The organism is Amycolatopsis sp. NPDC051071, from assembly GCF_040682875.1.
GTDB lineage: Bacteria > Actinomycetota > Actinomycetes > Mycobacteriales > Pseudonocardiaceae > Amycolatopsis.
In genome coordinates this window covers 1-57,108 of sequence record NZ_JBFBBY010000026.1, presented here as the reverse complement: position 1 = coordinate 57,108, position 57,108 = coordinate 1, and the positions used below count along the sequence as shown (strand labels likewise).

Annotated in this window: 54 protein-coding genes and 1 riboswitch (1 of these 55 only partly in view); of the genes, 36 read left to right on the top strand and 18 right to left on the bottom strand. The window is 68.6% G+C overall.

From position 1 onward, the window contains the following. Window positions 1-689, bottom strand: the 5' portion of a protein-coding gene (locus tag AB0M65_RS11975) for a DUF1295 domain-containing protein (protein WP_364025419.1). Its footprint begins 97 nt before the window's first position; only the first 689 of its 786 coding nucleotides appear in the window; it begins with the start codon at window positions 687-689; the stop codon falls past the left edge of the window. Beyond that, on the bottom strand, window positions 689-1,960 hold the full coding sequence (locus AB0M65_RS11970) for a cyclopropane-fatty-acyl-phospholipid synthase family protein (protein WP_364025445.1): 1,272 nt from the start codon (window positions 1,958-1,960) through the stop codon (window positions 689-691). Before AB0M65_RS11970 ends, AB0M65_RS11975 begins: the two co-directional genes overlap by 1 nt. Before the next feature lie 82 nt (window positions 1,961-2,042). Between AB0M65_RS11970 and AB0M65_RS11965 the strand changes: the two genes are divergently transcribed. The 12 genes from AB0M65_RS11965 (at window position 2,043) to AB0M65_RS11910 (ending at window position 13,292) form a co-directional block, all read left to right on the top strand. Then, complete coding sequence (locus tag AB0M65_RS11965; RefSeq protein WP_364025416.1) at window positions 2,043-3,311, top strand: FAD-dependent oxidoreductase; 1,269 nt, start codon at window positions 2,043-2,045, stop codon at window positions 3,309-3,311. Beyond that, window positions 3,305-4,054: a DUF1365 domain-containing protein gene (locus tag AB0M65_RS11960; protein ID WP_364025413.1), complete on the top strand. Its 750-nt coding sequence runs from the start codon at window positions 3,305-3,307 to the stop codon at window positions 4,052-4,054. Before AB0M65_RS11965 ends, AB0M65_RS11960 begins: the two co-directional genes overlap by 7 nt. Next, on the top strand, window positions 4,047-4,655 hold the full coding sequence (gene sigK, locus AB0M65_RS11955; protein WP_364025410.1) for an ECF RNA polymerase sigma factor SigK: 609 nt from the start codon (window positions 4,047-4,049) through the stop codon (window positions 4,653-4,655). The genes AB0M65_RS11960 and sigK overlap by 8 nt, the downstream gene beginning before the upstream one ends. Next, window positions 4,652-5,422, top strand: a complete 771-nt coding sequence (locus AB0M65_RS11950; RefSeq protein WP_364025407.1) for an anti-sigma factor — start codon at window positions 4,652-4,654, stop codon at window positions 5,420-5,422. Before sigK ends, AB0M65_RS11950 begins: the two co-directional genes overlap by 4 nt. Window positions 5,423-5,673: 251 nt before the next feature. Beyond that, window positions 5,674-6,993 (top strand): cell division protein FtsZ, encoded by a 1,320-nt coding sequence (gene ftsZ, locus AB0M65_RS11945; protein WP_364025404.1) that lies wholly within the window; start codon window positions 5,674-5,676, stop codon window positions 6,991-6,993. Between the two features lie 86 nt (window positions 6,994-7,079). Continuing rightward, entirely contained in the window at window positions 7,080-7,787 is a 708-nt protein-coding gene (gene pgeF / locus AB0M65_RS11940) for a peptidoglycan editing factor PgeF (RefSeq protein ID WP_364025401.1), read from the top strand. Next, window positions 7,784-8,515, top strand: coding sequence for a YggS family pyridoxal phosphate-dependent enzyme (locus tag AB0M65_RS11935; RefSeq protein ID WP_364025398.1), 732 nt, complete (start codon window positions 7,784-7,786; stop codon window positions 8,513-8,515). Before pgeF ends, AB0M65_RS11935 begins: the two co-directional genes overlap by 4 nt. A gap of 80 nt (window positions 8,516-8,595) precedes the next feature. Then, complete coding sequence (gene sepF, locus AB0M65_RS11930; protein WP_364025395.1) at window positions 8,596-9,219, top strand: cell division protein SepF; 624 nt, start codon at window positions 8,596-8,598, stop codon at window positions 9,217-9,219. Between the two features lie 114 nt (window positions 9,220-9,333). Continuing rightward, window positions 9,334-9,609 carry a YggT family protein gene (locus AB0M65_RS11925; protein WP_005155180.1) on the top strand — a complete coding sequence of 92 codons (276 nt, stop codon included), beginning with the start codon at window positions 9,334-9,336 and terminating at the stop codon, window positions 9,607-9,609. A gap of 54 nt (window positions 9,610-9,663) precedes the next feature. Then, on the top strand, window positions 9,664-10,530 hold the full coding sequence (locus tag AB0M65_RS11920; RefSeq protein ID WP_364025392.1) for a DivIVA domain-containing protein: 867 nt from the start codon (window positions 9,664-9,666) through the stop codon (window positions 10,528-10,530). A gap of 123 nt (window positions 10,531-10,653) precedes the next feature. Next, entirely contained in the window at window positions 10,654-11,298 is a 645-nt protein-coding gene (locus AB0M65_RS11915) for a hypothetical protein (RefSeq protein ID WP_364025390.1), read from the top strand. Window positions 11,299-12,035: 737 nt separating this feature from the next. Then, window positions 12,036-13,292, top strand: a complete 1,257-nt coding sequence (locus AB0M65_RS11910; protein WP_364025387.1) for a DUF222 domain-containing protein — start codon at window positions 12,036-12,038, stop codon at window positions 13,290-13,292. Window positions 13,293-13,831: 539 nt separating this feature from the next. On the opposite strand, the gene AB0M65_RS11905 is transcribed toward AB0M65_RS11910, so the two are convergent. Beyond that, window positions 13,832-15,475 carry a hypothetical protein gene (locus AB0M65_RS11905; RefSeq protein WP_364025385.1) on the bottom strand — a complete coding sequence of 548 codons (1,644 nt, stop codon included), beginning with the start codon at window positions 15,473-15,475 and terminating at the stop codon, window positions 13,832-13,834. Between the two features lie 320 nt (window positions 15,476-15,795). Here AB0M65_RS11905 and ileS point away from each other — a divergent pair, with 320 nt between their 5' ends. From ileS to AB0M65_RS11860, 9 genes are all read left to right on the top strand, one after another. Then, window positions 15,796-18,957 carry an isoleucine--tRNA ligase gene (gene ileS, locus AB0M65_RS11900; protein ID WP_364025383.1) on the top strand — a complete coding sequence of 1,054 codons (3,162 nt, stop codon included), beginning with the start codon at window positions 15,796-15,798 and terminating at the stop codon, window positions 18,955-18,957. A 205-nt stretch (window positions 18,958-19,162) separates the two neighbouring features. Further along, the gene (locus AB0M65_RS11895) at window positions 19,163-20,764 is read left to right on the top strand and encodes a penicillin-binding transpeptidase domain-containing protein (protein ID WP_364025380.1); all 1,602 of its coding nucleotides are present in this window, start codon (window positions 19,163-19,165) and stop codon (window positions 20,762-20,764) included. A 43-nt stretch (window positions 20,765-20,807) separates the two neighbouring features. Next, window positions 20,808-21,491 carry a helix-turn-helix domain-containing protein gene (locus AB0M65_RS11890; protein WP_364025377.1) on the top strand — a complete coding sequence of 228 codons (684 nt, stop codon included), beginning with the start codon at window positions 20,808-20,810 and terminating at the stop codon, window positions 21,489-21,491. 111 nt (window positions 21,492-21,602) lie between these two features. After that, window positions 21,603-23,081: a potassium/proton antiporter gene (locus tag AB0M65_RS11885; protein ID WP_364025374.1), complete on the top strand. Its 1,479-nt coding sequence runs from the start codon at window positions 21,603-21,605 to the stop codon at window positions 23,079-23,081. Between the two features lie 145 nt (window positions 23,082-23,226). Further along, window positions 23,227-23,412: a hypothetical protein gene (locus AB0M65_RS11880; RefSeq protein WP_364025371.1), complete on the top strand. Its 186-nt coding sequence runs from the start codon at window positions 23,227-23,229 to the stop codon at window positions 23,410-23,412. A 161-nt stretch (window positions 23,413-23,573) separates the two neighbouring features. Then, window positions 23,574-23,688: riboswitch (SAM riboswitch) on the top strand. A 33-nt stretch (window positions 23,689-23,721) separates the two neighbouring features. Continuing rightward, window positions 23,722-25,098 (top strand): aminotransferase class V-fold PLP-dependent enzyme, encoded by a 1,377-nt coding sequence (locus AB0M65_RS11875; RefSeq protein WP_364025369.1) that lies wholly within the window; start codon window positions 23,722-23,724, stop codon window positions 25,096-25,098. Window positions 25,099-25,117: 19 nt separating this feature from the next. After that, complete coding sequence (locus AB0M65_RS11870) at window positions 25,118-25,771, top strand: hypothetical protein (protein ID WP_364025366.1); 654 nt, start codon at window positions 25,118-25,120, stop codon at window positions 25,769-25,771. Window positions 25,772-25,795: 24 nt separating this feature from the next. Next, window positions 25,796-26,359, top strand: coding sequence for a signal peptidase II (gene lspA / locus AB0M65_RS11865; protein ID WP_364025363.1), 564 nt, complete (start codon window positions 25,796-25,798; stop codon window positions 26,357-26,359). After that, window positions 26,356-27,282 carry an RluA family pseudouridine synthase gene (locus tag AB0M65_RS11860; RefSeq protein ID WP_364025360.1) on the top strand — a complete coding sequence of 309 codons (927 nt, stop codon included), beginning with the start codon at window positions 26,356-26,358 and terminating at the stop codon, window positions 27,280-27,282. The genes lspA and AB0M65_RS11860 overlap by 4 nt, the downstream gene beginning before the upstream one ends. 24 nt (window positions 27,283-27,306) lie before the next feature. Here the strand turns inward: AB0M65_RS11860 and AB0M65_RS11855 are convergent, their stop codons facing one another. Continuing rightward, window positions 27,307-28,290 (bottom strand): AsnC family protein, encoded by a 984-nt coding sequence (locus tag AB0M65_RS11855; RefSeq protein ID WP_364025358.1) that lies wholly within the window; start codon window positions 28,288-28,290, stop codon window positions 27,307-27,309. A 134-nt stretch (window positions 28,291-28,424) separates the two neighbouring features. Between AB0M65_RS11855 and AB0M65_RS11850 the strand changes: the two genes are divergently transcribed. From AB0M65_RS11850 to AB0M65_RS11830, 5 genes are all read left to right on the top strand, one after another. Then, entirely contained in the window at window positions 28,425-31,739 is a 3,315-nt protein-coding gene (locus AB0M65_RS11850; RefSeq protein WP_364025355.1) for a DUF885 domain-containing protein, read from the top strand. Window positions 31,740-31,778: 39 nt separating this feature from the next. Beyond that, window positions 31,779-32,567 (top strand): methyltransferase domain-containing protein, encoded by a 789-nt coding sequence (locus AB0M65_RS11845; RefSeq protein ID WP_364025352.1) that lies wholly within the window; start codon window positions 31,779-31,781, stop codon window positions 32,565-32,567. Between the two features lie 32 nt (window positions 32,568-32,599). Continuing rightward, entirely contained in the window at window positions 32,600-33,640 is a 1,041-nt protein-coding gene (locus AB0M65_RS11840) for an LLM class F420-dependent oxidoreductase (RefSeq protein ID WP_364025349.1), read from the top strand. Window positions 33,641-33,849: 209 nt separating this feature from the next. Next, entirely contained in the window at window positions 33,850-34,806 is a 957-nt protein-coding gene (locus AB0M65_RS11835; protein WP_364025346.1) for an exopolyphosphatase, read from the top strand. 40 nt (window positions 34,807-34,846) lie between these two features. After that, entirely contained in the window at window positions 34,847-35,026 is a 180-nt protein-coding gene (locus AB0M65_RS11830; RefSeq protein WP_364025343.1) for a hypothetical protein, read from the top strand. 154 nt (window positions 35,027-35,180) lie between these two features. Here the strand turns inward: AB0M65_RS11830 and AB0M65_RS11825 are convergent, their stop codons facing one another. The 5 genes from AB0M65_RS11825 to AB0M65_RS11805 form a co-directional block, all read right to left on the bottom strand. Further along, window positions 35,181-37,541, bottom strand: coding sequence for a glycosyl hydrolase family 65 protein (locus AB0M65_RS11825; RefSeq protein WP_364025340.1), 2,361 nt, complete (start codon window positions 37,539-37,541; stop codon window positions 35,181-35,183). Further along, entirely contained in the window at window positions 37,538-38,272 is a 735-nt protein-coding gene (locus AB0M65_RS11820) for a beta-phosphoglucomutase family hydrolase (protein ID WP_364025338.1), read from the bottom strand. The genes AB0M65_RS11825 and AB0M65_RS11820 overlap by 4 nt, the downstream gene beginning before the upstream one ends. 35 nt (window positions 38,273-38,307) lie before the next feature. Next, the gene (locus AB0M65_RS11815; protein ID WP_364025442.1) at window positions 38,308-38,652 is read right to left on the bottom strand and encodes a metalloregulator ArsR/SmtB family transcription factor; all 345 of its coding nucleotides are present in this window, start codon (window positions 38,650-38,652) and stop codon (window positions 38,308-38,310) included. 86 nt (window positions 38,653-38,738) lie between these two features. Beyond that, entirely contained in the window at window positions 38,739-39,941 is a 1,203-nt protein-coding gene (locus AB0M65_RS11810; protein ID WP_364025335.1) for an ROK family protein, read from the bottom strand. A gap of 220 nt (window positions 39,942-40,161) precedes the next feature. Beyond that, on the bottom strand, window positions 40,162-40,890 hold the full coding sequence (locus AB0M65_RS11805) for a zf-HC2 domain-containing protein (RefSeq protein WP_364025332.1): 729 nt from the start codon (window positions 40,888-40,890) through the stop codon (window positions 40,162-40,164). Window positions 40,891-40,948: 58 nt separating this feature from the next. On the opposite strand from AB0M65_RS11805, the gene sigC reads away from it, so the two are divergent. Both sigC and AB0M65_RS11795 read left to right on the top strand, forming a co-directional pair. Then, a complete protein-coding gene (gene sigC, locus AB0M65_RS11800) occupies window positions 40,949-41,518 on the top strand; it encodes an RNA polymerase sigma factor SigC (protein ID WP_364025329.1) in 570 nt (189 codons plus the stop codon). Continuing rightward, entirely contained in the window at window positions 41,519-42,349 is an 831-nt protein-coding gene (locus AB0M65_RS11795) for an aldo/keto reductase (RefSeq protein WP_364025326.1), read from the top strand. An 81-nt stretch (window positions 42,350-42,430) separates the two neighbouring features. On the opposite strand, the gene AB0M65_RS11790 is transcribed toward AB0M65_RS11795, so the two are convergent. Next, on the bottom strand, window positions 42,431-43,324 hold the full coding sequence (locus tag AB0M65_RS11790; RefSeq protein WP_364025323.1) for a TIGR03564 family F420-dependent LLM class oxidoreductase: 894 nt from the start codon (window positions 43,322-43,324) through the stop codon (window positions 42,431-42,433). Between the two features lie 12 nt (window positions 43,325-43,336). Further along, window positions 43,337-44,011, bottom strand: coding sequence for a helix-turn-helix domain-containing protein (locus AB0M65_RS11785; RefSeq protein ID WP_364025321.1), 675 nt, complete (start codon window positions 44,009-44,011; stop codon window positions 43,337-43,339). Between the two features lie 39 nt (window positions 44,012-44,050). Between AB0M65_RS11785 and AB0M65_RS11780 the strand changes: the two genes are divergently transcribed. Then, a complete protein-coding gene (locus tag AB0M65_RS11780; protein ID WP_364025318.1) occupies window positions 44,051-44,191 on the top strand; it encodes a hypothetical protein in 141 nt (46 codons plus the stop codon). Here the strand turns inward: AB0M65_RS11780 and AB0M65_RS11775 are convergent, their stop codons facing one another. The 3 genes from AB0M65_RS11775 to AB0M65_RS11765 are packed head-to-tail and all read right to left on the bottom strand — an operon-like array spanning window position 44,192 to window position 46,974. Further along, a complete protein-coding gene (locus AB0M65_RS11775) occupies window positions 44,192-44,950 on the bottom strand; it encodes a class I SAM-dependent methyltransferase (RefSeq protein ID WP_364025315.1) in 759 nt (252 codons plus the stop codon). It abuts the gene before it with no gap. Window positions 44,951-44,969: 19 nt separating this feature from the next. Further along, window positions 44,970-46,007, bottom strand: coding sequence for an L-glyceraldehyde 3-phosphate reductase (gene mgrA / locus AB0M65_RS11770; protein ID WP_364025313.1), 1,038 nt, complete (start codon window positions 46,005-46,007; stop codon window positions 44,970-44,972). Between the two features lie 10 nt (window positions 46,008-46,017). Continuing rightward, a complete protein-coding gene (locus AB0M65_RS11765; RefSeq protein WP_364025311.1) occupies window positions 46,018-46,974 on the bottom strand; it encodes a YafY family protein in 957 nt (318 codons plus the stop codon). A gap of 62 nt (window positions 46,975-47,036) precedes the next feature. On the opposite strand from AB0M65_RS11765, the gene AB0M65_RS11760 reads away from it, so the two are divergent. Genes AB0M65_RS11760 through AB0M65_RS11750 form a run of 3 tightly spaced genes read left to right on the top strand, consistent with a single transcriptional unit; the run spans window position 47,037 to window position 50,731 of the window. Further along, window positions 47,037-48,482, top strand: coding sequence for an MFS transporter (locus AB0M65_RS11760; protein WP_364025309.1), 1,446 nt, complete (start codon window positions 47,037-47,039; stop codon window positions 48,480-48,482). A 21-nt stretch (window positions 48,483-48,503) separates the two neighbouring features. After that, window positions 48,504-49,385: a MoxR family ATPase gene (locus AB0M65_RS11755; protein WP_364025306.1), complete on the top strand. Its 882-nt coding sequence runs from the start codon at window positions 48,504-48,506 to the stop codon at window positions 49,383-49,385. Continuing rightward, window positions 49,382-50,731 carry a VWA domain-containing protein gene (locus AB0M65_RS11750; RefSeq protein WP_364025303.1) on the top strand — a complete coding sequence of 450 codons (1,350 nt, stop codon included), beginning with the start codon at window positions 49,382-49,384 and terminating at the stop codon, window positions 50,729-50,731. Before AB0M65_RS11755 ends, AB0M65_RS11750 begins: the two co-directional genes overlap by 4 nt. Before the next feature lie 51 nt (window positions 50,732-50,782). Here AB0M65_RS11750 and AB0M65_RS11745 read toward each other — a convergent pair whose 3' ends face one another. Together AB0M65_RS11745 and add are read right to left on the bottom strand one after the other, a co-directional pair. Then, window positions 50,783-51,595 carry a lytic murein transglycosylase gene (locus AB0M65_RS11745; protein ID WP_364025301.1) on the bottom strand — a complete coding sequence of 271 codons (813 nt, stop codon included), beginning with the start codon at window positions 51,593-51,595 and terminating at the stop codon, window positions 50,783-50,785. A 92-nt stretch (window positions 51,596-51,687) separates the two neighbouring features. Continuing rightward, entirely contained in the window at window positions 51,688-52,662 is a 975-nt protein-coding gene (gene add / locus AB0M65_RS11740) for an adenosine deaminase (RefSeq protein WP_364025298.1), read from the bottom strand. Between the two features lie 162 nt (window positions 52,663-52,824). Here add and AB0M65_RS11735 point away from each other — a divergent pair, with 162 nt between their 5' ends. Continuing rightward, entirely contained in the window at window positions 52,825-53,043 is a 219-nt protein-coding gene (locus AB0M65_RS11735) for an antitoxin (RefSeq protein WP_364025295.1), read from the top strand. 130 nt (window positions 53,044-53,173) lie between these two features. On the opposite strand, the gene recQ is transcribed toward AB0M65_RS11735, so the two are convergent. Further along, the gene (gene recQ, locus AB0M65_RS11730; protein ID WP_364025292.1) at window positions 53,174-55,009 is read right to left on the bottom strand and encodes a DNA helicase RecQ; all 1,836 of its coding nucleotides are present in this window, start codon (window positions 55,007-55,009) and stop codon (window positions 53,174-53,176) included. A 290-nt stretch (window positions 55,010-55,299) separates the two neighbouring features. Beyond that, complete coding sequence (locus AB0M65_RS11725) at window positions 55,300-55,647, bottom strand: metalloregulator ArsR/SmtB family transcription factor (protein WP_364025289.1); 348 nt, start codon at window positions 55,645-55,647, stop codon at window positions 55,300-55,302. Window positions 55,648-55,774: 127 nt separating this feature from the next. Between AB0M65_RS11725 and AB0M65_RS11720 the strand changes: the two genes are divergently transcribed. The 3 genes from AB0M65_RS11720 to AB0M65_RS11710 form a co-directional block, all read left to right on the top strand. Further along, a complete protein-coding gene (locus tag AB0M65_RS11720) occupies window positions 55,775-56,287 on the top strand; it encodes a DUF664 domain-containing protein (protein ID WP_364025286.1) in 513 nt (170 codons plus the stop codon). A gap of 57 nt (window positions 56,288-56,344) precedes the next feature. Next, entirely contained in the window at window positions 56,345-56,908 is a 564-nt protein-coding gene (locus AB0M65_RS11715; RefSeq protein WP_364025283.1) for a hypothetical protein, read from the top strand. Between the two features lie 15 nt (window positions 56,909-56,923). Then, the coding region (locus AB0M65_RS11710) for a hypothetical protein (protein WP_364025280.1) at window positions 56,924-57,108 on the top strand (185 nt) is incomplete at its 3' end.

Here is a 57,108-nt window from a genome sequence, read left to right as displayed (position 1 = left end):
TCCAGCATGGGTTTTCCGGTGCCCTTGGCCAGCGTGTACGTCATCGCGACCGGCGACAGCACGGTCGCCGCCCCCGCCCAGCTCGAACACGCCAGCAGGAACAGGCCCCACCACACGCACGCGTCGCCGAAATAGTTCGGATGCCGCGTGTAGCGCCACAGCCCGCTGTCGAGCACCTTGCCCTTGTTGTCCGGATCGGCCTTGAACCGGCGCAGCTGCTCGTCGCCGACGGTCTCGAACCCGAAGCCCGCCAGCCACACCGCGACGCCGATCCAAGCCGTCACACCGAAGGAGTCGCCGTACATCGCGAACTGGACCGGCAGCGAGACGAACCAGAGCACCCCCGCCTGCAGCAGGTACACCCGGACGAACAGCTTCAGCGCCGGGTTCTTCCCGGCGCGCTCCGCCATCCGCACGTAGCGCGGGTCTTCGGGCAGCTTGTGGTTACGCAGGTGGAGGTGCACGCCGAGGCGGACACCCCAGACCACCGTCAGCAGCGTGGTGACCACGCGCAGCGCCACCGACCCGTCCCCGAGCGGGGCGGCGACCAGCGCGACGAGCGCGAAGCCCGGCCCCCAGAGGGTGTCGACGGTGTCGTAGCGCTTGCGCCACCGCGCGATACCGAAAGTGACGACGAAGGCCAGCAGGGTCGCCCCGGCGGTGACGAGCAGGGTCCCCCCGAGCGACATCAGGACCACTCCCGGGTGGCGGGCAGCCCGCTCAGGCCTTGGTCATCGGTCCGCACCGCGAGGATCTGGTCCACGCCCATCCGGTTCTCCTCGAACGCCAGCGCGCCGCCGACCAGGTAGAGCCGCCACACCCGGGCGCCCGGCTCACCGATCAGCGCCACGACGTCCGCCCAGTTGGCCTCGAGTGTCTTCTCCCATGCCCGGACCGTACGCACGTAATGCTCGCGAAGCGCGTGGACGTCGCGGATCTCGAATCCGGCGGTCTCCAGCTGGCCGAGCGTGCGGCTCAGCGGGCGCATCGTCATGTCGGGGGCGATGTAGCGCTCGATGAACGCGCCGCCGCCGGGTGCCACCGCGCCGCGTGACATCTGCTGCAGTACCAGCCGTCCGGTGGGCTTGAGCAGGCGGAACAGTGTCCGCGTGTACTCGGGGTAGTTCTCTTCGCCGACGTGTTCACCCATCTCGATGGTGGCGATGGCGTCGAACGGCTCATCAGTCAGCTCGCGATAGTCCTGCCTGCGGACCTCGACGCGATCCTCCAGGTCGTGCTGGGCGAGGCGGCCCCGGACGTGCTGCTGTTGCTCCGCCGAAAGCGTGATGCCGACGGCGTGCACGCCGTGGTGCTTCGCCGCGTGGACCAGGAGCGAGCCCCAGCCACAGCCGACGTCGAGCAGCCGCGTGCCGGGCCGCAGGCCGAGCTTGCGGCAGATCAGTTCGAGTTTGTCCCACTGTGCCTGTTCGAGGTCGTAGCCGTCCTCCTCGGAGGTCCAGTACGCGGACGAGTAAGCCATCGATTCGTCCATCAGCAGCTGGTAGAAGGCGTTGCCGAGGTCGTAGTGGTGTGAGATCGCGGATTTGTCCCGCAGCAGGCTGTGGAGCTTCCCCGAAAGCCGGGCTTCTTCGGCGGGTGGTTCGGGTGGCGGTCCGACGACGCCGAGCCCGACCGCGAGCCGCAGCGCTTCGGCCCAGTCGCGCGGGCCGAGCTTGGCGCGGCGCACGGCACCGGAGCGGGTCAGCGCCCAGATCCGGCGGAAACCGTCGGCGAGGTCGCCTTCGACGTCGAGATCACCGGAGACGTAGGCCCTGGCCAGGCCCAATTCACCGGGGGCGTACAGGAGACGGCGCAGTGCGCGCCGGTTGCGGAGTACCACGGTCGGGGCATCCGGCGGACCGGCGCGGACGCCGTCCCAGGTACGGAGGCCGACCGGCAGGGAGCCACCGAGGAGCCGCTCGACAAACGGGACGAGGCGAGACGCGGGACTGTTCGGCATAGTGGTCATTCGCTCCCGGGGCGGACAGGGATGGGTCGGCCGCCGGTCCAATCCGGCCCGTGTCCTGTTCCGAATCCCTCTCGTGCACACCAACGGTCAACGCATCGGGGTCATCGGCAGCGGCGTCGCCGGACTCACGGCCGCCTACCTGCTGCAACGCCGCTACGAAGTGCTGCTGTTCGAAGCCGACGACAGGCTCGGCGGGCACGCGCACACCCATGACGTCCCGAGCGCGCACGGTGGCACCATCGCCGTCGACTCCGGGTTCATCGTGCACAACGAGCGCACCTACCCGAATCTGCTCCGGCTGTTCGGCGAGCTGGGTGTCGTCACCCGCGACACCGAGATGTCGATGAGCATCCGCTGCGACGGCTGCGGCCTCCAGTACGCCGGCGCGAAGGGGCTGAAGGGTTTGTTCGCCCAGCCTCGCAACGTCGGCCGCGGGCGCTACCTGCGAATGCTCACCGACGTCAAACGCTTCCACGTGCACGCCAAGCGCGTGCTCGAAGCGCCCGAAGCCGGCGACGTCACCCTCGGCGCGTTCCTCGCGATCGGCGGGTACACGAAGTACTTCGTCGACCACTTCATGCTCCCCGTCGTCTCGACCGTCTGGTCCGCCGACCGGAACGACACGCTCAGGTACCCCGCGCGTTACCTGTTCGAATTCCTGCGCAACCACGGGATGCTCTCGGTCGGCGATTCGCCGAGCTGGCGCACCGTCGTCGGCGGTTCCCGCGAGTACGTCGACCTGGCAGCCAAGCAGCTCACCGCCGTGCACCTGTCGACACCGGTCCGCTCGGTCAAGCGCACCGCGCGCGGGATCGAGGTCCGCGACGACGCCGACACCCGCCACCGGCTCGACAAGGTCGTCGTGGCCACGCACGCGGACCAGGCGCTGCGGCTGCTCGACGCGCCGACGGACGCCGAACGCGACGTCCTCGGCGCCTTCCGCTACTCCAGCAACGAGGCCTGGCTGCACACCGACACCGGCGTGCTGCCGACCGCCGAATCGGCGCGGGCAGGCTGGAACTACGCCACTCCCTCCTGCGGTGCGGACGACGGCGCGGTCCAGGTGTCCTACGACATGAACCGCTTGATGCGCCTCGACGAACCGACCCGGTACGTCGTCACGCTGAACCCGGGCGGCGCTCCCGACGGCGGCTCCGTCCTGGCCAAGATGACCTACGAACACCCCGTCTACACCCCGGAATCCGTCGGTGCCCAGCGTCGCCTGCCCGAACTCGACGATGACAAAGTCGCCTACGCCGGGGCGTACCATGGCTGGGGTTTCCACGAGGACGGCTGCGCGTCCGGCGTCCGCGCGGCCGAGAACTTCGGGGTGCGATGGTGACCGTCATGGCGGTGCTCTACGACTCCACGGTGGCGCATGTGCGGCGCATCGATCCGCCGATCTCGTTCGCGCACCGGGTCTATCTCTGGCTCATCGATCTCGACGCGCCCCCGAAACTGCCGCGGTGGCTTCAGCCCTTCGCCCGCTTCGACCCGCGAGACCACTTCGACGCGGAGGATTCGTCCACTATCCGGTCCAAAGTGGACCGCTGGCTCGCGGTGCGCGGCGTCGATCTCCAGGGCGGCCGGGTGCTGATGCTCGCCGGCGCGCGCGTGCTCGGCCACAGTTTCAACCCGATCAGCCTCTACTGGTGCCACCGGCCCGACGGCGAACTCGAATGCGTCATCGCGGAGGTCCACAACACCTACCGCGGCAGGCACGCGTACCTCCTGCGTCCCGACGCCGAGGGAAACGCCCACGCGGACAAGGAGTTCTACGTCTCGCCGTTCCAGTCGATGGACGGCGAATACCGGATGGAGGTGCCACGCCCGGAGTCGCTGCTCTCGGTCAAGATCGCGCTCCGGCAGGACGGGAAGACCCCGCTGACCGCGTCGCTGCGCGGGGTCCGGCGGCCGGCCACCACCCGCTGGCTCGTGCATATGCTCGTCACCCGCCCGCTCATGCCGCACCGGGTCTCCGCGCTGATCCGGCGGCACGGGGTCAAACTGTGGTTGAAGAAGGCTCCGATAACCCCACGGTCCCCACGCACACCCCAGACCGCCGGAGGCAGGCTTGATGGATGAATCGGCACGTCCACGCCGGATGCCGCCCGTTCCCGGAACGGACGAACCGGCCGGGCCGACGCCCGAGGAGCTGCTCGTCCGTGTCGCGAAGGGTGACGAGCGGGCCTTCGAAGCTCTCTACGACCGGCTCGCGGGCCCCGTCCTCGGCCTGGTGCGGCGCATCCTGCGTGACGCCGCACAGTCCGAAGAAGTCACTCAGGAGGTCATGGTGGAGCTGTGGCGCACGGCCACGCGGTACTCGCCGGAGCGGGGGAGCGCGTTGAACTGGGCCATGACGCTCGCGCACCGCCGCGCCGTCGACCGGGTGCGCTCGGCACGCGCGAGCTCGGACCGCGAGGTCAAGGCGACCTTCGAGGCCGCCCGCGCCCGGCCGTTCGACGAGGTCGCCGAGGCCGTCGCGGCCCGCTGGGAGCATTCGCAGGTGCGGCGCTGCCTGACCAGCCTGACCGAGCTGCAACGGGAATCCGTGCTGCTCGCCTACTACCAGGGTTACACCTATCGCGAGGTCGCGGAGGTACTGCGGACCCCGCACGGGACGATCAAAACGCGACTCCGGGACGGCTTGATCCGGCTCCGGGACTGTTTGGGGGTGACGGCATGACCATGCCCGAAATGCATACGCTTACCGGTGCCTACGCCGTCGACGCACTGTCCGAATTGGAGCGTGCGCAGTTCCAGCGGCATCTCGGTGAATGCGCGTCCTGCGCGCAAGAGGTCCTCGAACTGCGGATGACCGCCACCCGGCTCGGCGCCGCGCTGGCGGAGGACCCGCCGTCCGACCTCAAACGCCGGGTGCTCGCGCAGGCGATGGCGACCCGGCAGCAGCCGCCGAAGGCGAGCTTCGAAGCGGGCGAGCGGATCAAGGACCGCAGGCGCGCGCCGCGCTGGGCGATCGCCGCGGCCGCGGCGGCGATCGTGGGACTCGCCGGCACCGCCGTGTTCGGCGGCATCGCCTACGACAACCACTCGCGGCTCACCGCCGCGCGGGAACAAGCGGACCGCGATGCGGATCGTTACGCGCCGGTCGCCGAGGTGCTTTCGGCGGCGGATCTCCGGACTGGGCACGCCGACGCCTCCGTCGGGGGCGGCGGGACTGTGATGATGTCGCGGGCGAAAGACCGGCTCGTCTTCATGTCGGCACAGCTGGCGAAGAACGATCCTGGCCGGATCTACCAGGCCTGGCTGATGTATCCGGGGGCCGCGCCCAAACCCGCCGGGCTCATTTCCGGTGGTCAGGACGGTGCGCTGCTGGTCGCGGACGGGCTCAAAGGTGCCGAGAAGTTCGCGCTGAGTGTCGAGCAGGACGGTGGTTCGCCGACCGGGACGCCGTCGAAGGACGTCGTCATGGTCATGTCGATGCCCACCTGATCCCCGCTTGTACCAGGCCGCCGTTCGGCGCCGCGGTGGGGTCTCGCTCTTGCGCCGCCGAACATGTTGTGGCAAAACACCTTTGCGACACACGGCGTGGCTACTGGATTCGAGCCAGCCTGGTGCATACCGTCCTGCTTCAACGTCGGCAGTTGACATAACTCTCACTCTGAGGTTCAGATCGAGGGTTCGGCACAAGGCTCAGCGACCGGCGGGCAGCACGAGCACACACGATCAGGAAGGCGGCTCCGATGACGCCCCCGCACAACTACCTTGCGGTGATCAAGGTCGTCGGTATCGGCGGCGGCGGAGTTAACGCCGTGAACCGCATGATCGAGGTCGGCCTCAAGGGTGTCGAGTTCATCGCGGTGAACACCGACGCACAGGCACTGCTCATGTCCGACGCCGACGTCAAGCTCGACATCGGCCGGGAACTGACCCGCGGCCTCGGTGCCGGCGCCGCCCCCGAGGTGGGGCAGAAGGCCGCCGAGGACCACCGCGAAGAGATCGAAGAGGTCATCAAGGGCGCCGACATGGTGTTCGTGACCGCGGGTGAGGGCGGTGGCACCGGCACCGGTGGCGCGCCCGTCGTCGCCCAGATCGCCAGGAAGCTCGGCGCGCTGACCATCGGCGTCGTCACCCGGCCGTTCACCTTCGAAGGCAAGCGCCGCAGCAAGCAGGCCGAAGACGGCATCCAGCAGCTGCGCAACGAATGCGACACCCTGATCGTCATCCCGAACGACCGGCTGCTGCAGCTGGGCGACATCGGCGTCTCGCTGATGGACGCCTTCCGCTCGGCGGACGAGGTCCTCCTTTCGGGTGTCCAGGGCATCACCGACCTGATCACCACGCCGGGTCTGATCAACCTGGACTTCGCCGACGTCAAGAGCGTCATGTCCGGCGCGGGTTCCGCGCTGATGGGCATCGGCTCGGCACGTGGCGAGGGCCGGGCGATCCAGGCGGCGGAGAAGGCGATCAACTCGCCGCTGCTGGAAGCGTCGATGGACGGGGCGCACGGCGCGCTGCTGTCGATCGCGGGCGGGTCGGACCTCGGCCTGTTCGAGATCAACGAGGCCGCGTCGCTGGTGCAGGAATCCGCGCACCCCGACGCGAACATCATCTTCGGGACGATCATCGACGACTCGCTCGGCGACGAGGTCCGGGTCACCGTGATCGCGGCCGGTTTCGACGCCGGCACGCCGACGCACAAGAAGCTCGACCCGTCGACGTTCGGCTCCCGGTCGAACTCGACGGCGTCCGCACAGGCAGGCCAGGTCAACGGCGGGGCGACGCCGGTGCAGAGCCCGCCATCCGGGGCGACTCCGGTCCCGTCGTCTAGTAGTTCGAACGGTTACCCGGTCGCGCCGCCGCGCACGCACTCGCCGATGCCGTCCTCCCGCGAGGGCAACGGCTCGCTGTCCGGCGGGCTCCCGCAGCCCGGCGGCGGTTCGCGCGGCTACTCCCCGATCGGGTCGAACTCGACCCACGGCAGCCTGCCCGGCCGGGCCACCCCGGTGCACGACGACCCGTCGGACGACGAGGTCGACGTCCCGCCGTTCATGCGGCGGTAAGGCACGCCAGTCTCGTTCCGTGAAGGCCTCCTTCACTACCCTCAGGGTGGTGAAGGAGGCCTTCACTCAACTTCTGGGAGGAATGCGTGCGCGTACGGCGGGTTGTCACGACACGGGCGGGCGGGGCTTCCCGGCCGCCTTACGACACCTTCAACCTCGGTGACCACGTCGGTGACGACCCGGGCGACGTCTACGCCAATCGCAAACGTCTCGCCACCGAACTCGGCCTCGCCGAGGACAGGCTGGCGTGGATGGAACAGGTCCACGGCCGCACCGCCACCGTCGTCGACGGTTCCGAGACTTCGGCGGCCGAAGCGACCGACGCGCTCGTGACGGCCGAGCCCGGCCTCGCGCTCGTGGTACTTGTCGCCGACTGTGTCCCCGTCATGCTGGCCGACGTCGAAGCCGGTGTGGTCGCCGCCGTCCACGCCGGTCGCGTCGGCGCCAGGGTCGGCGTCGTCCCGGCCGCGGTCGAGGCGATGCGCTCGCTCGGCGCCGACCCGGCCCGTACCGAAGCACTGCTCGGCCCGGCGATCTGCGGTGACTGCTACGAAGTCCCCGCCGCCATGGCCGCCGACGTCGAAAAGCATGTACCGGGCAGTGCCTGCAAAACCCGCAAGGGCACCACGGGGCTCGACCTGCGTGCCGGGCTCTGGCGGCAACTGGCGGACCTCGGCGTCGGCAAGATCGGCGTCGATCCGCGCTGCACCAACGAGGACAAGACGCTGTTCAGCTTCCGCCGCGACGGCACCACCGGCCGGATCGCCGGCATCACCTGGCTGGACGCGTCGTGAGTGAGGCACGAAAGGCGGAACTGGCCGCCTCACTTGCCGAAGTGGAACAGCGGATCGCGGCCGCGTGCGAGTCCGCCGGCCGGGAACGCGACGAGGTCCGCTTGCTCGCGGTCACCAAGACCTTCCCGGCGCTCGACGCCGCGTTGCTCGCCGACCTCGGCACACTCGACCTCGCCGAGAACCGTGATCAGGAGGCGGGCGCGAAGACCGACGAGGTCGCCGCGCTGCGCCCTGGCAACGGGATTCGCTGGCATATGGTCGGAAGTCTTCAGCGGAACAAGGCCCGCTCGGTCGTGCGCTGGGCCGACGAGGTCCAGTCCGTGGACTCCGACCGCCTTGCCGAGGCGCTGGCGAAGGCGACCAGGTCGGCACTCGATTCCGGGCAACGCGATCACCCGTTGGACGTCCTCATTCAGGTAAGTCTCGATGACGATCCGAAACGCGGGGGTTGCCGGGTGAACGAGCTGGGCCAGTTGGCGGAGCGGATAGCCCATGTGGGTGACATCCGCCTCCGGGGGCTTATGGCGGTGGCTCCGCTGGGTATAGACCCAGTGGAGGCGTTCGAGAAGCTTGCCCGCGCGTCGGAGCGTCTTCGGGAGGACCATCCAAATGCCCGTGAAGTCTCCGCTGGAATGAGCAATGATCTCGAGCAGGCGATCGCGCACGGCTCTACCTGTGTGCGTGTCGGAACCGCGTTGCTCGGTGGGCGCGGTTTAGCCTCGCCTTAGGGAATACCGTCCCGTCGCTACGGGGAGTGGCGGCGGAGGCGGGGGAGTACGTGCGGGAGCGGCTAAGGCTAGGGAGAGGCATGAGCGCGCTGCAGAAGCTGAAGGCCTACTTCGGGATGGTGCCCGCAGACGAAGACGGCTATGACGTTGAAGATGACTACCGGCGAGGCTACGCCTCAAAAGAATATGCCGACGACGAGTACGAGTACGACGACGAGCCGCCTGCCCGGTCGCGGGGTGGACGCTACCGGGGCGTCGATGACACGTACGACGAGCCCGCACCCCGGCCCCGGTCACGCTCCGTGGTCGCGGACGTGCGGTCAGAACCCGCGGTGCACGGTGCGCTGGCGGTCGACCGCCAGCCCGAGCCGGTGGCCCGGCTGCGACCGGTCACCGAGCCGGTCCGCGCGGCGGTGCGTGACCCGTTGAGCCGGATCACGACGCTGCACCCGACGAGCTACGCCGAGGCGCGTGCGATCGGTGAGCACTACCGCGAAGGCATCCCGGTGATCATGAACCTCACCGAGATGGAGAACGCGGACGCGAAGCGACTTGTCGACTTCGCCGCGGGGCTCGCTTTCGCGTTGCGCGGATCGATGGACAAGGTCACCAACAAGGTGTTCCTTCTCTCACCGCCCGACGTCGACGTCACGGCGGAAGACCGTCGGCGGATTGCCGAAGGCGGATTATTCCTGCGCGGCTGATCACCCCCTGACCGCTGAGCGCAGCCAAATGTGATTTTGTCGACTCATCGCCATCTCTCGCCCGTCAGCTGCGTCTTTTGACGCGAGGCATGGCAGAGTGGTTACGTGAATGCTGTGTTGCTGGTCGTCTGGTACGTGCTGTTTGCTTTCTGGCTCCTGCTGACGGCACGGATCGTCGTCGAGCTCGTGCGTGCTTTCGCTCGCGAGTGGCGTCCTGCCGGAGGGGTTGCGGTAACGCTGGAGACCATCTACACAGTGACCGACCCACCGGTTCGTCTGTTCAGACGAATCATCCCGACTGTACGAATCGGCGGCGTCGGACTGGACTTATCGATTATGGTGCTGCTGTTGGTTGTGTTCTTTGCGATGCAGCTGGCAACGCCAGGGTGATTTTCGGGGAAGCCCGGGTGGACCTGCAGGCCATGGAGTGCGTGAGGTGATCTGATGTCGTTGACCCCCGCTGACGTGCACAACGTCGCGTTCAGCAAGCCGCCCATAGGCAAAAGGGGCTACAACGAGGACGAGGTGGACGCGTTCCTCGACCTGGTGGAGACCGAGCTTGCCCGGTTGATCGAGGACAACAACGAGCTGCGGCAGCAGGTCGAACAGCTCGACAACGAGCTTGAGACCACCCGTGGAGAGCTCGAAAACGCGAAGGCGGGAGCAGTCGGCCCGCCGCCACAGGTGCGCGATGAGCCGTCGCGTCGCCTGGCGCCGGTGCCACCACCGCAGTCGGCGATGGAGCAGACCCAGGCCCACTCGATGGTGCCGGACAACGGGGAGCCCAACGTCCAGGCCGCGAAGGTGCTCGGACTGGCACAGGAAATGGCCGACCGGCTCACCGCCGAGGCCAAGACCGAGTCGGACGGCATGCTCGCCGAAGCCCGGACCAAGTCCGAGCAGCTGCTTTCGGACGCGCGGTCCAAGTCGGACTCGATGGTGAACGAGGCACGCACACGTGCCGAGACCATGCTGAACGACGCGCGTACCCGTGCCGAAACCTTGGAGCGCCAGGCGCGCGACAAGGCGACGACCATGGAGCGCGAGGCTCAGCGCAAGTACACCGAGACCATGAACAGCATGAACGCGGAAAAGGGCTCGCTGGGCAAGAAGATCGAAGAGCTGCGCACGATCGAGCGGGAATACCGCACGAGGCTGCGTGGATTCCTCGAATCCCAGCTGCGTGAGCTCGACGACCGCGGTTCGGCCGCTCCTGCTTCGGCGTCCTCGTCGAACTCGGGGCAGTCGGCATCGGGCTCGGGTGGTGGCGGACAGGGCTACTCGTTCGGCCCCCGCGCCGAAGCCGGCTGATTTCCGGTACGGCTGGATTTCCACCGTAAGTTTCTCCACAGTAAGTTTCTACACAGTGGAACGGCCTCGGCACTCTCCGGAGGGTCGGGGCCGTTTCGCTTGCCGGTCGTGTTGTAATTCACCGTGCTCTACATCGTACTGGTACTGGTACTGGCGGCTCTGGGGCTGCTTGTCGCGGCGCTCATCACCGCCAACTCGCTGTGGGCCTGGATCTCGATCGGCCTCTCCATCGTCGCCGGGCTGCTGCTCGTCTTCGACTGGCTGCGACGTCGGAAGAAACGCTCCGCCGAAGCGGCCTCCGTCGCCTCCTCGGGTTCTTCGGATTCCTTGGAAGAGGAGCCGGACGTCGACGAGGACGACGACGAGAAACCCGAGGACGCCGAGCAGACCGTCCTGATGCCCGCCACCGGCGAGCTGGGTGACGAAGACGAAGCCGCCTCCACCGAGGCCGTCGCGTCTTCAGCGTCTTCGGAGACTTCAGAGCCTTCAGAGCCTTCAGAGACTTCGGGGAAGCCGCGCAACGGCGACCCGGGTGAGGAGAAGAGCGATCCCGCGGATGTGGCGATCGTCTCCGACCTCGAAGCCGAGGTCGTCGTCGTCGATGAATACCCGCACTATCACGTGACCACCTGCGCGTGGCTCGAAACCCGGGACACCATCCCGCTCGGCATCGGCGAGGCACGTCAGCTCGGGTTCACCCCGTGCGGGCTGTGCACCCCCGACGCCGAGATCGCCGGACAGCACCGCGACAAGTCCACCAGCGCCTAGTCACTGAGCCGCTTCGCCGACGGCGACCGCGTTGGCGGCGATGATGTCGAACACCCGCCGTTGCTCCTCGTCGGCGTCCGCTGGCACTCGGGATCCCCGCTGGCTCTCCGGTGGTCACGCTGCTCCGGTGCGGGTTCCTTCGTGCCCGGCACCGCGGCGAGAAGCCCGTGGTGCGCGACGGTGGCGACGCGGAATTCGCGGCGAAGCCGAACAGCGGCGCGATGGCGCCGGCGAGGACCCGAGCATGGCGACCAGGCCGACAGGCGGCTGGGTCGCCGGGCCGGAAGCTCGCCACCACCAACGCCAGCGCCACCCCGAAGCCACCGCGGATCGCGTGCCGGAACTGCGGTGACTGCCACGAAAACGCGCCGCTCAGTTCGAGGCGCCGCAGTTCTTTCCGGAGTCCTTTCGGAACGTCCACACGCGACTCGTCACAATCGATCGTCGCTGCCCGGATGGTTTCGAGGGAGTCTCAGAGCGCCTTGACGAGCCTCGCCGTAGCACCGGGAAGCCCGGCGGGTTCCTTGCGGCGTCACGGCCGTGAATCCGACACGAATGGAAATCGGCTCCGCGGGTCACAGTTCCCGCGTGACACGAATTGCGAGACGTGCTCTGCCGCCCTGTCTCTGCGTGTTTGTTTCGAGGCCATTTGTTCCCCATCGGGTGAAACGCGGCTCCGGTGGCCCCTACGCAAATCGGACTAGCGCATATGTTCGAACAGGGATATCGTTGAGGCTGTGGCCAGCGAAAACACACCCCAGCCGACGCGCACCGAGTGGTGGCGAGTCGATACTGCGACGCTGCATGCCCGCAAGCAGGAACTCGAAGTCCTCAAGCGTCAAGCGGATGCGGAGCAGTGCGCGATCTTCGCCGAATTGAATGCACGCGGCATTCGCGGCTGTTCTGGTCATTCGACGTTGGCAGGGTTGATTCTCCAAGACTTCCTCGTGTCCAAAGAGGAAGCTTCGGCCCGCGCCGACCGGGCGTTGGCTCTGCATCCCGGTGTGTCCATCGGCGGAGACACGGTGCCACCCCTGGCGCCGTTGACCGCTGAGGCCGCCGCGGAGGGTGCGATCGGCGGCGGGCAGATCGACGCGATCATCCGTACCTTGGGCCGGATTCCGTCCTTTGTGCCGGAGGAGGCCGTCCGCGCTGGGGAGGCGTACCTGGTCGACAAGGCCCGCACCGCTGCTCCTCCTGAGATCGCCCGTGCGGGGCGGCGTCTGCTGAACCGGTTGGATCCCGATGGCAAGGAGCCGCGGGATGAGGATCCGAAGGACGTGCGTCCGGAGATGCGGTTCATCGAGCACCGCGACGGCACCCTCGGCCTCACTGGCACGGTGGATCTGGAAACCTATGCCCGGTTGAAGTCCGATCTGGATCCGCTTGCCAAGCCACATAAAGCCGTGGATGGTGTCCGGGACTCCCGCACCCAGGCCGAACGCTACGGAGATGCTTTCTCCGACTATGTGCGGTTGAAAACCTCCAGTCGGAACCTTCCCGGCCAAGCTGCCGAGTCGACGCACATCTTGGTGACCATGTCCTACGAGGACCTCATCAAGGACCTCGGTCAGGCTCATCTCGATCTGGTGGGGCCGATCAGCGCCACCGATGCCCGGATCCTGGCGTGCGATGCCCGTGTCCGCCCCGGGGTTCTGGGCACGGCCGGTGAGCCACTGGACATCGGCCGGTCGAAGCGCACCGTGTCGTTGGCCCAGAAGTACGCGTTGACCATCCGCGACGGTGGTTGCGCGTTCCCTGGCTGCGACATGCCCGTGCCGCGTTGCACGGCTCATCACATTGTCTTTTGGCGCCACCACGGCGAAACGAAGATCGACAACCTCGTGCTGCTGTGCTCGGCCCATCACCGCCTGATCCACAAAAGCGAATGGAAGGTCCGCATCGCCCAGGACGGGCTACCGGAATTCACCGCACCCGCCTACCTCGACCCCGCCGGAACTCCGAGGCGCAATACCATGCACCTCAGGACATAGGCCGATATGCGAAACCGTATAACGCCCTACACGTCCGCGGGTAGGCGCAGCCGCGGCGGGATCGATGAAGGCCAAAACCAACTCGTCGAGCCGTCGGAAGATCGGCGTGCCGTCGTGGCCCTCGTCCAGCTCGCCGGCGAGCGGCAACAGCGGCTGTGCGTTGATTCGCAGGCAACTTCGGCCAAGTCGCCCTCGTCGGCGAAAGTCTCCACTCCTCCATCAGGCCGAGCGGCAATTCTGGCACGACCGTCACCGGTAGATCCCCGTCCGACGGCGGATCGGCGAACTGCGGGCTGGTGCTGGAGACATCTTCTCTCAAGGCCACCTTGACGCCGACCCACGCTTCGATGCGCTTACCGGCCAATGCCCTGAACCTCAGTGACTGCTCGGCCAACCAGGAATCCCGTCCCACACCCGACAGCCACCACCCGCCGCCACCTGCTACCTCCCGAAGCCCCGCGCCTTCCTGCGCAGATCCCCGGCCGCCGACTCCGACGCCGACCTCTTCGCCGAGGAGGAACGGCTCCTCGCCGATCCCGCTAGGCCCACAACCGGTAAGCCTGCGCCAAGAGTCCCCGCGCCCGCTCCGAACCCGGATCCAGCGCGACGGCTTCCTCGGCCGCATCGGCGGCGTCCTCGAATCGTTCCAGCGTCAAGAAGACTTCCGCGAGATCGGCTCGAACGCACCCGAGTGCGTCCGTGTTCCCGGCGGATTCGAAGCTCTCGGCGGCCATGAGCAGGCGGAACTCGGTCTCGGCGAGGTCGCCGAGTGCCTGCGAGAGCTTTCCGTGGGTGTACAGCATCTCGGCTTGGACCTCGTGGTTTCCGCCGACCGCGTAGCACTCTTCGCTCACTTTGAGCGCGGCCTCCGGATCTCCGGTGAAGGCCAGGATCCACACGGCCATCAACCGGGCGCGGGCGGCGTTCACGTAGTCGAACTCCGACGTGTACAGCTTGACGGCTTCCTGAGCGAGCGTCAAAGCCCGCAAGGGATCCTGGCCCGTTTTCAGCATGAAGCCGGCGCGGCGGACCGCGGAGGAGTCGGCTATCAGCGGGTCCGTGGAAGGTGCAGCCGCAGCGAGACGACGGGTGAGCAGTTCGCCTTCCGGGATCGGCATGAGTTCGTCGAAGCGCTCCCACAGCACGGCGGCGATTTCCGGGTCGTCGTTTTGTTCGGCTCGGGAGGCCAGTTCCTCGACGGTCGTCGGGTAGATCACGAGTGTGGAGCCGATCTGCTTGGTGCCGGGCAGCAACGCGGAACCCAGATCCAGCTTGTCCAGCACCGGTTCCGCGGCCATCAGGGCCCGGATCCGGTCGCTCTGCGCGGCGTTTCCGTTCCGGGCGTCGAACCGCGCGGCGATTTCCAGCGCCGCGGCGGCATGTTCCGGAGAGACCAGCGCGGCGGCGGCGTGGAAGTCCATCTCGGCCGAGGGGGCCGACCGCCATCCGGCGTGCCGGTCCACCAGTTTCAGCGCGGCGGCCCGGTTTCCGGTGCGCACGCAGAATTCGACGTGCCGGGCGAGTGTGCCGAGTTCCTCCCGCTTGGTCCAGAAGGCCGAATAGGACTGCCGGAACGCCGCCACCGCGTCCTCGAACCGTCCCAAGTGGACATACGGGAGCATCAACGCGGCCAGCATCGCGTGCGGCTGCCGGGAACAGGTGCCCTCGCCGTCGAACAGTGCGACGGCGTCGGCGAAGCGGCCGTCTTGGACCAGGTGGTCGACCTTCAAACCGGCGTCGCACCTGACGCACCGCGAACTTTCGGGGGAGAAGGTCCAGCCGCCCTCACCGGAGCCGAGGTGCCAGGCGACGATCAGGCGGTTGTCGGGCATCGGCCCGAAGAGGCGTTCGCCCTCGTCGAGTGCCGCGAGAGTGGCCGAGAGCGGGACACGGTGATCCTCGGTGAACGCGATCGCCAGGTAGTCGAACACGTACCGGAGGTCGAGTTCCGGATCGAGGTCACCGGCAGCCAGGCACCACGAGAGCGGCTCGAACACCTTCGCGGGCTCGCCACCGAGCACGTACGCGGTCGCGAGCCGGACACGTGCCTCGTACTGATGCGCTTCCAGCCCCAGCGCGTCCACGCGGCGCAGCACCTTCTCGAGTGCGGCGATCTGGCCCGCGCCCTCCCACATCCGGTCGGTGACGCGGATCTGCCGCCACAACTGTTCTTCGGTGTCCATCACCGGCAGCCTAACCGCGGCCCCGGCGCCCTCGCCCCGTATTTCCACCCACCCCGACAACCCGGTTGCGCCCGCGCGCTACCCTGGAGTCACCAGGCACCGATCCGGCATCACCGGGGAGCCTCCGGAAGAACAGGGCCCAGCGCCCCCAGTAGAACCGGACGGGTACGGCCCGTCACAGCCGTCGAATGAGCGGCCCAGCCGGAACACCACCGGCCGGGCAAGCGGGGTGGTACCGCGGAACGCGCCGGAAACGGCCGTCTCGTCCCCGTGTGGGTGAAAGCCCGTACGAGAGAGACGAACCGCGAGGAGCACCGAAGATGTATCCCAAGGCACAGATGGACGGCGAGACCGGCGTCCCGTCCCAGCCTTCGTTCCCCGAGTCGGAAAAGCGCGTCCTCGCGTACTGGGAATCCGACCGGACCTTCCAGGCCTCGATCGACGCCCGCGAAACCGGGACCAATGGCTCGAACGAGTACGTCTTCTACGACGGCCCGCCGTTCGCCAACGGCCTCCCGCACTACGGCCACCTCCTCACCGGATACGTGAAGGATCTGGTGCCGCGTTACCAGACCATGAAGGGCAAGCGCGTCGAGCGCCGCTTCGGCTGGGACACCCACGGCCTGCCTGCCGAACTCGAAGCGATGCGCCAGCTCGGGATCACCGAGAAGGCCGAGATCGACAAGATGGGCATCGACGTCTTCAACGACGCGTGCCGCGAGTCGGTGCTGCGCTACACCGGCGAATGGCAGGACTACGTCACCCGCCAGGCGCGCTGGGTCGACTTCGACAACGACTACAAGACACTCGACGTCTCCTACATGGAGTCGGTGATCTGGGCGTTCAAGCGGCTGTGGGACAAGGGCCTCGTCTACGAGGGCTACCGCGTCCTGCCGTACTGCTGGCGCGATGAGACCCCGTTGTCCAACCACGAGCTCCGCATGGACGACGACGTCTACGCGAGCCGTCAGGATCCGGCCGTCACGGTCGGTTTCCGCATGGAGGGCAACGACAACGAGCTCGACGGCACGTACCTGCTGATCTGGACCACGACGCCGTGGACGTTGCCGTCCAACCTCGCGACCGCCGTGCATCCCGACGTCCGTTATGTCGTCGTGGAGTCCGAAGGCAAGCGCTACCTGCTTGCCGAAGCGCGCGTCGCCGCGTACGCCCGCGAGCTCGGCGAGGAGCCGGCTGTCGTCGGGCACTACACCGGTACCGAGCTGCTCGGAACCCGTTACGCCCCACCGTTCCCGTACTTCGCCGGGCACGAGAACGCGCACCGCGTGCTTTCCGCGGACTACGTGACCACCGAGGACGGCACCGGTGTCGTCCACATCGCACCGGCTTACGGTGAAGAGGACAAGCTCGTCACCGACGCCGTGGGCATCGTCCCGGTCACCCCGGTCGACTCCCAGGGCAAGTTCGACGCCACCGTGCCGGATTACGCGGGCCAGCAGGTGTTCGACGCGAACCCGAACATCATCAAGGATCTCAAGAACGGCACCGGTTCCGCCGGGCGCCAGGGCGCGGTGCTGCTGCGCCACGAGACCTACGAGCACCCGTACCCGCATTGCTGGCGCTGCCGCAATCCGCTGATCTACCGCGCGGTCTCGTCGTGGTTCGTCGCGGTGACCGAGTTCAAGGACCGGATGGTCGAGCTGAACCAGCAGATCACCTGGTACCCCGAGCACGTCAAGGACGGCCAGTTCGGCAAGTGGCTGGAGAACGCCCGCGACTGGTCGGTCTCGCGCAACCGGTACTGGGGCACGCCGATCCCGGTGTGGCAGTCGGACGACCCCGCGTACCCGCGCACCGACGTCTACGGCTCGCTGGACGAGCTGGAGCGTGACTTCGGCGTGCGGCTGGAGAACCTGCACCGGCCGTTCATCGACGAGCTGACCAGGCCCAACCCGGACGACCCGACCGGGAAGTCGACCATGCGCCGGGTCGAGGACGTCCTCGATGTCTGGTTCGACTCCGGCTCGATGCCGTACGCGCAGGTGCACTACCCGTTCGAAAACGCCGAATGGTTCGAGCACCACTACCCGAGCGACTTCATCGTCGAGTACATCGGGCAGACCCGCGGCTGGTTCTACCTGCTGCACGTGCTCGCGACCGCGTTGTTCGACCGGCCCGCGTTCCGCGCCTGCGTTTCGCACGGCATCGTGCTCGGCTCGGACGGCCAGAAGATGTCCAAGTCACTGCGCAACTATCCGGACGTCAACGAGGTCTTCGACCGCGACGGCTCCGACGCGATGCGCTGGTATCTGATGGCGAGCCCGATCCTGCGCGGCGGGAACCTGGTCGTCACCGACAAGGGGATCCGCGACGCCGTCCGCCAGGCCGTGCTGCCGCTGTGGAACTCGTACTACTTCCTTGCCCTGTATGCGAACGCCGAGGGTGTGGAAGGCAAGTGGCGCACGGATTCGAAGCACGTCCTCGACCGGTATGTGCTGGCGAAGACGCATGAACTGGTGACCGACGTGGAGCACGCGCTCGACACCTACGACGTCGCCGGTGCCTGCGTAGGCGTCCGTGAGTTCCTCGAGGTGCTGACGAACTGGTACGTGCGCCGTTCGCGTGACCGGTTCTGGGCAGGCGAGCAGGACGCGATCGACACTCTGCACACCGTGCTGGAGGTGACGTCGCGGGTCGTGGCGCCGCTGCTGCCGCTGACCAGCGAGGTCGTCTGGCGTGGCCTGACCGGTGGCCGTTCGGTCCACCTGACCGACTGGCCGAACTCGCTCGACCTGCCGGCCGACGCGGCGCTGGTGACGGCGATGGACCGGGTGCGGCAGGTCGCGTCTTCGGCGCTTTCGCTGCGTAAGGCGAACAAGTTGCGGGTGCGGCTGCCGCTGGCCAAGCTGGTCGTCGCCGCCGGTGAGGCCGATTCGCTGCGTGAGTTCACCGACATCCTGCGCGACGAGGTGAACGTCAAGTCGGTCGAGCTGACCACGGACGTCGCTTCACACGGCGGGTTCGAGGTCGCGGTCAACGCTCGCGCGGCCGGGCCGCGGCTGGGCAAGGACGTCCAGACGGTGATCAAGGCCGTCAAGGCGGGCGAATGGACGACGTCGGAGAGCGGCGCGGTCGTGGCCGCCGGTATCGAACTCGTCGAGGGCGAGTACGAGCGGCGGCTGGTCGCCAAGGGCGGCGGCGCGGCCGCGGAACTGCCCGGTGGCGCGGGTCTGGTGCTGCTCGACACCGAGGTCACCGGCGAACTGGCGGCCGAAGGGCTGGCCCGTGACCTGGTCCGGGTCGTGCAGCAGGCCCGTCGCGACGCCGGTCTCGACGTCGCCGACCGGATCTCGCTCACCGTTGACGCGCCGGAAGACGTCGTCACGGCGGCGAAGACGCACGAGGAGTTCATCGCTTCGGAGACTCTGGCGACTTCGGTGACCTACGGCGACGTCGCCGACGGCTCGGCCGGGACGGTCGGGGAGGGTACCAAGGTGACCGTGGCGGTGGCCAAAGCCTGACCCGAGAATGTCATGAAAGGGTCTTTCAGGACGAAAAACGTCTTGAAAGACCCTTTCATGACATCCGGGGCCGGTCTGGACCACAGGATCACGAAACGGATTCGGAAACGTCGCTTTCTCGCTCGAAAGAGGCCTTGCGCGGGGGAAATCGGCAGGCTTGCCCGAGGCCCGCGCGAGGCGTGCCGTACTGGGGGAGTGCGAGTCCATGAATCCTGCCCGAAAACGAGGGATCCTGATCGGCGCCGCGCTGGCGGTGGTCGCCATCGTGGTGGCCGCGGTGGTGCTGCTGGCGAAGGAGGACGAGGCGCCCGCCGCCACCGGCGGCCCTGGGGAGTCCGGCACCTCCGCGCAGGAGAGCCCGGCGCAGGTCGCCACCCGGTTCCTGAAGCAGTTCGACACCGGTGACCTGGCCGCCGCGCCGGTCGACGATCCGGCCGCCGCCGGGGCCGCGCTGGCCGCGGCGCGCGGCGCGCTCAATCCCACGGCGGTCACGGCGACCCTCGGCGAGGTCCCGACGACGGCGGGGGAGGCGACCACCACCTCGGCCACCTTCCACGCCTCCTGGACGTTCGCCGCGAACAGTGTCTGGAAGTACGAAGGCAAGCTGGACCTGGTCCGTAATGCCGGGAAATGGGTGGTTCACTGGGCGCCGTCGGTGCTTCACCCGAAGCTCGAAGCCGGTCAGCACCTGTCCGTCGCCCCCGTCTCGGCCCAGCCGGTCGTGGCCGACCGCGACGGCAAGGCCCTGGTCGGCGGAGACGCCGCGGGTGTCGCGCCGATTTTGCAGGGCGCACTGAGCAAGGTCGCGAGTGAGCAAGGCGGCACCGGGACCCCGGCCACCGTCACGGTGTCGCGGGTCGACGCCTCCGGCAAGCCGGTCGAGACGCTCTTCGGCCAGGCCGAGGAGACCGGCAAACCGCTGGTCTCGACCTTGAGCGTGGCGAGCCAGAGCGCCGCGCAGAAGGCCGTCGACGGCTATCAGGGCTCGGCGATCATTCTCGCGATGAAGACCAATGGCGAGCTCTTGGCGGTCGCGCAGAACAGCACCGCCGGGACCCAGCCGAAGGCGCTCAGCGGCCTCTACGCGCCTGGTTCGGCGTTCAAGATCGCCACGGCGACCGCGGCGTTGCAGCAGGGCGGGGTCACCGCCGACTCGCAGGTGGCCTGCCCCGGCAGCGAGCAGATCGGGACCCGCACCCTCAAGAACGAGAACGGGTTCGACCTGGGGACGGTCTCGCTGAAGACGGCTTTCGCCGCGTCGTGCAACACGACCTTCGGGCGGCTCGCGGGAGCACTGCCCAAGGACGGTCTGGCGAAGGCCGCGACCCAGTTCGGTCTCAACGCCGATTTCGAGATCCCGGGGCTGGCGACCGAGACCGGCAAGGTCGAGCCGTCGAGCAGTGGGGACGAGCAGGTCGAGGCCGGTATCGGACAGGGGAAGGTGCAGGTCAGCCCGCTCGGCGCGGCGTTGATGGCGGCCACGGTCGCGGCCGGGAAACCGGTGGTCCCGAAGCTGTGGCAGGGCGTGGAGACGACGGTCAACACCGGCTACCGGGCCCCGCCCGCCGGCGTGCTCGGCCAGGTCCGGGCGATGATGCGTGAGGTCTGCACGACGGGGACGGCGAAGGCGTTGAAGAGCAGCGGCGCCGTCTTCGGCAAGACCGGGACGGCGCAGTTCGGCTCCGGCGCCGACGCCAACGGCTGGTTCGTCGGCTATCGCGGAGACGTCGCGTTCGCGGTCCTGCTCGAAGGCTCCAACGACTCCAAACCCGCGGTGCAGCTGGCGGCGAAGTTCCTGGCAGGCTGATATTTCGGCGACGGCCGAACCGTCGGTCTTCTACGGTGAGCGCATGGAAACGATCGCCTTGGCCGAGGTCGCGGCCGTGCTCGCCGATCCGAGCCGCGCGTCGATGTGCCTCGCGCTGCTCGACGGGCGGGCGTGGACGGTGACCGAATTGGCCGGGGCGGCCGAAGTCGCCGCTTCGACGGCCAGCGAGCACGTGTCGAAGCTGACCGGAGCCGGGTTCGTCGTAAGGGTCAAGCAAGGGCGGCACAGCTACGTCCGGATCGCCGATCCCCGGGTGGCGGAGCTGATCGAGCATCTGGCGCAGCACGCCGAACATCGCCCGGTGAAGGGGTTGCGCTCGTCGGTCCGGGTGAAGCGGCTCGAATTCGCCCGGACCTGTTACGACCACCTCGCCGGGACGGTCGGGGTCGCGTTGCGGGACGGGATGCTCGGCGCCGGGCTGATCGACGAGGCCGACGGCCTCACGCTGACCGGCCGCGGCCGCGAGGTGCTCGGGTCGCTCGGGGTGGAGATCGCCGGCAGCCGCCGTCCGATGCTGCGCGACTGTCTGGATTGGACGGTCCGCCGTGATCATCTGGCCGGCCGTGTCCCGGCGGCGTTACTGTCTCACGGAGTGCGTGCCGGCTGGTTGTCCCGTGAGGGTAACCGCGCGGTGAAAGTCCTGCCCGCGGCGGAAGAACCGTTCGCGGAACTGGGTGTCGACCTCGTGGCACTGCGGAGTCCGTAAAGGACAATCTGTAACACAGGCTATCCGGACGGTTTTCGACCGGTACACCGTCGAGTGACGCTGACCGCCTCACTATTCTGGAGCCCTCACGGCGACCGGACGGGAGGCGACATGGAGCAGCTCCCGCTCGTCCTGGGTACCGGTGGCGCGGTGCTCCTCGTCGCCGTGATCGCCGTCCGGGTGTCGATCAGGGTCGGCCTTCCCTCGCTGCTGCTCTACCTGGGCATCGGCGTCCTGCTCGGGGAAGCCGGGTTCGGCATCCAGTACGACAACCCCGGGCTCACCCAGTCGCTCGGCCTCGCCGCGCTGGTGATGATCCTGTCCGAAGGTGGCCTCACCACTCGCTGGGCGGCCGTCAAACCCTCACTGGGCATCGGAATCGCACTGTCCACAGTGGCCGTCGCGGTGAGTATCGCGGTCACCGGCGCCGCACTGCACTGGTTGCTGGGCCTCGATTGGCGGATGGCGTTGCTGTGGGGCGCGGTACTCGCGTCGACCGACGCCGCCGCGGTGTTCTCGGTACTGAGATCGGCGGGTGTCGGGAAACGGCTCGTCGGCGCGCTGGAGATCGAGTCGGGGATCAACGACGCCCCCGCCTACATCGCCGTCGTCGTACTCGCCGAGGGCACGACCGTCGACTGGTCGCTGCCGCTGCTCGTGGTCTACGAACTCGCCGCCGGACTGGTGATCGGACTGGCCTTCGGCTGGATCGGCGCGCAGGCGCTGCGGCGGGCGGCGCTCCCGGCCACCGGTCTCTACCCGCTGGCCACGGTCGCCGTCTGCGTCGTGGCGTATTCGAGCGGGCAGCTGGCACACGCCTCCGGACTGCTCGCCACCTATGTCGCGGCCCTGGTGCTGGGGAATTCGAAGCTGCCGCATCGATCGGACACGCTTTCCTTCGCCGAGGGGCTCGGCTGGCTCGCGCAGATCGGCCTGTTCGTGCTGCTCGGCCTGTTCGCCTCGCCGGGCCGGATCTTCGAAAGCCTGGTTCAGGGCCTGGTCGCGGGTGCCGTCGTGCTGCTGCTCGCCCGTCCTCTTTCGGTGGTGCTCTCGGCCCTCCCGTTCAAGGTCCCCTGGCGAGATCAGGTGTTCCTGTCCTGGGCCGGGCTACGCGGGGCCGTGCCGATCGTGCTCGCGCTGATCCCGCTTTCGTCCGGGGTGCCAGGCGCGCAGGAACTGGTCGACGCGGTATTCGTGCTGGTCATCGTGCTGACCCTGCTCCAAGGGGCGACGCTGACCCCGCTCGCGAAAGTCCTCGGGCTGGCGCAGGGCTCGGAAGCACACGAGATCGACGTCGACTCCGCCCCGCTCGACGAGATGGGCGCCGAACTGCTGCAGGTCCGCATCAACTCCGGATCGAAGATGCACGGCGTCTACCTGGCCGAACTGCGGCTGCCGGTCGGGGCGACGATCAGTCTTCTCGTCCGCGACGGCACCGGCTTCACCCCCAGCAAGAACACCCGGCTCCAGGAACGCGACCAGCTACTCGTCGTGACCACCTCCGACGCGCGCGACGCGGCCGAACGACGCCTGCGAGCCGTCGACCGGGCCGGTCGCCTCGCCAGGTGGAAGGGTGAATCCGGCCAGTAGGCACGAACGGGCACCAGCTGTTCGTCGGTTGATCTCAGAAACTTCTTCCCCTTTGTGCTCCTTTTGGATTACTTTGCCAGTAATCGATTCCCTCGAATGGGTGAGCGTTGCGGGTTAAGGGGTACATAGGGTGACGAAATTTCCTATGCGGTTCGCTGGCCTGGGGGTGGCGACCGTCCTCGTCGGGGTGATCTTCTCGGCGCCGGTGGCGGCCGCCGCCGGCGGGTTCCCGGCGTTCGGCGTGCCGTTCGAGACCGGGCAGCCGGTTCACTCGGCAAGCATCCACCCGGACAACGGGACCTCTCGCGTCGGTGACTCGCGCGACTTCTGACCTCCCGCGTTTAGTCCTCTAGTTGCGGTACTTGCACGTACAACTACCGCAACCAGAGGACTGAACGCGGGTTCTCTTCGCTTGCGGAAGGCGTGAGCGGCGTCTCAACATGCGGGCAAGGGGTGGCTTGATCGCCCGGACATCCGCTAACTTCGTCTTTAGGTCACGAGTGTCAGCGTCAAGCCCCGGCTAGCTGACCGGCAACCCTCCTTCCGCGGTGGGGTGCCCCGGGTGAGGACCAGGCTCGTCGCGCGGTGCGACGGGCAAGCGCGGGATCCTCGTCGGGGTCCCCTGGCCCGGAGGATGACGATGACACTCGCTCTCGAACGCACCAGCACCCCCGCCACTGACGGGGAAACCGCGGCGGCAACTGTTGCCACACACGAAATCCCGACGGTCGCCGGTGCCGGGCTGCGGGTCCCGCTGGTCACCGGCGGCGACATCGGATACGCCAACCTCGACCACGCGGCGAGCGCGCCCTGTCTGGACAAGGTGCGTGACGCGGTCGACGAGTTCCTTCCCTGGTACGCCAGCGTGCACCGCGGTGCAGGGTTCGCTTCGCAGGTCTCCACCAAGCTTTACGAGCGCACGCGGGGAATCCTGCGGAACTTCGTCGACGCGCGATCGACCGACACCGTCGTGTTCACCCGCAACACCACCGATTCCTTCAACCTCCTGGCACGCAGCCTGCCGAAGCACACTTCCGTCGTCGTGTTCGACACCGATCACCACGCCGCTTTGCTGCCGTGGAAGGGTCCGAATGTGCGCCGGATCCAGACCCCGCGCACGCGGCTCGCGGCAGTGTCCGCTGTGGACGAAGCGCTCGCCGACTGCCCGCAAGGGCCGCGGCTGGTCGTCATCACCGGCGCGTCCAACGTGACCGGGGAACTGTTGCCGGTCAAGGAGATCGCCGCCGTCGCGCGCCGCCACGGCGCCCGGATCGCACTCGACGCCGCGCAGCTGGCGCCGCACCGCAAGATCTCCGTGCGCAAACTGGACGTCGACTACATCGCGCTCTCCGGCCACAAGTTGTACGCGCCTTTCGGTGCCGGTGCGCTGATCGGCCGCGCCGACTGGCTGCGTGCCGCCCAGCCGTACCTCGCCGGTGGTGGCGCCACGAAACTCGTCACCCGCGACTCCGAAGACTTCGGCGTCGTCTGGAACGCCGGAGCCGAGCGGCACGAAGCCGGTTCCCCCAACACTGTCGGTGTCTACGCCCTCGGTGTCGCCTGCGAGACGCTGGCCGAAAACTGGGACGCGATCGTCGCCCATGAGGACGAACTGCTCGCACGGCTGCGTCGCGGTCTCGCCGGCATCCCCGGTTTCGCCGAACTGCGGTTGTTCGACGCGCCGGTGGACCGGGTCGGCACGCTGAGCTTCATCGTCGACGGCTTCGAGCCCGGCTGGCTCGCGGCGGTCCTGTCCGCGGAATACGGCATCGGTGTGCGGGACGGCGCGTTCTGCGCGCATGTCGCGACCAAACGGCTGATCGCGGCCGCCGGTTCGGCGGGCCAGCAGGCCGTCCGGGTCAGCCTCGGCCTCGGCAGCACCGCCGAGCACGTCGACCGGGTGGTGCTGGCACTGCGCCAGATCGTCGCCCGCGGCGCCCGCTGGCAGTACGAGAAGCCCGAAGGCCGCTGGGTTCCGGAAGGGGATCCGCGGGAGCTTCCCCCGTTCTGCGCCTGACCCACTATCCTCACCCCGCATGGGGAACGAGCGACCGCGTTACTGGTTTCCGCTGGCGTTGCTGGGATTCGCCCAGCTGGCGGTGGTGGCCTTGTCCGTCGGGCCGAGCCGGTCCGAAGGGTGGTTCGCCTACGCGCCCGTGCCGCAGTACCTGAGCGGGTACGGGACCGGAGACCTGCTCGAACCCGGCGGCAGTTACGGATCCCTTCGCGGTATGGAGATGAGCCGCGAGTCCGTGGCCGCGCTGGACATGTCGTTCTCCGGCCTGGCTAGGAACGACGGCTGGCTGTTCGCCGTGCTCGTGGTCTACGCCTGCACCGTGGTCTTCTACGCCGTCAAGGCGAGGCGGGCCGAGAACGCCATGCCGTGGTGGAAGGTCGCCGCGATCGCACTCGGTGGCCTGGTCGCCGTCGTGCTGGCGGATCTGGTCGGCTACTGGGAACTCGACATGGACGGGGACACCCGGAGCGCGGTCCTGCTGACCTTGGGCCTCGTTCTGCTCGCCTGGCTGGACCGCAGCGTGCTGGTGCTGATCGTGGCCGCGGCCTACGTGCTTTGCGCGGTCGTTCTCGCCCAAGGACAGCTCGCGCTGGTGCTGTCGTCGCTCGTCGTGCTCGCCGGGGCGTTCGCGGTGCTGCTGAGCAGGCCGAAGACGGCCGCCGAGGGGACCTGAACACGCTCCGTGGACAATGGGGGAGTGAGCACAGAGCCCGAGACCGCGCCACCCGCGCCGTCGCCGCCGAAGAAGCGTGTCGGCGTGGTGTTCGTCGTCGCCGCGGTGCTGTGGGGGATCGACATCCTCACCAAGCAGATCGCCGTGTCGACGCTGGCGGGCAAGGAGCCGGTCGAGTTCCTCGGCGGGCTCGTGTACTTCCAGCTGGTGCGCAACCCCGGTGCCGCCTTCTCCATGGCGACCGGGCTGACCTGGGTGCTCGCACTGGTCGCGGCCGCGGTCGTGGTCGCCATCAGCTGGCTTTCGCGGCGGCTGCGCTCGGTCGGCTGGGCGATCGGCCTCGGCCTGGTGCTGGCAGGCGCGCTCGGCAACCTGACCGACCGGCTCTTCCGCGCGCCCGGTCCGCTGCGGGGTCACGTCGTCGACATGATCTCCGCCTTCGCCCCCAACGGCAAGGGCTGGGCGATCTTCAACGTCGCCGACGCCGCGATCTGCGTCGGTGGCGTGCTCATCGTGGTCCTTTCCTTGATGGGCAAGGACTACGACGGAAAGTCTACAAAGGACAAGAAGAAGGCGGCAAGCGAATGAGTGCGCGGATGTTGCCCGTTCCCGACGGGCTCGACGGCATGCGCGTCGACGCGGGACTGGCGAAACTGCTGGGACTTTCCCGCACGGTCGTGGCGGAACTGGCCGAATCCGGCGAGATCCTGCTCGACGGCAGGCCAGCCGGGAAGTCCGACCGGCTCGCCGCCGGTGGGCTGCTCGAAGTGACGCTGCCCGACCCGGCCTCGCCCATCGAGGTCATCGCCGAGCCCGTCGAAGGCATGCGGATCCTGCACGACGACGACGACATCGTGGTGATTTCGAAGCCGGTCGGTGTCGCCGTGCACCCGAGCCCCGGCTGGAACGGGCCGACGGTGGTCGCCGGTCTCGCCGCCTCCGGGCTGCGGATCGCCACCTCCGGTGCCGCCGAACGGCAGGGCGTCGTGCACCGGCTGGACGCGGGCACCACCGGCGTGATGGTCGTGGCCAAGAGCGAGCACGCGTACACCGTGCTGAAGCGGGCGTTCAAGGAACGCACCGTCGACAAGGGTTACCACGCCATCGTCCAGGGCCACCCCGATCCGACGCGCGGCACCATCGACGCGCCGATCGACCGGCACCCCCGGCACGACTACAAGTTCGCCGTCGTCCAGGGCGGGCGGCCGAGCGTCACGCATTACGAGGTCGTCGAGGCCTTCCGCGCCGCTTCGCTGGCCCAGATCAAACTGGAGACCGGCCGCACGCACCAGATCCGCGTGCACTTCTCGGCGCTCAAGCATCCGTGCGTCGGTGACCTGACTTACGGCGCCGACCCGGTGCTGGCGCGCAAGCTCGGCCTTTCCCGGCAGTGGCTGCACGCGAAGACCCTCGGGTTCGCGCATCCGGCCGACGGCCGCTGGGTCGAGTTCGAGTCCGAGTACCCGGACGACCTCGCCACCGCGCTGCGCGTCCTGCAGGACGAGAACTGACCGCGACCAGAGGACTGGACGCGGTCAGTCGTCAATCGACCAGGTGATCGTGCGCTCGTCGGGTTCCGGCCGGGGTGACCAGCGCACGGAGACCACCCGGGTGGCGTCCGGCAGGACGTAGACGGTGTGGCCGCCCAGTGTCTCCCCTGGCCGGACGCCGATCTTGTGCGGCGGCCGCGAGGTGAGCGAGACGGGTGCCTTGGTGACCGGTTTGCCGTCCGCGGTGATCAGTTCGAGGTAGTTGTCCGGCAGTGAGACGAACGGGATGTTCCCGCGGTTGGTGATCTCGGTGTGCACCACGACCGACCGTTCACCCGCCTCCAGCGAGTAACCCGCGGCGCTGAACAGGTAGTCCGCCGGGTCCTGGACCTCGAGCAGCTGGACGGCGAGTTGTTCGCCCTCCAGGCCCTGGGTCTCCATGACGTCACCGGTCTTGCCCTTCTTGCCCTCCGGCACCTGCCGCGGCGTGACCTGCTGCTCGTCGCCGCGGGCCCAGGACGCGGTCTGCGGGACGCCCCAGGTGCTCATCACCGGGTCGGCGGGTGGCGGTGCGAACTGCTGCTGCGGCGGAGGGCCGGGCGGACGCTGCTGAGGTGGTGCCATCGGCTGACGGACCGGAGCGGACGGCGGGCCGGGATAACGACCCGAGGGCGTGCCGTGGACGTTGTACGGGCCCGAAGGCGTCCCCTGGACGTTGTACGGCCCTGAAGGGGTGCCTTGCACGTTGTACGGCCCGGACCCCTGACCCGGCGGACGCTGCTGAGACTGTTGCTGCTGTGGCTGTTGCGCCCACGAAGGGGGCGAGCTCGCGATGGCGGCCCGTAGGCCGTTCGGATCGCTCTCCACACCCACGAGCAGCGGCAACCCGCTGCCGGACAGCGCGACCAGGCGGTACGCGACCTCGCGTGGGTCCATGCCGACCTTGGCCGCGAGTTCGTGCACGGCCGCCTTGCCCATCTCCGCGAGGGCGGCGAGCAGGCGGGTATCCACGGGATCGGTCACGGCCACGTCCGGAAACGCTACCGCCTCACCCCCGGCGCCGTGCGAAGGCCGCCCGCGTGCCGTAAATCCCGGCTTCGGTAGGAGGTGATCTCCATTAGGGTCGAGGTTACCGCGAGTCCACCGATCCCCTGGGGAAGAACATGAGCGAAGTCTCCGCCCTCGCCGACGAGTTCGTCGAAGCCCTCTTCGACGCCGATCCGGTCATGCCCGCTTTGCAGGGCTTCCGTCCGGAATCGACCGGGCTCTCCGATCTCAGCGAGGCCGCGGGAGACGTCTTCCGCGCGAAGCTCGCGGGCCTCGCCGAGCGGGCGGAGGCCATCGACACCGCCGGGCTGGACGCGGAGGAGAAGACCACGCGCGACGTCCTGATCGCGACGGCGCGGGCGAGGATCGCACTGCTCGACTCGCGGTTCGTCGAGTTCACCATCAGCGACCTGTTCATCTCGCCGGCCGCCGAGGTGCTCACCGTGCTGCCGATGATGTCGGTCGAGACGGCCGCGCAGGCGGAGGCGCACCTCGGGCGGATCGCCGCGATCCCGGAATACCTGCGGCAGGCCGCGCGGCGCCATCGCGACGGCGTCGCCCGCGGCCTGGTCCCGGTCGCCTTTCTGGTCGACGCCACCGTCGCGTATCTCGACCGGTACCTCTCCGATCCGTCGGCCGACCCGCTGCTGCGCCAGCCCGCGCCCGACGACGACTTCGAGACCCGCCGCGCCGACCTGCTGCGCGACGTCGTCCGGCCGTCGATCGCCGAGTACCGCGAGGTGCTCGCGAAAGAGATCGCGCCGTCCGGCCGTCCGGAGGACAAGCCCGGCGTCTGCTGGCTGCCCGACGGCGAGCGCATCTACGCCCTGCTCGCCGAAATGCACACCACCACCGACCGCACCCCGCGTGAGCTGCACCAGACCGGCCTCGACGTGATCGCGAACCTCGACGGCGAGTACCGCGAGTACGGCTCGCGTGTCTTCGGTACCACCGACCTCGCCGAGATCTTCGCCAAACTCCGCACCGACCCGGCACTGCGCTGGTCCAGTGCCGACGAACTGCTCGATTCCGCCCGCGCGGCCATCACCAGGGCCGAAGCCGAGGCACCGAAGTGGTTCGGCCGGATCCCACCGCAGCCGTGGACGGTCGAACCGGTCCCCGCCGAGTCCGCGCCCGGCGCCCCCGCCGGGTACTACATGTGGGCCGCGATCGACGGTTCCCGGCCAGGGATCTACTTCGCCAACACCCACAAGGCGGAGGAGCGCTTCCGGCACGCCGCCGAGGCGACGGCGTTCCACGAGGTCATCCCCGGCCACCACTTCCAGCTGAGCCTCGCCCAGAGCCTCACCGAACTCCCGCTGCTGCGCCGCGTCGGCGACTTCACCGCGTACGCCGAGGGCTGGGGGCTCTACACTGAGCGCCTCGCCGACGAGATGGGGCTGTACTCCGACGACGTCTCGAAACTCGGCATGCTCACCATGGATTCGATGCGCGCCGGACGCCTCGTCGTCGACACCGGCCTGCACGCGCTGGGCTGGAGCCGACGCCAGGCCATCGACTTCCTCGCCGAGAACACGCCCATGGCGCCGGTCGAGATCGAGTCCGAAGTGGACCGGTACATCGCCTTCCCCGGCCAGGCGCTGTCGTACATGGTGGGACGGCTGGAGATCCAGCGCATCCGCGCGGAGGCGGAACTGACGCTGGGCAGCCGGTTCGACATCAAGGCCTTCCACGACGTCGTGCTGTGCGGGGGATCGCTGCCGCTGTCGGTGCTCGACGGCGTGGTCCGCGACTGGGTCGCCGGTCACGGGGATACCCCGAACGGCCTCGCCGAAGAGCTGATGGCACTGAAGTTCGAGGAGTTCCCGCTGTGGCGGTCCCTGCTCGGGCTGCCGGGTGACCACGGTGCGCTGCCCGACCCGAGCGCGGCGGCCGCGGCCGCTCAACGCGCGTCGGCGGCCGCCATCGCCGAACGGGCCGAAGCCCTTGGCGTAGAAGGACTTTCCGCCGCCGAGGCGGTCACCCGCGAGGTCGTGATCCAGCAGGCGAAGGCGATAATCGACGTGGTCGACGCCAGGGCGGCGGAGTTCTCGGTCAGCGACGGGCTCGCCTCGCCCGCGTTGTTCATCCTGAACGAACTCTCGATGCTGACGCTGACCGACGAGGAGAAGGTCCGGGGTTACCTGAAGCGGCTTGGCGGCTTCGGGTCCTATTTGGACGCCCTGATCGTGCGTCAGCGCGCGGCGGCGGCCGAAGGGCTGGTGCCGGCGGACTTCCTCGTCGAAGGTGGGATCGCTTACGTGGAGCGGTATCTCGGTGACGAGGCGGGTGACCCGCTGGCGCTCACCGCGTCCGTCTCCGTGGAAGGCTACGAAGCCGAACGGGACAGGCTGCTGGCCGAAGTGGTCCGGCCCGCCTACACGCGGTACCGCGACTTCCTCGCCACCGAGCTGCGTCCGCTGGCGAAGCCCGAGGAAGAGCCGGGATTGTGCGCGCTTCCCGGCGGGCAGGAGAAGTACGCCGCGCTGATCCGGGCGCACACCTCCACCGAACGCACCGCGCGGGACCTGCACGACACCGGGCTTGACATGATCGGGAAACTGGCAGACCAGTACCGTGATCTTGGCGAGAAGATCTTCGGTACCAAGGATCTCGACGAGATCTTCGAGCGGCTCCGCACCGATCCGGAGCTGCGCTGGCGCGACGGCGACGAACTGCTGGACGCCGCTCGTGACGCCATCGCCCGTGCCGAAACCGTCGCCCCGCACTGGTTCTCGACCATCCCCGAAGAGCGGTGCCAGGTCGAGCCGGTGCCGCCCGCCGAGGCACCCGGCGGCACGCTCGCGTACTACATGGAGGCCTCGCTCGACGGCTCCCGGCCGGGCACTTACTACGCGAACACGTACGAGGCGGAGCAGCGCCCGAAGCACACCAGCGAGGCGATCGCCTTCCACGAGGCCGTTCCGGGACACCATTTCCAGATCTGCGTCGCGCATCACCTCAAGGGGCTGCCGATGCTGCGCAGCCACGCCGACGTCAACGCCTACGTCGAAGGCTGGGGTCTCTACTCGGAGCGCCTCGCCGACGAGATGGGCCTGTACTCCAGCGACCTGACCCGGTTCGGCATGCTCACGCAGGACTCGATGCGGGCCGGGCGGCTGGTCGTCGACACCGGGATGCACGCGCTCGGCTGGAGCCGTCAGCGGGCGGTGGACTACCTCGCCGAGAACACGCCGATGGCGCGGGTGGAGATCGAGGCAGAGATCGACCGCTACGCCGCCGTTCCCGCGCAGGCGCTGTCGTACATGGTGGGCCGCCTGGAGATCGAGCGGATCCGCGCCGAGGCCGAAGCCGCGCTCGGCGACCGGTTCGACATCAAGGGCTTCCACGAGGTCGTGCTGGGCAACGGCATCCTTCCGCTGCGAGTGCTGGACGACGTCGTCAAGGCGTGGGTGTCCGCACACAAATAGCGGTATCTCGGTGCCGGAGACCGTAAATACCCTCGCCCGATGGTGACTACCGCGCAGGCGAAGGCGAAGTACGACCAGCTCGTGGACCGCTACGAGGACATCTTCTTCTACGTCGCCGACGTGGGAAGGGACCTCGTCACCTTCGCGAACCCGGCCCCCGGCGCCCGGCTTTTGGACGTCGGGGCCGGGCGCGGGGCGGTCGCGCGCGCGGCGCTGGCCAAGGGCTGTGCCGTCACCGCCATCGACGCGTCACCGCTGATGATGCGGCGGCTGGCCGAAGAGCATCCCGAGATCTCCGCGAGCGAGGGAGACCTCTATCGGATGGAGTTCGCGGACGGGTCGTTCGATGTGGTCACCGCCGGTTTCGTGCTGCAGGTGCTCGACGACCCGCCGTCCGCGCTGACCGAATTCCGGCGGGTACTGGCTCCGGGAGGCACGGTCGCGCTGTCGCTCGAACGGCAGTCGGTCGGCCGTCTGGCGTGGTTTCAGGACCTGAGCCTGGAGTTCTTCGCTCCCGGCGTGGCCGCTGAGCCGCAGTCCGAACAGTCCGGTCCGATGACGTACGACCAGCTCGACGCCCTGCTCGCCGAGGCCGGTTTCGAGGACGTGGTGAGGGAAACCGTCGAGGCACCCAAACCGCTGTCCGGTCCGGACGCACTCTGGGACTGGCTGATGCCGCGCGGCCTGGCCGAAATGATCCCGGCGCTGCCGCCGGAGCGCGGCGAGGAGTTCCATCGCAGGTTTCTGGCGGGCGCACGGCGGATGCATGAGGACGGTGGCATCGTCCTTGAGTTCGCGGCGACGTTGCACCGGGCATACTATCGCTAAGCAACCGCTCAGTAACTTGTGAGGAGATGCGGATGAGGATCGGGACCGCGATCAACTACGCCGGTGGTTTCGCCGAGAGCGTGGCGGACATCGTCGAGCTGGAGAAGGCGGGCCTGGACATCGTCTTCGTCCCCGAAGCCTACTCCTTCGACGCGGTCAGCCAGCTCGGCTACGTCGCGGCGAAGACCGAACGGGTCCAGATCGCCTCCGGTATCTTCCAGATCTACACGCGTACGCCGACGCTGACCGCGATGACCGCCGCCGGCCTCGACTTCGTCTCCGACGGCCGGTTCACCCTCGGCATCGGCGCGTCCGGCCCGCAGGTCATCGAGGGTTTCCACGGGGTCAAGTACGACGCGCCGCTCGGCAGGACCCGCGAGATCATCGACATCTGCCGTCAGGTGTGGCGGCGGGAGAAGGTCGTGCACTCCGGCACGCATTACACGATCCCGCTGCCGCCCGAGCAGGGCACCGGCCTCGGCAAACCACTCAAGCTGATCAACCACCCGGTGCGCGAGCGGATCCCGATCCTGCTGGCCTCGATCGGCCCGAAGAACGTCGCGCTCACCGCCGAACTCGCCGAGGGCTGGGAGCCGATCTTCTTCCACCCGGAGAAGGCCGCCGACGTCTGGGGCGCGTCGCTGGCCGAGGGCAAGGCGAAACGTGACCCGGCGCTGGGCGAATTGGACACCTTCGTCGGGACCGCGCTGGCGATCGGCGACGACGTCGACGGGCTGCTCGACCACCTGCGCGGCTACCTGGCGCTGTACATCGGCGGAATGGGCGCGCGTGGCAAGAACTTCTACAACAGTCTCGCGCAACGCTACGGCTACGAGGCCGAAGCCAAAGTCATCCAGGACCTTTATCTCGACGGCAAGAAGGACGAGGCCGCGGCGGCGGTGCCGAAAGAGCTGATCCGGGCGATCTCGCTGGTCGGCCCCGAGGGCTACGTCAAGGAGCGGCTGGCCGCGTTCCGCGCGGCCGGGGCGACCACGCTGGTGGTCAATCCGCTGCTCCCGGGGCGCGAGGCACGCGTCGCACAGGTGTCGAAGTTGCGCGAACTCGCCGGCTAGGGCGTCCGAAGGTTTCGACGCTCGGAGGGAGTCGAACCTCTCACCTGTATCGGTACGGTATCCTCGACCTGCGTCGATGTGGTCAAAAAGCGCCATTTGGGTGGAAAGAGAACGTAAAGCACACCTGAATGGCAGGCAAATCGGCCATTATCAGGAGTGAAACGGAAACCTCGGGGGAATACGTTCGCGACGAAGGTGAGGTGCCTCGCGTGCGCAAGCAGATCGGGGACCCGTCCGCCGCGGTCCTGGACGTCGGGTCGTTCAGCGCGCGGCTGGTGGTTCTGGCCAAGGGCGGCTCGCCGCTCGATCCCGTGCTGAGCCACCAGACGCGCCTGCGGCTGGACCGGGAACTCGACGACGACGGGAACCTGAGCAGCCGCGGCATCGACGCGGTCTCCTCCGCCGTCGAGGCCGGGATGACGACAGCGGCCAAGCACGGTGTGGAGAACGTGTATCCGCTTGCGACATCCTCGATCCGCGACGCGGCCAACGTGAAGCAGGTCGTCTGCGACGTCGCGAAGGCCACCGGAGTCAAGTTGCGATTCCTCACCGGGCGCCGTGAGGCCGAACTGGCCTACGTCGGCGCACGCCGGTGGTACGGCGCCTCCGCGGGCGGGCTGCTCGTACTCGACATCGGCGGCGGGACCGTCGAACTCGCCGCGGGTACCGCCGAGGAGGCCGGGTTCGCGCATTCGCTTCCGCTCGGCGCCCGGTCGCTGACCCGGGACTGGTTTGCCACCGAATGTCCCTCGCCCAAGGTTGTCCGTGCCGTGCGGGACCACGTCCTCGACGAGGTCCGCGACGCGATGCAGGACGTACTGCCGGAGATCCGCGACCACCGCGCCGTCGGCTGCTCCAAGGTGCTGCGGCAACTCGCGCGGCTGGCAGGCGACCGGCCGTCACGCGCGCGGGAACTGCACCTCGACGACCTCCGCGCGTGGATCCCGCGGCTGTCGAAGCTACCGGCGAAACGCCGCGCCGAACTGCCGGGCATCTCGCGGCAGCGCTCGCACCAGGCGCTGGCAGGCGCGATCGTCGCCGAGGCGCTGCTGACGCTTTCCGGCGGCCAGGTCGCCATCTGCCCGTGGTCGACCAGGGACGGCCTGCTGCTGGGCCTGCTCGACGGACTGGTCACCCTCGACGGCAAACCGGCGAAAGCCGCCTGACCGACTGGCGCTTCGCGCCGCGAGCGGGTACCCCGGAGTCATGAGGGAAAGCAAAAAGACCTTCGGGCAAGACGAGGACGAAGACCTGGAAGACCTCCGTACGACGCAGCCGAAGACCGACGTGCCGAGTGCGCCCAACCGCGACATCGGCCCGCACGGCACCGAGGAGGTCGACGGCGTACCGGGCAGCGGTGAGGTGCCGATCGAGCCTCCGGATTGAGCCCGGGCCCGCGTTGGTCCACAGAGTGTCATGAGGGGTCCCCATAGGACAAAATTCGTCCTATGGGGACCCCTTATGACACTCTGTCCCATGGGGACCCCTTATGACACTCTCGGCCGAGGGGGTGCCGCGAGTCCCAAGCCAAGACCAGAGGTCAGGTGGCCTTCGGCTGCCGCCGCACCGGGGCCCGCCCTTCGGGCTGCACCGGCGCCGGACCCGGATCCAGCGGCGGGATGGGCAGCCGCACCGGCTCCGAGGTGACGGTGAACGTCTCGCCGTGGTGCGCCAGTCGCAGCGGGTCCCCGGTGATCACGTGGTAGGTCGCGCCTTCGCCGTCGATCTCCACCTGGAACCGGGTGCCGCGGAAGGTCAGCCGGAACGCGATCCGCCGCAACTGGGGCGGCAGCCGCGGCGCGAACGTCAGCCGTCCGCCGTAGTCGCGCAGCCCGCCGAATCCGGCGACGGTGCCCTGCCACGCGCCTGCCAGTGACGCCAGGTGCAGTCCGTTGCGGACGTTGTTGTGGACGTCGTGCAGGTCGGTGAGTGCCGCTTCGGCGAGATAGTCGTAGGCCAGTTCGAGATGTCCGACCTCGGCCGCGACCACGGCCTGCGTTCCCGCCGACAGCGAGGAATCCCGTACCGTCCTCGCCTCGTAGTAGGCGAAGTCGCGTGCCTTTTCCTCCGGGGTGAAGGAATCCCCGCACAGGTGCAGGGCGAGTACGAGGTCCGCCTGTTTGACCACCTGCTTGCGGTAGAGGTCGAAGTACGGGTAGTTCAGCAGCAGCGGGTAGAAGTCCGGCTCGGTGGCTTCGAAATCCCACTCGTCGTGTTCGAGGAACCCTTCGGACTGCGGGTGGACGCCGAGGTCTTCGTCGTAAGGCACCAGCATCGCGTCGGCCGCCTTGCGCCACAGCGCGACCTCGTCCTCACCGACGTCGAACGCGGCCGCGATGTCCTCGTGCGTTCCGCAGATTTCGGCGGCGTAGAACAGGTTCCGCCGCGCCATCAGGTTCGTGTAGATGTTGTTGTCCGCCACCGCGGAGTACTCGTCCGGCCCGGTGACGCCGTCGATCCGGAACCGGCCGCGGCGGTCGAAATGGCCGAGTGACGCCCACAGCCGCGCGGTTTCGAGCAGCAGTTCCGCACCGCAGGTCCGCATGAACTCCTCGTCGCCGGTGGCGTTGAGGTAACGCACGACCGCGTCGGAGATGTCCGCGCTGACGTGGAACGCCGCGGTGCCCGCCGGCCAGTACGCCGAACATTCCGCGCCGTTGATGGAGCGCCAGGGGAACGCTGCGCCGCGTAAACCCAGCTGTGTCGCCCGTTCCCGCGCTTTGTCCAAAGTGGAGTGACGCCAGCGGAGTGCGTCGCGAGCGGCGTCGGGAATGCTGTAGGTGAGGACGGGCAGTACGAAGGTTTCGGTGTCCCAGAACGCGTGCCCGTCGTAACCCGGTCCGGTCAAACCCTTGCCGGCCAACGCCCTCGTCTCACCGCGGGCGCCTGCCTGCAGGAGGTGGAAGAGCGCGAACCGCACTGCCTGCTGTAGTTCCGGGTCGCCGTCGATCTCGATGTCCGAGGTCTGCCAGAAGTCGTCGAGGAACGCCTTCTGCTCGGCGAGCAGCCCCTTCCAGCCGGTCTGGCGCGCACCGGCCAGCGCGGCGTCGACCTGCGCGCGCACGGCGGGTACCGAACGCTGCGCGGACCAGCCGTAGGCGAGGAATTTGGTGATCCTCAGCCGCCCGCCCTTCGGCACGTCGACGGCGACGGTGAGCCGCGCCAGGTCGTCTTCGGACTGGATATGCGTGCGGACCCCGTCGGTGACCTCGATCTTGTGGTCCATCGCGGCGGCCACCTTCAGCCCGGAGTTCCGGGTCTGGTGCACCAGCACCGCGTGATAGGCCTCCGAATGCTGGAAGAGCGAGACCAGCGGAGCCTCGATCGCGGCGGCGACGCGGGGGTCGCGGGTGTCGGATTCGACGGGTTCGTTGGCCAGCAGATCCGACTGCGCGACCAGCTGAAGGTCCTCGTCGAGCGGTTCGACCTCGTACCGGATCGCGGCGACGGCCCGCTGGGTGAAGGAGACCAGGCGTTCGGTCCGCACCCGCACCCGGCGTCCGGTCGGCGACGACCACACGGTGTCACGCGCGAGGGTGCCCTTGCGGAAGTCGAGGACACGGTCGTGGTCGGTCGCCTGGCCGTAGCGCATGTCGAGTGGTTCGTCCTCGACCAGCAGCCGGATGATCTTACCGTCGGTCACGTTGACGACGGTCTGTCCCTCTTCCGGGTAACCGTAACCGGTTTCGGCGTACGGAAGATCGTGCTGTTCGTAGAACCCGTTGAGGTAGGTGCCCGGCAGACCGCGGGGCTCGGCCTCCTCCAGTGTGCCGCGCAGGCCGATATGCCCGTTGGACAACGCGAACGCCGATTCGGTGCGCTGCAACGCGTCGACGTCCATCTCTCGCCAGCGCAGCTCCCATGGCGCGACTTCGTAGCCGCGGAAAAGCGGGTCGGTCACTTGGTGTCCTCCAGAAGTTCGGCGAGGTCGTCCACCACGACGTCGGCGCCGTGTTCGAGTAGTTCACCCGCCTGGTGTGCGCGGTTCACCCCGACCACGTAGCCGAAACCGCCGCTCTTGCCCGCCTGCACACCCGCGAGGGCGTCTTCGAACACGGCCGCGTTTTCGGGGGCGACACCGAACGCCTCGGCGCCGGCGAGGAACGAATCGGGGGCGGGTTTGCCACGCAGGCCCCGCTCGGCGAGCACGATCCCGTCGATCCGCGCTTCGACGAACCTGGTCAGGTCGGCGGCGTCGAGCACCTTCGCGCCGTTGGCCGAGGAGGTGACCACGCCGATGCGCAGCCCGGCCGCCTTCGCCGCTTCCAGGTACCGCACGGAACCCGGGTACGGGGAGACGCCTTCCTCGTCGATGATCTTCAGTACCAGCTGGTTTTTCCGGTTCCCGACGCCGTTGACGGTCGGGGCGTCGATGCCGTCGTCCGGATTCCCCTCGGGTAGTTCGATCCCGCGGGAAGTGAGGAAGGTGCGGACGCCGTCGGCCCTCGGCCTTCCGTCGACATAGGCCGCGTAGTCGGTGTCGGTGAACGGCGAGAACGCGTCGCCGTCGCGGGCGCGCAGGAAGTCGTCGAAGGTGCGCCTCCACGCCTCGCGATGCTGCGCCGCTGTTCCGGTCAGCACTCCGTCCAGGTCGAAGAGACAGGCCGTGATGGTGTCCGGCAGACCGATCATGCTTCCGCACGCTACCCGCGCTCGCGGGTGCCCGCTCAGCTTTCGGGATGCGGCCGGACGCGGTGGATCAGTTCGTGGACGGTCGCGTCGGCGAGGCTGTAGCGGACGATCCGGCCGTCGCGGCGGGTGGTCACCAGGCCGTGTGCACGCAGCAGCCGCAACGCCTGCGAGACCGCGGTGTCGGTCATCCCGGTGGCGGCGGCGAGGTCGGTGACGCTGATCTCGCGCGCGTAGTGGATGGAGACGAGCAGCGCGAGCCGCGACGGATCCGCGACGAGCGAGAACCGTTGCGCCCATTCGGCGATCGCCTCGCGGTCACCCATCCCGGCGATGGCGGCGTCCACGCGTTCCGGGTCGATCAGGCGCCGGTCAGGCTCGATGCTCACCCTGGCGATGTTAGGCGGTGGGCATCGTTTCCGGTCGCGGCGACGCCGTCGATTACCGCGGAGGTAATGCCAGACACGCCCTAGGCCGCGCCGACCTTCCGTTCGAAGACCAGCCCCTCGGCGGCACGCAGGCCGACGCTGATCGCGCCGGCCAGCACGCCGTCGTCGCCCAGTTCGCCCTGGACGACCGTCGGGACGAGCGGGGTGAACGAGCGCAGCGCGCGGTCGATCGGGTCGAGCAGCAGGTCGGCGGCGGTGCCGATACCGCCGCCGAGCACGATCAGTTCGGGGTCGATCACCGCGGCCACCGAGGCGACGGTGTAGGCGAGCCTGTCCGCTTCGGCCTCGACAGCGCGCATGGCGAGTTCGTCGCCGTCGCGGGCGAGACGGAAGACCTCACGGGCCGATTTCGCCGTGCCCAGGCCGAGTTCGCGTGCCCCGCGGACCACGGACTGCGCCGCCGTCGCTTCTTCGAGGTGGCCGCGGACCGGTGGGGCGTCTTCGCCGTCGCCCGCCGCGTGGGACTGGCCGTAGGGAAGATAGCCAATCTCGCCCGCCGCGCCGGTCGCGCCGCGGAAGACCTCGCCGTTGACCATCACGCCCATGCCGACACCGGTGCCGATCGTGATGCAGCCGAAGACGGACATACCGCGTGCGGCACCGCGTTCCCATTCGCCGACGGCGGTGAGGTTCGCGTCGTTCTCCACCATGAGGTCCGGCCCGAGGACGCCTTCGAGTTCGTCGAGCAGGCCCGCCTTACCCCAGCCGGGCAGGTTCGGCGCGTGCCGGAAGCAGCGTTTCGCGGGGTCGGCGACGCCGGGGGAGCCGAGGACACGCACGACGATGTCGGCCTGGCTCAGTCCCGCTTCGCGTACGGTCGCCGCCGCGAGCGCGCCGACGGCGCTGACGAGCGCGGTGCCCGAACGTGAGGTGTTCCGTTCGTCACGGCGGGCGACCACGGTGTGGCCGAGATCCGAGACGGCGACGCGGAGGTGCTCGCGGCCGATGTCGACGCCGAGGACGTACCCGGCGGTGGGATCCGCTTCGTAGAGGACGGCGGACCGGCCGGTGCCGGTCGACGTATGCCCGGTCGCCCTGGCGAGTCCGGCCGCTTCGAGGGCGAGTAACGCTTGGCTCACCGTGGGTTTCGAAAGGCCGGTGTCCTTGGCGACCTGCGGCCGCGTGGCGGGGCCGCTGCGGCGCAGGAGGTCCAGCACGGCGCGTTGATTGATCTTCCGCATCCCGGCGGGGGTGCCGACGGGCGGACTTTCTGCGCCAACCACGAGCTTCGCCTCCTGTCGAACCAAGGTGTTCCCACCAAAGTTATCCGGGTCCGGCCCGAAAAGGGCAAGAAGGTTTACATTCGGTGGTTCCCGGCGACGATAAACGTGTTCGTGGCACAAATCGTGTATGGCGCGCGCGAAATCCGGTGATTCACCCGGTATCCGGACGCGTGCTCCCAGTGATCGGTAATGGTCTAGACCAAACGGGTACGAATTCCGGTCAAGCCACGTGACTGCTCGCGGGGCGCCGGAAACCCTTGTGCTGGCGGGGGCGTTCCAGGGTTTCACCGGTCTCGTAGTCCGCTTCCGTGCGGAGGGAGTTCGGGGTCTCGGCCGTCGTCGCCGGGCTGGGGCGGTTACGCAGGCGATGCTGCCGGTTCACCACGAACAGCAGGACCAGGCCCAGGACGACCAGTCCGTGGGTGAGCACCCGCCCGGCGCTGACCTGCCCGGTGACGAGGTCACCCGCCGACAGTGCCAGCAGGAGGGCGACGAACCCGATCAGAGCCGGCAGCTGCCCGGCCGCCGCCTTCGTGCGCACGGCCGCCCAGCCGAGCCCGACGCCGACGGCGAGGTTCCACGCGCTGCTTTCGTGTGAAAGGTGCCCGACCAGGGATTCCGCGCCATGACCGGCGGCGTGGTCTTCGACACCCAGCAGCTGGGCGAAGGCGAGCCCGAGCTGCGCGACCGCGACCAACGCGAGTGCGATCCTGGCAGGCCAGCCCTCGTTCGGCGGTGCGGGTGTGCGTTCCAGGATGACGGCGGTGAGGTCCGGGACCGGCGGCGCGGGACGCAGCAGGATGGTCCGGTGCAGTCGCTCGGCACGGCCGGACCACGACCGGCAGGCGGCGCAACCGGCCACGTGCCGGTCCACCGCCTCGGGCGGGGCGGGTTCGGTTTCGCCGTCGAGCCGGGCCGACAGGGCCTCGCGGCAGTCCTCGCACTTCACGTCTCAATTGTCGGACAGGGCCCTGCCTCGGTTCCCGGGGCGCTGCTACGTTTCTCGTATGGCCGGGGCGCGCAACAGCGACGACGAGCGGGTGACCGCGCTCGCACTCGACGCCGCCCGCGGTGACCGGCGAGCACTCGAGGACTGGGTGCGGGCCACCCAGGCCGACGTCTGGCGCTTCGTCGCGCACCTCGCGGACGTCAGCGCCGCCGACGATCTCACCCAGGAGACGTACCTGCGCGCGTTCGGCAGCCTTCGCCGTTTCGCCGGCCGGTCGTCCTCGCGGACCTGGCTCCTGTCGATCGCGCGCCGCGTGGTCGTGGACCGCATCCGGGCCGCTTCGGCGCGCCCGAAGCTCGCCGACGTCGACTGGGAAGCCACCGCGGAACGCCACGGAGCGCGTCGGGCCGAGGGCGTCGCGGGGTTCGAGGACCTGGTGGAGCTGCGGATGCTGCTCGACGGGCTCGACCCGGAACGGCGCGAGGTCCTTGTCCTCACCCAGGTGCTGGGGCTGTCCTACGCCGAGGCCGCCGAGGTCTGCGGCTGCCCGGTCGGGACCGTGCGCTCCCGTATCGCGCGAGCCCGCGAAGACCTGCTCGAAGCCGGCCGGGAACGCGACTCCATCTAGATGAACGAGTTCGCCATCGGGGGAGACCTGCCCGTGCGTCGTCTCGGCTTCGGCGCCATGCGCCTGCCGACCGAATCCGGGCCCGCACGAGAGAGTGCCATCGCCGTCGCCCGCCGTGCCGTCGAAATCGGCATCACGCTGATCGACACCGCACACCTCTACGGCTGGGGTGCCAACGAGGAACTGCTCGCCGAGGCGCTGTACCCGTACCCCGACGACCTCGTGATCACCACCAAGGTCGGCGTCGTGCGGACCGGGGACGACTGGACCTACGACGCCCGGCCGGAATCGCTGCGCGTGCAGGTGGACGAGGGGCTGCGGCGGCTGCGCGTCGAACGGATCGAGTTGCTGCAGTTGCACCGCCTCGACCCGGAGACGCCACTGACCGATCAGCTCGGCGCGCTACGGGATCTGCGTGACGAAGGCAAGATCGGCCGGATCGGGCTCTCCGAGGTCTCCGTAGACGAACTCGCGCGGGCGCGGGGGATCGTGGACATCGCGAGCGTGCAGAACCGCTACAGCCTGGTGGATCGCGAGTACGAAGCGGTGCTGGAAGCCTGCGAGGCGGCCGGGATCGCTTTCCTGCCTTGGCGTCCGGTGCTCGGCGCGGCGTCGAGCGCCACCGCCGGGATCACCGCCGTCGCGGACGAACTCGGCGTGACGACGGCGCAGGTCGGGCTCGCGTGGCTGCTCGCGCGGTCGCCGGTGATCCTGCCGATCCCGGGGACGGCGAAGATCTCGCATCTGGAGGAGAACTTCGCCGCCGCCTCGATCACGCTGACGGCTGAACACCTGAAGCGCTTGGGGAGCTTGGGGAGCTTGGGGTCGTGAGTGGTGATTCGGGTTAGCCGGTCACGGCGAGCCCGGACACCACGCCACCTTTACCTTACCCTCAACAACCGTCATGACCACTCACGAGGCGAGGAGTTCCCGGGTGCGCGTCTGTTCCTCGGGCGTCCCCACCGGCATCAGGATCAGTTCCGTCGCACCGGCGTCTTCGAGTTCACGGATCCGCGCCCGGACGAACTTCTCGTCGCCGGCGATCACCGTCCCGCCGGGGCCGTCGACGCCGTCGCGGGTGAAGATCGCTTGGTACGCCGGGATGTTCGCCGCCATGCCGTAGGTCTCGGCGACCCAGTTCCGTGGCCCGTCGGGCTTGTCGGTGACGGAAACCAGCTGCCCGGTGATGACCCGCGGTGCCGCACGCCCGGCCTCCGACGCCGCTTTCGTCAGTGTCGGGATGATGTACTCCGCCAGCGAGCGCGGCCCGGCCCAGGTGGACGCCACGCCGTCGGAGTGGGCGCCGCAGACCTTCAGTGACAGTGGGCTCATCGCGCCGACGACGAGCGAAGGTGGCTCGGCGCCGGGTGCCTCGACGGTGCCGACAGCGGTCAGCGTCTCGCCGTGCACGTCGGCCTTTTCGTGGTGCAGCAACGGATTCAGTGCTTGCAGGTACTCGCGCAGATGCCGGACGGGGCGGTCGAAGGAATAGCCGTACTGGTCTTCGATGATGGGCCGGTGACTCAGTCCGACGCCGAGTGTGACCGGCGCTCCGGTGGCGGCTTGCAGGGTCAAAGCCTGTGCCGCCAAGGAGATCGGGTGGCGCGGGTAGGTGGGGATCACCGAAGTGCCCAGCGCGAGACCGGGGGCGGCCGCGCTCAGCGCCGTCAACGCGGTCAGCGCGTCCCAGCCACCGCGTTGCGCGAGCCAGATCGAGTCGTAGCCCAGCCGTGCCGCTTCTCTCGCTTGGGTGACGACGTCGCCGAAAGGGACACCGATTTCGTCGAGAAGGATTCCGGTCCGCATGCGCGGCTCCCGTCAGTAGGCGCGCCGGACGTTGGCGCGGTCGATTTCCGCGGTCGCGCGGAAGAGGGCGATGGCGCCCGGGGCCGCCGCGCGCACCTTCGCGGCGGGTGGAGTGGCCGTCGGCTGGAAGGCCCGCGCGACGGTGTCGGCCAGCAGGTCCGCCGCGGTTTCGGGATCGGCGGCCGCCGGGGCGAGCAGAAAGCCGTGCAGGACTGCTTGATAAGCCGTCGCCAGGTCTTCGATCTTGAGGTCGGTGCGGATCAGACCGTGTTCGGCCTGCAGTTTCAGATAGTCCAGGAACGCCTCGTGGTGCCGGGGGTCCTGGTTTTCGCCGATCTTCGCCGCGAGCTTGCCCAGCACACCGGAATCGGCGAGGTAAGGCGCGTGGAGCAGCGGCCTGCGCACGACGTTGAGGAACTGGGTGCGAGTCATCCGGTGCAGCAGGGTGAGGCCGGGGTCGTCCTCGAACGACTGTGCCAGGTCCTCGATGGACCGCGCCGCCTCACGCAGCATCACCGCGAGGAACAGCTGCTCCCGGTTTTTCCAGTGCAGGTAAAGGGTTCCCTTGCCGACACCGGCGTGCTCGGCGACGTCCTCCACGGTCACCCGCCGGTAGCCGTGCCGCAGGAGCAGGTCCGCGGCGGCGTCGAGAATGCGTTCGGCGCGTTCCTGCCTGTCTTCGGTCACGTCGCTAGTTTATGACTGTTTTCGAAATTTGGTCAAGTGATGGACGGCAAAGCCTTCGGCAGCCCTTGGATGGTCAGCGCGCTGACCAGGAACTCGATCGCCGTCTGCGCGGTGCGGAGCTGGACACGCTCGCAGGTACCGCATCCGCGAGCGAGCCCGCTCAAGCTCCGGCGCCGGTGATCACTCGAAGGTGTGGCCAGGCTTGACGGCCTCCACGAGCACTCGACGGGAGTGCGCGACGAACTTCCCCTCGGTCTCGATCAACCGGTGGAGTTCCGCCAGTTTGTCGCGATACTTCGCCACTTCGAAGCCCGGCACGATCCAGATCACCTTCCGCAGGAAGTGGACGACCGCGGCGAGGTCGAAGAACTCCATCCGCAGCTTCGCCGGTTCGAGGCGCTCGACCGTCAGCCCGACGGCTTCCGCCTCACCACGCAGGACCTCGGGTGTCCAGCCGCCGTAGTCCTGCGGGCCGAGGAAGTACTCCTTCAGTTCGCGGACCGTCCCGGCGCCGATCTGTTGCGACAGAAAGATTCCACCCGGCCGCAGCACCCGGGCTATCTCCCGCCAGGGGTTCTCGATCGGGTGTCGGCTGCTCACGACGTCGAAGGATTCGTCGGGGAACGGCAAGGGCGCGTCGTACTCCGCCTCGACCACTTCGCCGCCGAGGGGCGCGAGGGTTTTCCTGGCCACTTCGACGTTCGGCGGCCAGCCCTCGGTGGCGGCGAGGACCGGCGGTGGTTTCGGGATGCCCGCGAGCACCTCACCGCCGCCGGTCTGCAGGTCCAGTCCGGCTTCCGCGGTCGCCATCCGTTCGCCGAGCAGCCGCGAGTAACCCCACGGCGGCCGTTCCTCCGTGGCCCGCCCTTCGAACCACGAGAAGTCCCAGCCTTCAACCGGGACGGCCTCTCCTTCGGCGAGCAGCTCTTCGAACGTCATAAATTGCCCTTCGCGACACTCACTGACCGGCGTCGGTCGAGCGCTTCCACAGATTGATGTCGGCTTCGGTGGCGTAGCGGTCGATCTCGGCCAGTTCTTCGTTGGTGAAGTGCAGATTGTCCAGCGCGCCGACGTTGTCCTCCAGCTGGCTGACGCTGCTCGCGCCGATCAGCACCGACGTCATCCGCGGGTCGCGCAGTCCCCATGCCAGCGCGAGCTGTGCGAGGGTCTGGCCGCGACGCTGTGCGATCTCGTTCAGCGCCCGGATCTTGCCGACGGTGTTTTCGTCGAGCGTGTCCGGGTTGAGCGATTTCCCTTGCGCCGCACGGGAACCCTCGGGGACGCCGTCGAGGTAGCGGCTGGTCAGCAGGCCTTGCGCCAGCGGCGAGAACGCGATGCAGCCCACGCCTTCGGCTTCGAGGGTGCCGAGCAGCTGGTCGCCTTCGAGCCAGCGGTTGAACATCGAGTACGACGGCTGGTGGATCAGCAGCGGCGTGCCGAGTTCCCGCAGCAGCCGCGCCGCCTCGGCGGTCTTCTCCGACGAGTACGACGAGATGCCGACGTACAGCGCACGCCCGGAGCGGACGGCGGTGTCGAGCGCGCCGACGGTCTCTTCGAGCGGCGTCTCCGGGTCGAACCGGTGCGAGTAGAAGATGTCGACGTAGTCAAGGCCCATCCGGCCGAGCGACTGGTCCAAAGAGGACAGCAGGTACTTGCGCGAACCCCATTCGCCGTAAGGGCCGGGCCACATGTCGTAGCCCGCCTTCGTCGAAACGATCAGTTCGTCGCGGTACGGCTTGAAGTCCGAGGCCAGCAGCCTGCCGAAGTTCTCCTCAGCCGAACCGTAGGGCGGGCCGTAGTTGTTGGCGAGGTCGAAATGGGTGATGCCGAGGTCGAACGCGCGCCGCGCGATGTCCCGCTGCGTGCCCAGCGGTTTGTCGTCCCCGAAGTTGTGCCACAGTCCCAGTGAGATCGCGGGCAGCTTCAGGCCACTGCGCCCGGTGCGGCGGTAGGGGATGCTCTCGTATCGGCCCTCGGCCGCGACATAGGTGCTCACGCGCCCGATGCTAGCCGCCGGAGGCCCGGGAGAAGAGGGTGGCGACCGCGGCGAGGTGATCTTTGAACGCCGAGGGCCGCTCGACCTCGAAGGGTGCGCCGATGGCGGCCAGGATCAGCACGGGCCAGTCGAACGTATCGACGTTCATCGTCAGGCGGCAAGAGCCGTCGCCGATCGCTTCGAGTGCCCCGCCGACGTACCGCACGGCGGCCTCGACCCGCGCTTTCGGCGCGTCGATCCGGACGACCAGCGTATGCGTGGTCGGCCTGGCCTTGATCTGGGCCTCGACGAACTTGACGGCGTCGCCACCCGGGATCTCCCTCGGCCGGTAACGGGCTCCGGTGGTCCGCGGCTCGGTGAGCCTGTCGACGCGGAAGGTGCGCCAGTCGACACGGTCGAGGTCCCAGGCCACCAGGTACCAACGCCGTCCGAGTGACACGAGCCGGTGCGGCTCGACCAGCCGCGCGGACTCCTCACCGCCACGGGCCGCGTAGTCGAACTTGAGTCTTTCGTCGTCGCGGCAGGCCTGCGCGATCACCGTCAGGCTGGCGGCGTTGACGCGGGGACCGGTGACGGCCGCCGGCGTCGTGTACGCCTGGAGTGCGTCGACGCGCCTGCGCAGCCGGGGCGGCATCACCTGGACGACCTTCGTCAGCGCCCGGACCGACGTCTCCTCGATGCCCTCCACCGACCCGCCCGCCGCCGTCCGCAGGCCGACCGCGATCGCGACGGCCTCCTCGTCGTCCAGCAGCAGTGGCGGCATGACCGTGCCCGACCGCAGCTGGTAGCCACCCGCGACACCCCGGCTCGCGTTGACCGGATATCCCAGTTCACGCAGCCGCTCGACGTCGCGCCGCAGCGTCCGCTCGCTCACTTCGAGCTTGTCGCTCAGTTCGATCCCCGACCAGAAGCGGTGTGTCTGCAGCAGGGACAGCAGCCGCAGCATCCGCGCACTCGTATTCGCCATGGATCCAGATTCGCCCCGATTCCGGTCAGAAAGTGGCCGGAATTGACTTTAGCGTTCTTCTCATGACGATGACACTGGAAACCCCGAGCGGCGTGACCTCGGAAAACGCCCTCACGGAGAAGCCATACCGCTGGCGCTGGCCCGCGTTGTTCGTGATCCTGACCGGTTCGGTCATGGAACTGCTCGACATGACGGTCACGAGCATCGCCGGACCGGTCATGCAGGCCTCGCTCGGCGGTGGCACGTCGATGATCCAGTGGCTCGGCGTCGCCTACACCCTCGCGATGGTGTCCGGTCTGCTCACCGGCGGGCGGCTCGGCGACATCTTCGGCCGCAAGCGCATGTTCCTGATCGGCGCGATCGGCTTCGTCGCCGGTTCGCTGTTCTGCGCGGTCGCGGTGAGCCCCGAGATGATCATCACCGCGCGGGTGGTGCAGGGCCTGTTCGGCGCCGCGATGGTGCCGCAGGGCCTCGGCATGATGAAGGAGATGTTCTCCGGCAAGGAACTGCAGTCCGCGTTCGGTATGTTCGGCCCGGTCATGGGCCTCGCCGCGGTGGGCGGCCCGATCCTCGCGGGCTGGCTCGTCGACGCCGACCTCTTCGGCACCGGCTGGCGGATGATCTTCCTGATCAACCTCCCGGTCGGCGCGCTGGCCGTACTGGCCGCGTTGAAGTTCCTGCCCGAATCCCGGCGCGGAACCTCGCTCACCCTTGACATCCCCGGCGCGCTGCTCGCCACCGCCGGCGCGTTGCTGATCGTCTTCCCGCTGGTCCAGGGCCGCGAGTACGGCTGGCCGCTGTGGACGTTCGCGATGATGGCCGCCGCCGTCGTGGTGTTCGGCGTCTTCGCGTGGTTCGAGAAGCGCAAGAGCCACCGCGGTGGCGACCCGCTGGTCGAGCCCAGTCTCTTCCGCAAGCGCAGCTTCCTCGCCGGGATGGCGACCGGGACGATCTACTTCGCGGCGTTCTCCGGCTTCGGCCTCGTGTTCACGCTGTACCTGCAGCTCGGGCTCGGATTCTCGCCGCTCAAGGCCGGGCTGACCGGCGTGCCGATGTCGCTCGGGATGATCATCGGGATGGGCCTGGTGCAGGCGGTCCGCAAACACGGCCGCAGGGTGCTGCACACCGGCGCGGTGATCATGGCCGCCGGCGTGGTCACGTTGCTGCTGCTCATCGGCCCGGACGCCGGACCGTGGCTGATCGCCCCCGCGTTGGTGGTGGCCGGGATCGGTTCCGGCCTGATCATGGGGCCGTACTTCGAGATCGCACTGTCCGGTGTGGAGCCTTCGGAGGCCGGATCGGCGTCGGGTGCTTTGACGTCGCTTCAGCAGGTGGGTGGCGCGCTGGGGCTGGCGCTGCTGGGCACGGTGTTCTTCGACGCGGGCCTCGCCGATCCGACGGCCGCCGCCCGGCGGACGTTCTGGGTGGTCGCGGTGATGGTGGTGCTGACCTTCGCCGTCGGGTTCCTGCTGCCCAAGCCGGAACGCGACGTAGAGTCGGCCGGGTAGGCGATCGAGCAGGGAGGCCGCGTGGCTGGGACCGGGTACTTCACATCGGTGGAAGACGTGACGGCGAAACTCGCCGACACCGGCTACCTGGCCTCGGCGGCCGTCGCCACCACGGTGTTCCTCGCGGACGCCCTCGGCAAGCCGTTGCTGATCGAGGGCCCCGCGGGGGTCGGCAAGACTGAGCTGGCCAAGGCGGTCGCTGAGGCCAGCGGGTCCCGGCTGGTGCGGCTCCAGTGCTACGAAGGCGTCGACGAGTCCCGTGCGCTGTACGAGTGGAACCACGCGAAGCAGCTTCTGCGGATCACCGCCGGCCGTGACGAGACGTGGGACGAAGCCCGCAACGACATCTTCGGCGAAGAGTTCCTGCTGGCCCGGCCGCTGCTGACGGCGATCAAGGGCGACGAGCCGACCGTCCTGCTCATCGACGAGACCGACAAGGCCGACGTCGAGATCGAGGGCCTGCTGCTGGAGGTCCTCGGCGACTTCCAGATCACCGTCCCGGAACTCGGCACGATCACCGCCGGGCGCAAGCCGTTCGTGGTCCTCACTTCGAACGCGACACGGGAGCTTTCCGAGGCACTGCGGCGGAGGTGCCTGTTCCTGCACATCGGCTTCCCCGACGCGGCACTGGAACAACGCATCGTGCGGCTCAAGGTGCCGGGCGTCGACGACGCGCTCGCGGCGTCCGTGATCAAGGTGATCACCGCGCTGCGGGCGATGGAACTGCGGAAGGCGCCGTCGGTCGCCGAGACCATCGACTGGGCACGCACCCTGCTCGCGCTCGGCGCCGACAGCCTCGGCGAGGACGTCGTCCGCGCGAGCCTCGGCGTCATCCTCAAGCATCAGGAAGACGTCGTGAAAGCGGACGCACGGCTGGAACTCGGCAAGGTCCTCGACTCGTGAGCGGCGTGCCGGGCAGGCTCGTCGAGTTCGTGGAAGCGTTGCGGGAGCACGGGATTCCCGCCGGTCCCAGTGAGACGGTCGACGCCGCCGCGGCACTCGAAGTACTCGGCCTCGCCTCGCGTGAGCAGCTGCGGGAAGGGCTCGCGGCGGCGCTGGTCCGGCGTGGCGGCCAGCGCGCGGTGTTCGACGCGACGTTCGACATCTACTTCCCGCTCGGCATCGGCGCTCCTTCGCAGGACCCCGTCGACGACCTCGCCGCGCTGCGTGATCGGCTCGCTTCGGCGCTGGCGGCCAACGACCAGGCGGAGCTGACACAACTCGCCGGGCTCGCCGTCGAGATGCTGGGGGAGTACGGCGCCGCGGCGGGCACCGGTGGCTGGTCGGCGCATCAGACGCTGGAACGGCTTCAGCCGCAGACGCTCGTGGTACGCGTGCTCGACGCGATCCGCGCGGGTGTGCCGGAGGACTTCACGGACCGGCTCGACCGCGACGACGTCCGCCGCCGGGTCGAAGGGTTCCGGGGGCTGGTCCGGACCGAAGCCCGCCGCCGGGTGGCGGAAGTCCGTGGCAGGGAACGGGTTTCGCGGCACGCCGTTCCACCGGCCGCCGACCGCGTCGACTTCCTGCTCGCCAGCCGCGCGCAGCTCGCGGAACTCCGCCGTGTCGTGCAACCGTTGTCACGCAAGCTCGCCACCCGCCTCGCCGCCCGGCGGCGACGGCACGCACGCGGCCAGATCGACCTGCGCCGGACGCTGCGGCGTTCGCTGTCCACCGGTGGCGTCCCGATGCGGCCGTCGTACCGGCGGCACCGGCCGGGAAGACCGGAAATCGTGCTGCTGTGCGACATGTCGGGCTCGGTGGCCGGATTCGCGAACTTCACCATGCTGCTCGTGCAGGCGTTGCGGGACCAGTTCAGCAGGGTACGGGTGTTCGCGTTCATCGACGCGTGCGACGAGATCACCCATCTCGTCGACACCGGCGCGGCCGATCCGGAAGACCTCGGCGCACGGATTCTCGCCGACGCCGAACTGACCCGTTGGGACGGTCACAGCGATTACGGGAACGCGCTGGGGGAATTCGCCGAGCGGTACGCGGACGCCGTCGGTGCCAAGACCTCCGTGCTCATCCTCGGTGACGCCAGGACCAACGGCGGCGACCCAAACCTGGCTGCCGTACGCGGAATCGCTTCCGCCGCAAGGCATACGTACTGGCTCAACCCCGAGCGGACGGCGCTGTGGTCCACCGGGGACTCCGAGGCGCACGCCTACGCGGAGGTCGTCGAGATGCACGAATGCCGCAACGTGCACCAGTTGACTCGCTTGGTGACGCGGCTGCTGCCTGCCTAAGCCCGGACCCCGCCCCGCCACCACCCTCAACGGCCAGGCTGCGCCTGGCCGCTATTTTCCGAGTGCGGCCTTGCCGTAGGCGTCGGCGTTGCTGAACACTTCCTGCCCGTACGCGGCGGAGTTGTTGTAGGTCAGCACGGCCGTCCACCAGCCGGTGGGCTTGCCGAGATCGCCGCCCTTCGCGCACATGTAGCGCGCTGTCGTCATCGCGGCGTCGTCGATGTTCTGCGGATCCGGCGCGGCGCCGTCGCCACTCGCGCGGACGCCGTATCGCTTCCAAGTGGCGGGCAGGAACTGCATCGGCCCGACCGCGCGATCCCATTTCGGGTCGCCGTCGAGGACGCCCTTGTCAGTGTCGACGACCGCCATCACGCCGGGGGAGCCGTCGAGCGGGATGCCGATGATCGGCGGCGTCACGACCCCGTCCTCGCCCGCGCGGGAGCCGTCGTGGCGGGCGTGCTGGGACTCGGTGCGGCCGATCCCGGCGACGGTCGCCCAAGTGATGGCGCAGCGAGCGGGGGCCTTTTCGGCCGCGTTCACGTAGGCACGCAGGGTGCGCGAAGGAATGTCCGTGTTCTCCGACACCTTCGCGATCCAGGCGTCCTTCGCGGGCTCCGCGGGCAGCGGTCCGGCGTCACCGGGGATCGCCGAACGCGGTGCGGGCTTGAGCGCGGGGACGGTGAACTCCGGTTTGACCGGCACCGGCTCGCGGTCGTTGAGGCTGACCACCACCCACACCACACCGGCCACCAAAGCGCCCACGACCAGCAGCGCGAGCATCACGCAACCGCGCGGGCCACGTTTCTTGGGCGGTGGTTGCCACTGGCCTATCAGGTCCAGGGTCGAAGGGGACGAAGCGGTCACCGGTTCCACGGTACGTGACGGATGTGGAGAAGTTGTGGAGCCACCCTCCCTCCGCGTTTAGTCCTCTGGTTGCGGTCCTGCTTGCGGGAGGGTCAGGCGAGCCAGGCGTCGATCTCCTGGTGGATCGCGCGCTTGAGGTCGGCGGGCGCGAAGGAGGCGTCGACGGACGCCCGCGCCAGACCGGCGAGCGTGCGGTCGTCGTAGGCGAACGCCTCCCGGGCGCGCAGGAATTCGTCGGTCAGGGTGGTCCCGGTGACGGAGGGAACGTCGGTGCTGAGGGTGACCACGAGACCGGCGTCGACCAGCCGGGGGAGCGGGTGCTCCTCGAACGACGGCACGAGCCCGAGCGTCACGTTCGACGACGGGCAGACCTCCAGTGCGATACCGCGTTCCCGCACCTCGGCGACCAGCGAGACGTCTTCCAGTATCCGGATGCCGTGCCCGATCCGTTCGCTGTGGCCGAGGTCGAGTGCTTCGCGGATGCTGTCCGGGCCGGCGTCCTCGCCCGCGTGGTGCACGAGGTGCAGCCCGGCTTCGTCGGCCTCGTCGCAAATCCCCGCGAACGGCGCGAGCGGGTACTTCTCCTCGCCCGCGAGGCCGATCGCGATCACGCCGTCCGGGGCGTACCGATGGGCGAGGTCGAGGGTGAGCCGGGCGCGGTCGACCGACCGGCGCCGCGAGTGGTCCAGGATCACCCGGGTGGTGAGCCCGTGTTCGGCCGCGCCGAGTGACAGTCCTTTGAGGACGGACGCCAGCGGCATGTCCGGCTCGCCGAGACGCTCGCCGTGTGACGCCGCCGTGAACGTGACTTCGGCGTAGCGGACGCCGTCCTCGACCTGGTCCTCGCAGAACTCGCGTGCCACACGTTCGAAGTCCTCCGGTCGCCGCAGGCAGGACCGTAGCAACCCGTTGTAGTCGGCGAACGCCCGGAAACCGTCGAACACGGGTTGTTCGGCGGGGACGGCGACGCCGTTCGCCTCACCGAGGTCACGGAGCGTGTCCGGCCGGACAGTGCTCTCCAGGTGGACGTGCAGATGGGCCTTGGGCAGCAGCGACAGATCCCGCATGGCTCGAACCTACTGGCCGGAATCGGACCGCGCGCCTGGTTTTTCGAGGGCCTGAGCAGCGCGGATATCCGAAATGAGTGATTTGGGGCTCCGCGGGGAACCCGGTGACCACTACCGGTCGTTGAGCAGGACAACCAGACGACCCCGAGGAAGGGATCCATCGTGGCTCTACTGCGGAAGTTGACCGCCCTGGCCGGCACCGCCGGGGCCGTGCGCGCCTACGTGCGGAAGAATCCTGAGAAGGTTTCGAAGGTCGTGAACAAGGCGGCGACCTTCGTCGACAGCAAGACCAAGGGCAAGTACCACCACCAGATCGACGGTGCCGTGCGCAAGGTCGACGGGATGACCGGACGGCCCCCGCGTCGCCCCTACGAGCACTAGTCTCCCGACTCAGGGGGACCTGCCCAGCGTGACAGGACTCTCGCGTGCTTGAAGCGGGATCTCGCGTGCTCAGACTCCGCACTCATATGTGCGGAGTCTGAGCACGAACTCCCGATTCAGGACAAGGGCGCTAGGCGCTGTCGGCGAGTGTCTCGAGGATCTGTTCGCCGTATTTGGCCAGTTTGTTCTCGCCGACGCCGCTGACGGTGCCCAGTTCCGCGAGCGTGGCAGGCCGTTTGGTGGCGATCTGGCGCAGCGTCGCGTCGTGGAAAATCACGTACGCGGGCACCCCCTGCTCCTTCGCCGCCGCGGCTCGCCACGAGCGCAGCAGTTCGAACACCGGCGCCGCCTCCGCGGGCATGTCCGCGACAGCGGCCTTCTTCGCACTGGACCGCGCCGCCGCCTTCGCCGCGCGCTCCGGCTCACGCCGTAGCTGGACCTTCCGCTGCCCGCTGAGCACCTCGGCGCTGCCTTCGGTGAGCACGAGCGACCCGTAGTCGCCCTCGACCGCGGCGAGCCCCTGAGCCAGCAGCTGCCGGACCACGCCCCGCCACTCGGGCTCCTTCAGTTCCGTGCCGATGCCGAAGACCTTCAGCGAGTCGTGCCCGTGCTGGGTCACCTTCGGCGTCGTCTTGCCGAGCAGGATGTCGACGATCTGCCCGGCGCCGAACTTCTGCCGCCGCTCGTTCTGCAGCCGGACGATGGTGGAGAGGATCTTCTGTGCCGGGACAGTGCCATCCCACGTCTCCGGCGGTTCCAGACAGGTGTCGCAGTTGCCGCACGGCTCACTGCGCTGCCCGAAGTAGCTCAGTACCTGCACCCGGCGGCATTCGACCGTTTCGCAAAGTCCGAGCATCGCGTTGAGGTGGGCGCTCAGCTGCCGTTTGTGCGCGTCGGAGCCCTCCGACGTGTCGATCATCTTGCGCTGCTGCACCACGTCTTGGAGGCCGTACGCCAGCCACGCCGTCGACGGCAGCCCGTCACGGCCCGCGCGGCCGGTCTCCTGGTAGTAGCCCTCGACGGACTTCGGCAGGTCCAGATGCGCGACGAACCGCACGTCCGGTTTGTCGATGCCCATGCCGAACGCGATCGTGGCGACGACGGTCAGCCCGTCTTCGCGCAGGAAGCGGGATTGGTGCTTCGCGCGTGTCCGCGCGTCCAGGCCCGCATGATAGGGCACCGCCGGGATCCCGTTCTCCACCAGGAAGTCCGCGGTCTTCTCGACCGAGTTCCTCGACAGGCAGTAGACGATCCCCGCGTCACCCTTGTGCTCGGTGCGCAGCAGTTCCAGCAGCTGGCGCTGCGGCGAGTTCTTGCCGACGATCCGGTACTGGATGTTCGGCCGGTCGAAGCTCGCGACGAAATGCCGTGCGTCTTCGAGGTTGAGCCGCGACGCGATCTCGGCGTGCGTCGACTTGGTGGCGGTGGCGGTGAGCGCGATCCTCGGCACGTCCGGCCAGCGCTCGTGCACCGCGGACAGCATCAGGTAGTCGGGCCGGAAGTCGTGGCCCCACTGGGAGACGCAGTGTGCCTCGTCGATGGCGAACAGCGAGATCTTGCCGCGGTCGAGCAGCCGCACGGTCGCTTCGACGGAAAGCCGCTCCGGCGCCAGGTACAGCAGGTCCAGTTCGCCGGCGAGGAACGCGGCTTCGACGCGGTTGCGCTCGGCGTAATCCTGCGTCGAGTTGAGGAAGCCCGCACGCACGCCGAGGTTGCGCAACGCGTCGACCTGATCCTGCATCAACGCGATCAGCGGCGAGATGACGATGCCGACGCCGGCCCGCACCAGTGCCGGGATCTGGTAACACAGCGACTTGCCGCCGCCGGTGGGCATGAGGACGAGCGCGTCACCGCCGTTGATGACGTGTTCGACGATCGCGTGCTGTTCACCGCGGAAACTGTCGTAGCCGAAAACGCGGTTCAGCGTCTCGAGGGCTTCCGAGGTACCGATGTCGGGGGCTGCCACCCGGACGATTCTAGGGGCGAGGTCCGACAGTCCCCACGCCCGCGCTCCTCAGCGCCGGAAGTCCCAGCCCAGCGCCCGGTTCGCGGGGACGATCGGCCAGTGGCCCACCGACCCCTCGTGATTCCACCTAGGGCGTGTCTGGCGAATCTGTTCGATGGGGTTCGTGATTCAGGTGGTTCCTGGTGGTGTGGGCCCTTCGGCCTCGTACCGGGTCGTACTCGGTCGAAGGGCCCGCGCCGCCAGGGGCCGCCTGGGCGCGAAGACCGCGAACGAGATTTGCCAGACACGCCCTAGTTGCTCTCTTCGGCTGCCTTCCGGCGTTCGCGGCGGCCGCGCGCGATTTCGGTGGCGAGCGCGTCGAGCGGTCCCGTCCAGAACCGGCGGTACTGCTCCAGCCAGCCGTCGATCTCCTTGAGCGGGCCCGGATCCACCGAGTACAGCCGCCGCGTGCCCTCGGCGCGGACGGTGGTGAAGCCGTTCTCGCGCAGGACACGCAGATGCTGGGAGACCGCGGGCTGCGAGATCCCGAATTCGCCGCGGACCACCGTGGTCACGTCGCCGGAACTCAGTTCCCCGCCTGCCAGCAGTTCCAGGATCCGGCGGCGTACCGGATCACCCAGGACGTCGAACGCGTGCATCCGGCAACTATCACGGCCTGAACTTATATAAGTCAAGGTTGCAAGGTCCGGGTCACCTCGCGGTGGCATCGTTTCCGGTGAAGGGGCCCGGGGTAATCCCGCCCCAGTAGCGTCGGAAGGGGATTCGATGAAACTCGCCGAGGTGCTGACCGAGGGGTTCGGCCGCATCCAGGAGGTCGTGCACGAGGCTGTCGAGGGACTGACCCCGGAGCAGCTGGCGGCGAGCCCGGCACCGGGTGCGAACACGATCGCCTGGCTGGTCTGGCATCTGACCCGGGTGCAGGACGACCACGTCGCCGACCTGATGGGCACCGAGCAGATCTGGACCGCGCGGGGCTGGCTCGACCGGTTCGAGTTGCCGTTCCCGGCGGCGGACACCGGCTACGGGCACCGCCCCGAGGACGTCGCCGCGGTCCGCGTCGACTCCGCCGAGCTGCTGAACGGCTACTACGACGAGGTGCACGAGGCGACGACGGCTTGGGCCGCCGGCCTGGACGAAGCCGCCCTCGACCGTATCGTCGACGAGGCGTGGGATCCGCCGGTCACCCTCGGGGTTCGCCTGGTCAGCGTCCTTTCCGACGATCTTCAGCACGCCGGGCAGGCCGCCTACCTGCGGGGACTCGTACTCCACGATACGTAGCCAAGGTGCCGCTCCACGACGGACGACGGGAGCGCCGCCCGCCGAAACACTGGGCGCATGAGTACTTCCACAGTGCGGCGGCCGCCGATGACACTCACCCCGCGGTGGCGGAAACTCGTCCTCGTCGTCCATGTCGTCACGTCAGTCGGCTGGCTCGGGATCACCCTGGTGAACGCGGTACTGACCGTCACCTCCGTGTTCACCGACGATCCCCGGCGCCAGCACGCGGCCATCCTGATGATGGACCAGATCGGCGGGTACCTGCTGCTGCCGGTCAGCCTGCTCGCGGCGGTCAGCGGGATCGTGCTCAGCGTGGGCACGAAATGGGGACTGATCCGGTACAAGTGGGTCGCGATCAAACTGCTGCTCACGCTGATCGCGCTCGGGCTGACAGTGTTCTCGCTGCTGCCGGGGCTCCGCGACCTGGCAGCCGCCGCGGAGTCCACAATGGATGGTGTGTTCGTCGAGCTGGGCCGTCGCCCGGACGGGTTCTACCCGATCGTCGTCTCGACGACGATGTACCTGACCATGACCGTGCTTTCGGTGTACAAGCCGGGTGGGAAGACACCCTACGGACGACGGGTGACCGCCGCTCGCGTTCGTGAACGCCAGCCTGCCTAGGGCCACGCCCCTTCGGTGCGAGCCACGGTCGTGACATACGGCAGCTACAGCGCTTCGCTGAGCTTCACGGGGTTTTCACGGAATCTTGCCGTCCACGACCACCCAGACCCATACCTGGCAGCCGCCCTTGGTCGCGGGCATGTCCTGAAGGCCCCCTTTGAGACGATCAACGTCTCAAAGGGGGCCTTCAAGACACCGCG

Coding starts and splice junctions, on each gene's coding strand:
- AB0M65_RS11790 (WP_364025323.1), bottom strand. CDS start 43,324: ATGCGGACCGGAATCCTTCTCGACGAAATCGGTGTCCCTTTCGGCGAC.
- AB0M65_RS11875 (WP_364025369.1), top strand. CDS start 23,722: ATGACACTCGCTCTCGAACGCACCAGCACCCCCGCCACTGACGGGGAA.
- AB0M65_RS11960 (WP_364025413.1), top strand. CDS start 3,305: ATGGTGACCGTCATGGCGGTGCTCTACGACTCCACGGTGGCGCATGTG.
- AB0M65_RS11725 (WP_364025289.1), bottom strand. CDS start 55,647: ATGCACGCGTTCGACGTCCTGGGTGATCCGGTACGCCGCCGGATCCTG.
- AB0M65_RS11780 (WP_364025318.1), top strand. CDS start 44,051: ATGGACGGCAAAGCCTTCGGCAGCCCTTGGATGGTCAGCGCGCTGACC.
- sigK (WP_364025410.1), top strand. CDS start 4,047: ATGGATGAATCGGCACGTCCACGCCGGATGCCGCCCGTTCCCGGAACG.
- AB0M65_RS11820 (WP_364025338.1), bottom strand. CDS start 38,272: ATGATCGGTCTGCCGGACACCATCACGGCCTGTCTCTTCGACCTGGAC.
- AB0M65_RS11775 (WP_364025315.1), bottom strand. CDS start 44,950: ATGACGTTCGAAGAGCTGCTCGCCGAAGGAGAGGCCGTCCCGGTTGAA.
- AB0M65_RS11830 (WP_364025343.1), top strand. CDS start 34,847: ATGAGGGAAAGCAAAAAGACCTTCGGGCAAGACGAGGACGAAGACCTG.
- AB0M65_RS11850 (WP_364025355.1), top strand. CDS start 28,425: ATGAGCGAAGTCTCCGCCCTCGCCGACGAGTTCGTCGAAGCCCTCTTC.
- AB0M65_RS11970 (WP_364025445.1), bottom strand. CDS start 1,960: ATGCCGAACAGTCCCGCGTCTCGCCTCGTCCCGTTTGTCGAGCGGCTC.
- sepF (WP_364025395.1), top strand. CDS start 8,596: ATGAGCGCGCTGCAGAAGCTGAAGGCCTACTTCGGGATGGTGCCCGCA.
- AB0M65_RS11765 (WP_364025311.1), bottom strand. CDS start 46,974: ATGGCGAATACGAGTGCGCGGATGCTGCGGCTGCTGTCCCTGCTGCAG.
- AB0M65_RS11905 (WP_364025385.1), bottom strand. CDS start 15,475: ATGGACACCGAAGAACAGTTGTGGCGGCAGATCCGCGTCACCGACCGG.
- AB0M65_RS11860 (WP_364025360.1), top strand. CDS start 26,356: ATGAGTGCGCGGATGTTGCCCGTTCCCGACGGGCTCGACGGCATGCGC.
- add (WP_364025298.1), bottom strand. CDS start 52,662: ATGCGGGATCTGTCGCTGCTGCCCAAGGCCCATCTGCACGTCCACCTG.
- AB0M65_RS11795 (WP_364025326.1), top strand. CDS start 41,519: ATGAACGAGTTCGCCATCGGGGGAGACCTGCCCGTGCGTCGTCTCGGC.
- AB0M65_RS11845 (WP_364025352.1), top strand. CDS start 31,779: ATGGTGACTACCGCGCAGGCGAAGGCGAAGTACGACCAGCTCGTGGAC.
- AB0M65_RS11920 (WP_364025392.1), top strand. CDS start 9,664: ATGTCGTTGACCCCCGCTGACGTGCACAACGTCGCGTTCAGCAAGCCG.
- AB0M65_RS11880 (WP_364025371.1), top strand. CDS start 23,227: ATGCGGTTCGCTGGCCTGGGGGTGGCGACCGTCCTCGTCGGGGTGATC.
- AB0M65_RS11885 (WP_364025374.1), top strand. CDS start 21,603: ATGGAGCAGCTCCCGCTCGTCCTGGGTACCGGTGGCGCGGTGCTCCTC.
- AB0M65_RS11840 (WP_364025349.1), top strand. CDS start 32,600: ATGAGGATCGGGACCGCGATCAACTACGCCGGTGGTTTCGCCGAGAGC.
- AB0M65_RS11870 (WP_364025366.1), top strand. CDS start 25,118: ATGGGGAACGAGCGACCGCGTTACTGGTTTCCGCTGGCGTTGCTGGGA.
- AB0M65_RS11950 (WP_364025407.1), top strand. CDS start 4,652: ATGACCATGCCCGAAATGCATACGCTTACCGGTGCCTACGCCGTCGAC.
- ileS (WP_364025383.1), top strand. CDS start 15,796: ATGTATCCCAAGGCACAGATGGACGGCGAGACCGGCGTCCCGTCCCAG.
- ftsZ (WP_364025404.1), top strand. CDS start 5,674: ATGACGCCCCCGCACAACTACCTTGCGGTGATCAAGGTCGTCGGTATC.
- AB0M65_RS11895 (WP_364025380.1), top strand. CDS start 19,163: ATGAATCCTGCCCGAAAACGAGGGATCCTGATCGGCGCCGCGCTGGCG.
- sigC (WP_364025329.1), top strand. CDS start 40,949: ATGGCCGGGGCGCGCAACAGCGACGACGAGCGGGTGACCGCGCTCGCA.
- AB0M65_RS11890 (WP_364025377.1), top strand. CDS start 20,808: ATGGAAACGATCGCCTTGGCCGAGGTCGCGGCCGTGCTCGCCGATCCG.
- AB0M65_RS11720 (WP_364025286.1), top strand. CDS start 55,775: ATGAAACTCGCCGAGGTGCTGACCGAGGGGTTCGGCCGCATCCAGGAG.
- AB0M65_RS11715 (WP_364025283.1), top strand. CDS start 56,345: ATGAGTACTTCCACAGTGCGGCGGCCGCCGATGACACTCACCCCGCGG.
- AB0M65_RS11760 (WP_364025309.1), top strand. CDS start 47,037: ATGACGATGACACTGGAAACCCCGAGCGGCGTGACCTCGGAAAACGCC.